Raw genomic sequence first — 57179 nt, 5'->3', positions numbered from 1 at the left:
CGGGGCGCGAAAGCTCGATCTTGACGGTGTAGGGATCGACGACGGTGACGCCTTCGAGGCTGGTGGCCGAACCGTCCGCCATCGCGTCATAGCCCTTGATCGAGCCGAAGAAACCGGCACCCGGCGATTGGGTCGCGGGGGTGGTGACGCGGTCGAGCGAGTATTTCACGTCCTCGGCCGTCATCTCGCGGCCGTTGTGGAATTTCACGCCCTCGCGCAGCTTGAAGGTGAAGGTCGTGCCGTCGTCGGAAATCTCGTAGCTCTCGGCAAGACCGGGGCGCAGTTCGGTGGTGCCGGGGACGTAATCCATCAGACCGTCGAAGACGGATTTGATCATCGACCAGTTCTGCCAGTCATAGCCGATTGCCGGGTCGAGCGTGGCCACATCGTCCTTGTAGGTCACGATGATATTGCCGCCGGGCTTGGCGTTCGGATCGGGCTGGTAGTCCTGCGCCGAGGCGAAGCTGGCGAGACCCAGCGAGAGCGACAGCGCGCTTGTGGCAAGGATGTTTTTCATCAGGCTCATTTGAGGTGTTCTCCGTCAGTTGGACTTTTCTTTTGGTTCGCTCCCCGGTTGGCCCGGGGTATCTGATTGCGATCAGCGCAGCTTGATGCGCGGATCGATGAAAGGGGTGATCAGGTCGGCCAGCAGGTTGCCCAGCACGATCGCGCAGGCGGAAACGAGCGTGACGCCCATGATGATCGGGATGTCGACGCGCTGGATCGCCTGCCAGGCGAGCTGCCCGATACCGGGCCAGCCGAAGACGCTTTCCACGACGACGATGCCGGACATGAAGATGCCGATATCGATCCCGATCATCGCGATGATCGGCAGGATGGCGTTGGGCATCGCGTGCAGTGCCAGCACCCGGAAACGCCGCAGACCCTTGGCGCGCGCGGTGCGGATATAGTCCGAGCGCAGCACGTCGATCATGCTCGAGCGCATCATCCGGCTATACCAGCCCGAGCCCATGATCCCGAGCGTGAGCGCGGGCAGCACGAGGTTCGAGAAGCTGCCGTAACCGCCGATCGGGAACCAGCTCAGCTTGACCGCGAAGACATAGAGCAGGAGCAGGCCGACCACGAATTGCGGCGCGGAGACCGCGACGAAAGAGGTGATCATCAGCGACTGATCGAGCGCGCCGCCGCGCCGGATCGCGGCCACGATCCCCAGCGTGAGCCCCATGATCAGCTCGGCCACGATCGCGCCCAGCATCAGAAGAAGCGTCGCGGGCAGACGCGCGGCAATCAGGGTCGCGACTTCGGTTTTCTGCAGATAGCTGCGCCCCATATCGCCTTGGACCAGACCGGTCAGGTAGTGCCAGTATTGCACGATGAAGGGCTGATCGAGGCCAAGCTGGTGGCGGATATTGGCGACCGTCTCGGGCGTGGCCGAACGGCCCGCGATCTGGCGCACCGGATCGGCCGGCAGCACGAAGAGCAGGAAGAAGGTGATGAAGGACACGCCCAGCAGGATCAGGGCGGCCTGGATCAGGCGGCGGATCAGATAGGCCAGCATCACTCACGCCCTCTCTGCGTCGGGTCGAGCACGTCGCGCAGCGCGTCGCCCACGAGGTTGAAGGACAGCGCCAGCAACAGGATCGCGGCGCCCGGGATGAAGACGAGCCACGGGGCCGCCTGGAAGTAGGTCTGGTTCTCGAAGATGATGTTGCCCCAGCTTGGCGTCGGGGGCTGAACGCCCACGCCGAGATAGCTCAGCGTCGCCTCCAGCAGCACCGTGGTCGAAATCCCCAGCGTGCCCCAGACGATGATCATCGGCACCAGATGCGGCAGGATATGGCGGAACAGGATGCGCACCGTGCCAGCGCCCAGCGTGCGCTCGGCGGCGACGAATTCGCGCTCGGCCAGCGCCGAGGTCTCGGTGAAGACCACGCGGGCCGTCTGCACCCAGTTCACCAGCGCGATCACCATCGCGACGATCCAAAGCGACGGTGTGAAGATCGCGGCGAGACAGATCGCCAGCAGCAGCGCCGGGAAGGCCATCATAAGGTCGGTGAAGCGCATCAGCACCGCGCCGATCCAGCCGCGGAAATAGCCCGCGGTGACGCCGATCAGCGTGCCGATGATCAGCGCGAGGCCATTCGCGACCACGCCGATGATCAGCGAGGTCCGCGCGCCATAGAGGATGCGCGAGAACAGGTCGCGGCCCAGCAGGTCGGTGCCGAGCCAGAACTTCTCGCCCGGCGGCATGGGCGAGCCTTCCAGCGTCAGCCCGTCGAACATCTGCTCCTGCGGCTCGAAAGGGGCGATCCACGGCGCGAAGATCGCACCGAGCGTCACGATCGCGATGATCGCAAAGCCCAGCAGCGCGAGCTTGCGGCGCATCAGGCGGCGCAAGGCGCTTTGCGGTCGGGCCGGTCCCTCAGCCAAGGTCGCGTCGGTCATCACTCTTCCTTTGTTCGTCATGGTTGGCGACGATGCGGCGCGCGGCGTCTTCGAACGTCACGCGCCAGGCCATCGCCATCTGGCGCAGCTGGTCATAGGCCTCGGCCTCGCTCTTGCCCCGCGCGGCGAGCAGCGTGACCGCCCGCACCACCGTCTGGCGCTCATCGAGCCTGCGACGCAGATCCGCGATCTCGCCCGAGAGCTGCGCCCGCGCCTCGAAGGCGAGCTGCGCGATCAGCAGCGCCGAATAGACCCCGCCATCGCCCACGGGTTTGAGGATCTGCGCATGTGCGCCGGCCTCCAGCGACCATTCGATCCGGCCGGGCGCTTCGGTGCCGATCAAGGCGATCATCGGCATCGGGCTTTCGCCGGGCTTCCACGGGAATTGCTCGTCATAGCCCTGATCGGCGTCGAAGAAGACGAAATCCCCCGACAGGGCCTCGGCGGGCAGCTCGGGCCAGCAATGCACGACCGTCAGGCCGATCGCGCGCAATTGCCGCTCGAGTGCCTGCACGGTCGCGTGGGGGCGGTGCAGGATATAGGCGCGCGCGCCGCCGAGATCGGGGATGCGGATCTTGCGCTTCATGAGACCACCTTCAGCCGGGGCGCTCCGGGCGCGATCGGATTGCGGCCGCGTGCGAGATAGGGATCGCCCGCGACGGCCTCGAACCGCTCGCGGACCGCGAAGGCGCCGTTCTCGACCTGCGCGATCAGGACGGGCAGGGCGGTGTGATGGGTCGACAGGTCGATCCCCTCCGAGCCCTGCGGCGCATCGTGCAACAGCTGCGCGAGGCTCTGCTCGGCAGCGTCTTCATGCCCCGACAGCAAAATCGCGAGGCGATAGACCGACGACCATGCGGCTGCTTCATGCGAGGAGCCGAAATTGCGCTGCGCCTGCGGCCAGCCGGTCGCGCCCCGGAAATACGGCCCGGCGGCGACCAGACCCTCGACCGCGTCCGGGTGAATGGCGGGCAACTCGCATTCGGTCAGATTGCACGATAGGATCGGGCAGGTCTCGGGGCGGAAATGCGCGTCTTCCTGCCCGAGCTTGTGATAGGCTTCGAGGAAGGCGTATTGCGACGGGCCGATCAGGTTGTTGAGGATGAAATCGGGCCGGGTCGCGCGGATCTCATTGATCATCCGCTCGACATCCAGCGAACCGAGCGGCAGGTAACGCTCGCCCAGAACCTCGCCGCTGGCGCTGAGGATCACGTCCCGCGCAAGACGGTTCATCTCCCAGCCCCAGATGTAATTCGAGCCGGTCAGGAAGCCCCGCCGCCCGAGCCGCGCAAAGGCCCAGCCAAGCAGCGGCAGCAGATGCTGGTTCGGGCAGGCATGGGTGTAGACGACATGATCGGACGCCTCGAACCCCTCATAGGGCACCGCATACCAAAGCGTCCCGCCCGCTTTCTCGAGCGTCGGGATCACCTCCTTGCGGCTCCACGAGGTGACGCAGCCGACGACATGGCGCGCATCGCTGTCGCGAAGGATTTCTTCGCAGAGCGGACCATAGGCGTCGATATTGCCCTGCGGGTCGCGCTCGATCGGGGCGAAGGTGATCGGGAGGTCGGGCATCGAATTGATCTCGGCAATCGCGCTGAGCGCCCCGGTCCGGCAGGCTTCGGAGATCAGCGAATAGCTTCCCGAGCGGGAATACAGCAGGCCAAGTTCAATCCGTTTCTTCATTTCCACTCTTGCAGACCCTCTGAGCCAAAACGCAAAACGCCCCGCTGACTTGCCGCTAACGTGCGGTGTCAAAGCGAGGCGCGAATGCCGTTCGGGTTATTCCGATGTGGTTTCAGGTTTGCAGCGCGCCCGTCAGCCGACAAGCGCAAATTGCGAAACCGCGCCGGGATCAGGAGTCAGAGGGGGATTTTCGCGGTGAGTTGCATAAAATTTGTGCACAAAAGCGTCATGTGAGCGCGGATTGGTCTCACGCCGCAGTGAGAATCGTCCATGATGAACCGGGCGGTGTCTTCGGACATGGCGGCGCGAACAGGAGCGCGGGTGATCTCATTTGGGGGCGATCAGGCATCGTCTGACGGAGGGGCGGGTTGCCTGGTCTGAGTGTGTCACGGTCTCGACGGTGACGTTCGGCGATTTGGGTGAGAGCCATGCGGGGTAGCGCGATGGAGAGCGCTCTGAAGTGGAGCAAATCCCAGTTTCTGACGGTCTATTCCAATCGGCTTCGGTTTGGAGCATTCGGCGGCTAATACGCCGAATGAGGCCGATGCCGATCTACCAGTAACCCAATACCAGCAGGCCGGTGGCGAGGCGCCTATCTATCCCTACCTACTCACAGATCAGCGCGTGGGTCGCCCGAACAAGGCCTGGCGCATCTCGCAAACTCGCTTAGTGAATGTTGAGAGCATTATACTTTCCCCTCTATCCACACATACAGACTCATCAAAGAGTAAGACACACCAAAGATAAATAAGAACGCCCCCAACCCTAGCACAAGAGTTTGAACAACAATAAGCAGCAAAGGCGCAACACACAAAAACTTCCCATCAAAAAGGTCAAAATCTGTAAAACTCGAAAAACCAAAGTTATACAAAATTAAAGCTCCAAACCCAGTAATAACTATCGACACTCCAGCGGGGTTGTTTAGGAAACTAAATTTAGAAAAATCCCTCGCCGCGACAGCGACGGCCGCCGCCCCCTTCGTTCGGAGAACAGGAGACAGAAAAAAAATAATTGATAGAAATGCACTTATGGCAGAATAAAACAATAGACCAAAATTCATAAGCCATAGAGAGAACATTGGAACCTGCGCACCGCAGGCGTTCCCACGCAACCAAGTCGCATCCAAATATGAAGCTGGAAGGAATGACGAAATTGACACATCAAAGCTCGAGAACAACGAGCCAAAAATACTACCGGTAATGAGAACCAAAAAAGCGGGAAGGAGCCAGCCGTAGATAAAGAATACCGCCGATACCCGAAGAGATAGCTCCAAAAAAGACCTCAAACACGGCCGTTCTCGAAAGCAGATTACTGCGAGTCTCAGCTCTCTAAACAAAGACTTTCCTCTCTAAATATTTTGGCATTAATTTACACTGCTACACTTCGGGAGAGCCCACGAAACACTTCAAGTCTCACTCCATCAAAAGACTGAGAGCCAATGCCGGGTTTTCGAAGTAATCCACATAAAAATGTGCACAAAAGCGTCATGTGAGAGCGGATTAGCCTCACGCCGCAGTGAGAATCGCGCGTGGCGATTTCTCAAAAATCGTCTGCAATGACGGTCCAGATCGAAGGGCGCCCGGGTCCTGATGGCGACCGGAGTTTCGGATTGCGACCTGCTCCGTCGCAGCAGTTCCGGGGGTGAGACAGGACGTTCGCCTTTCCAGAGATCACGGACGCACGCAAATTCGTGAATACTTGCGAAATGACATAACCCGTGCAAACCTCGCACACACAGGGGGAGGAAAGAGAGTTTCCGCTTTTGAGGAGAAGTCGGAAGCTTGGCGTTCACGCCGACTCACGAAACCGCGATTCGCTTGGAGGAGTGCTGTCGCGTGTTTTCGTCCTCCCGCTCACTTCGGTCCCGCATCTGTCGGGGTCGCAACCAAACGGGGAGGAACCATGAAAAATCTGACCACTCGCAGACATGCGTTACGCACTCTTGCCGCGGCGGGCGCTGCCAGCCTTGCTGCGCCGCATATCGCCTCGGCCCAAGCCAATGGCACGACCTGGAAAATCCAGACCTCGTGGCCGGGCGGCGTCGGTCTCCAGACCTTCAAGGACTGGTGCGCCACGATCCAGGAAAAGACCGGCGGCGAGCTGGCCTTCCAGCCGTTCGGCGCGAATGACGTCGTGGGCGATTTCCAGCTTTACGACGCGGTGAAGAACGGCGTGCTCGACGCGGTCAACCCGTTCACCATCTACGTGCAGGGCATCATCCCGGCGGGTGTGTTCCTGACGTCCTATCCGCTCGGTCTGCGCAACCCGCATGAGTTCGACGTGTTCTATTACGGCCTCGGCGGGCTGGAGATGGCGCGCGAGCTTTATGCGGCGCAGGGCATGTATTTCGTGGGTCCGGTCCATCACGGCCCGAACATCATCCACTCGAAAGTGCCGATCCGCTCGATCGATGACTTCCGCGGTCGCAAGATGCGCCTTCCGGGCGGCATGGTCGCCGATGTCTTCGGCGAGATCGGCGCGGAGACCACCGTGCTTCCGGGCTCGGAGATCTTCCCGGCACTCGAGAAGGGCACGATCGACGTGGCCGACTATGTGGGCCCGGCGGTGAACTACGCGCTCGGCTTCAGCCAGGTGACCAGCTACATCTCGATGGGCCCGCCCGGCATGATGTCGCTCTACCAGCCGGTGGATATCATGGACATCACCGTCGGCATGGACGCGTGGAACAAGCTCAGCCCCGAGATGAAGCAGTTCGTCGAGATGGAGACCCACGTCTATTCCGACATGCATCACGCAGCGATCCAGAAGGCCGACCAGGAGGCCTGGGCCAAATTCGAGGCCGACGGCACCGAGGTTACGCGCCTCAGCCAGGACGATGTGGAGCTGATGACCGAAGTCGCCGTTCCGATCTGGTTCAAATACGCCAATCGCGACAAGGACAGCGCGCGGATCTTCAAGACCCAGCTCGATTACATGATGTCCGGCTCGCTCGGCTATGTGACGCCCGATCTGGTCGACGGTCTGGAACTGAAGCTCTGATTTGATCGCAAAGACAGTGTGACGGGCCCGCCCTTTGGCGCGGGCCCGGTTCAACTGATGGCTGGGCATGACCCGGCAACAGGGGGTGGGCAATGCCCAGTATCGACTTTACTCTACCGCATTGGGCCTATTGGGCGGGGCTGATCCTCTTCCCGATCATTGCGGCAACGCTGGCCAACCGGCCACGTAAGACGGAGCGGCGTTATTCGCTCTCCTTGGGCTATTTCATTCTCGTGACCGGGGGGATGCTGGGACTGCATCGCTTCTACGTGAAAAGCCTGCTGGGCTTTCTCTTCATCCCGGTCTTCATCGCCATTCTCTATGCGAATGCGCAAGGTCACGACGCGCGCGGCACGGTTTCCGACATGTCGAACGTGGTGCGCATGGCCGAGCGCTCGCTGGAGCGCGAACAGGAACGCGTCGACACCGCAAAGGCCGATCTGCCCAAGCTGCGCGAGGAACTGGCTGCCGCAGAGGAAGGCAGCTTCGCGCAGAAGCGCGCGCAGCGAAATGTCGATCGCGCCGAGAAGCGGGTCACGGATGGCGAGGCCGTGATCGAACAGGCGCAGGCCGATCTCGTCGAGGCGCGCCCGAAGAGGGACGCCGCAGCTGCCGTGCTCGCGAAATGGCGCAGCATCTCGAAATATGCCTTCTGGGTGCTGCTCGCAGGGATCGTCATCGATGCGCTTCTGCTTCCGATGCTGGTGCGGCGCGCGAATGCCGCGCTGCCCGAGCACGAGGAGGAAAGCGAGGTCGAGCGGCGTCTTGAAGCGCTCGAAGACGAGGAGATGAAAGACGACTCCCGTCATATCTCGTCGGGCTGGACTGGCTGGATCGACCGGCTCTCCCTCAAGGCTGGCGAATTCGTCAGCTATTGGGCGATCATCGCGGTCTTCGTCTACTATTTCGAGGTCATCAGCCGCTACGTCTTCAACAGCCCCACCAACTGGGCGCATGAGGCGATGTATCTGATGTTCGGGATGCAATACCTGATCTCGGGCGCCTATGCGATGCTGACCGAGAGCCATGTGCGTGTCGACATCTTCTACGCGCCGCTGTCGAAACCGCGCAAAGCGTGGGTCGATCTGCTCACTTCGGTCTTCTTCTTCATCTTCGCGGGCACATTGCTGGTGACGTCGTGGATCTTCGCGATGGACGCGATTGCCGTGCCCACGGGCAACGGGCTCATCTCGCAATGGGCGCGCGGCGAAATCCCGACCGGCGAGATGCTGGCGAACTGGAATCTCGGACAATGGACCGATGCGAATGTCCGCTGGGGCGAGATCAGCTTCAACGAATGGGAGGTGCCTCTGTGGCCGATGAAATGGGTCATGGTGATCGGCGCTCTGCTGCTTGTTCTGCAGGGCATTTCGAAATTCGCACAAGATCTGCGGATCGTAATGGGCAGGGGCTGATACATGGGACTTGAAATTGGAATTGAGTGGCTGACACTCATCATGTTCGGCTCGCTGGTCGTCCTGCTGATGGCAGGGCTTCCACTGGCCTTCGTCACGGGCGGTCTGGCCTGTGTCTTCCTGTTCGTGCTGGGCGACGAACGCGCGCTCAACATCGTGCCGAGCCGCATCTTCCCGCTGATGACGAACTACCAGCTATCGGCGATCCCCTTGTTCATCTTCATGGCGTCAATGCTGGAGAGGGCGGGGATCATCAACGAGATGTTCGACGTCATCTACAAGGTGCTGGGCGGGGTGCGCGGCGGTCTGGCTGCGGCCACGATCATCGCCTCGACCGTGCTCGCCGCGATGGTGGGTGTGATCGGGGCGGCCGTGGTGACGATGGGGATCATCGCGCTGCCGGCGATGCTCGATCGCGGATATAACGCGAAGATCGCGATGGGCTCGATCATGGCGGGCGGCACGCTCGGCATCCTGATCCCGCCGTCGATCCTTGCGATCATCTACGCGGTCGTGGCCGAGCAATCGGTGGGCGAGCTGTTCATTGGCGCGGTCATTCCCGGCCTTCTTCTGTCGGGCATGTATGTGGCCTATGTGCTGATCCGCTGCGCGATCAACCCGGAGATGGGGCCGCCGATCCCGCCGGAAGAGCGCATCACGGGGCGCGAAAAGATCCGCCTGATGAGCAATATGTCGGCGCCGATCTCGCTGATCGTGATCGTGCTGGGCGTGATCTTCACCGGTGTCGCGACCCCGGTGGAAGCGGCTGGCATCGGCACCTTTGGCGCGATCATCGTGGCGGCGATCCACCGCAAGCTCGACTGGCAGACGATCCGCGAGGCCGCGGTCACCACGCTCAAGGCCTCGGCGATGGTCATCTGGATCATGTTCGGCGCGACGATCTTTGTCGGGCTCTACGTGCTCGAAGGCGGTCAGCAATTCGTGCAGAACGCGCTGCAGGCGACCGGGCTCGGACCGTGGGGCATCCTGATCATCATGCAGCTCGTGCTGATCATACTCGGCATGTTCCTCGACTGGGTCGGCATTCTGCTGCTCTGCGTGCCGATCTTCGTGCCGATCGTGAAGGCGCTCGGGGCGGAGGCCTTTGGGCTGAGCGATCCCGACGATCTCGTGCTGTGGTTCGGGGTGCTCTACCTCGTGAACATGCAGATGAGCTTCCTGTCGCCGCCTTTCGGCTATGCGCTGTTCTATCTGCGCGGAGTGGCGCCGCCGGAAATCCCGATGGGCGACATCTTCCGCTCGGCGCTGCCGTTCCTGGCGCTTCAGGTGGTGGGCTTGCTGCTGTGCATGTTCTTCCCGGAGATCATCATCTGGCTGCCGAAACTGGTCTACGGTTGATCGCTCGCACCCGGACCGGAAGAAATGACAAGCCCCGCGCAGTGCGCGGGGCTTTTTTGTCTGTCGGTTCAGGTTCCTGCCGTAAGCCTCGGCAGGGTGCCACGGGGTATCCTCACGCAGAAAATCGCCGTCTGCGAAAGTCTGCCGCCAACTTTCGGACCTTGAGCGATACTTCTCCGGATCAATCTCCGTTGCGGCAACCGACCCGTCCAAGCCGTTGACTTTACCGCGGCTAATTGGCTTACCTGCTGTATTGAAAAGAACTGGAGTGCCTGCACATGCCGCAAACAGCGACGGCAAATATCCTGAACATCCTCGAATCCGATTTCTCTGGTGTTGTGGAGGAGTGGCTTGGCACTCAGGTGAAAGAGGGCGTGAAACGCTCTGACCTGTTCTCCGACTCCGAGAGCCGTGCGCAGAACCAGGAACTTCTGAAGGCCTTCACCAAAGGTGTCCGCGCGGGCGTCGTGAATGAAGAGTTCAGCCTGGACGACGACGAGTGGGAAGACCTGCGCGCCGTCCTTGCAGACGTGAGCAAGGAGCGCGTCGGCCGTGGCGTGACACCGACCGAGATGGCGACCTTCGTGCTGGCCCTCAAAGCCCCGCTGTTCACGCGGCTCGAGGCGATGACGGATATCGAAAGCGGCAAGCTCATCAGCGACGTGCTGATGGTGACCCGTCTCGTCGACGCTTTCGCGATCTACACCAACGAGATCTTCATCGGCGAGCGCGACCAGATCATAGAGCGTCAGCGTCAGGAAATGCTCGAACTCTCGACCCCGGTGGTCGAGCTCTGGGACCGCGTCCTCACGCTGCCGCTGATCGGAACGCTGGATTCCGCCCGCGCGCAGGAGGTCATGGAGAACCTGCTGGAGACCATCCTCGAGCGGCAGGCCGAGGTGGTGATCATGGACATCACCGGTGTCGGCACGGTCGACACGCAGGTTGCGCAGCACCTTTTGCGGGCTGCGGCCGCCGTGCGCCTGATGGGCGCGGAATGCATCATCAGCGGCATCAGCCCGATGATCGCGCAGACCATGGTGCAGCTCGGCATCGACGTGGGCACGGTGTCTACCCGGTCCAGCATCCGCACGGCTCTGGCCGATGCATTGCAGAAGGTCGGCTACGTCATCAAAACCAGCGAGGTCTCCTGACGTGTCGGGTGTGACGTCCATAAACCTGGTCGAGAACGCGCTTCTCGTCTCCATTCAGGACGACGTCACCGATACGGAAATCGTGGAGCTGCAGGACACGTTGTCGAACCGGATTGCGAAGGAAAACGTCAAAGGCGTGATCCTCGACATCAGTTCGCTGGAGATCGTCGACACCTTCGTCGGGCGTGTCATTGCCCAGCTCGCTGGCATTTCCAAGCTGCTGGCCGCGGAAACCTACGTTGTGGGGATGCGGCCCGCGGTTGCGGTGACCTTGGTGGAGCTGGGCATGTATCTGCCCGAGACCCGTACGGCGCTCAGCCTGACCCATGCACTCACTCAGTTGCGGCGTGCCTGATCCAAACGAAACATCCAGCAGACCCGCGGTTGCGGAGATAACGCTCGCGACCAGTCGCGATGTCGTCGCTGCGCGCCAGGCGGTCGCCCGAATTCTCAAAGAACGCGGGCTGTCGGCGGTGCGGATCACCCGGTTCGCGACGGCTGTGAGCGAAATCACCCGCAACGCCATCGTCCACGGTGGTGGCGGCAAGATTTCAATTTATCTCGACGGTCGTAACGAGTATCTGCGCGTCGAATGCCGGGACCAGGGACCGGGGATCGAAAATGTGACGCTGGCCATGTCCGAGGGCTATACGACCGCGGGCGGGCTCGGCAAAGGTCTTGGCGGGGCCAAACGCCTCTCACATGGGTTCGAGGTCCACTCAGCGCCCGGGAAAGGAACAACCGTTTCCATGAGCGTGAAGCTATGAACCAATGGGTCGAAATTGATGATCGCAGCGCCGTGGCCGTCGTGCGGCGGCTTGCGCGACGTCATGGCGTCGAGATCGGTCTTCCCGAGACACGCGTCGGCGAACTCGCGATCGTGGCCACGGAGGCTGCGACGAACATCCTGCGCTACGCAGAGCGTGGTCGCGCCCTGATCGAACTCGTGCGGCAGCCCGGCGCCGACGTCATCAATATGATCTTCACCGATCGCGGGCCGGGGATCGCGGATATCGACCGGATGTTCCAGGACGGCGAAAGCTCCACCGATTCCGCCGGGCTCGGGCTCGGCGCGATCGTGCGCCTGTCGGATACGTTCGATATCTTCAGCTCGCCCGACACCGGAACGACGATCGTGTGCACTTTTGGCGGGCGACGCGACGGGGCCGATTGCGGCGTCGACGCGGTGGGGCTGCGCGTATGCCATCCGAACGAAACCACCTGCGGCGATGATTTTCAAATCCGGCAGACCCCGCGGGCGACCGATGTGTTGCTCTGCGACGGGCTCGGGCATGGCCCTGCCGCCGCCGAAGCCGCCAGCGAAGTCATCGAGGCCGCTGGCGCTGCGGGCGGGCTCTCGTCCGAGCCGGGCAAGCTGATGCGCCAGATCACCGAGCGGCTGGTCGGGCGGCGCGGGGCGGTGGCTGCACTGATGCATATCGCCCAGCCGCAGATGGAGCTGCGCTACGCCGCGCTTGGCAATATCTCGTCTCTGCTGGTCGGCGCGAATGGCATTCGCCGCATGGCGGTGCGGGACGGCCGCATCGGTGGCGCGGCGACCCATGGCTACGAGGAAGTCGTGCAACTGGAGGCGGGGGATATGGTGATCCTGCATAGCGACGGTTTGAAAACCCTGCGGGAGGCGCATTTCCCGCCCGGACTGCTGAAGAAGAGCCCGCTTTTGATTGCCGGATTTCTTCTGGATCGGACCTTCCGCGGACGCGACGACGCCAGCATCGTCGTCTTGCGCATCAACCGGGAGCGCGAGCAGTGAAAACGACGAAGCTCACCACCGTAACCCTCGAGAAAAGCACCGATGTCGCCCGGTTGCGCGACGTCGCGATGACATTGACCAGCGTGCTGAAATTTAGCTCCTTCGAGCGCACAAGGACCGTCACAGCCGTCGTCGAACTTGGGCGTAACGCGATCGAGCATGGCCAGAAGGGCCGCGCGACCTTCTCGCTGACCGAGGCGGAGGGCAAACCCGCGCTAGGGCTCCTCGTGACCGATCAGGGGCGGGGCATCCCGAAGGAGAACCTTCAGCCCGATGGCGCACCGTCTTCCGCGACGGGGATGGGTCTCGGCCTTCGCGGCGTGCAGCGGATCGCCACGCGTTTCGATGTCCAGACCGGCCATGAGGGCACGCGCATCGATGCGGTTTTCCTATCCTCAGCCGTGTTGCCAGCGGGCGCCCAGCTCGTAGATCAGGCGACCGAGGCGCTCGACGCCCTCAGCGCCAAGGATCCGACGGCGGCCCTCAACGAGCAGAACCGCGAACTGAGCGAGGAGATCACGGAACGCGACCTGCTGATGCAGGAGCTTCACCACCGCACGGGCAACAATCTGGCGCTCATCGCCGCGCTCATTCGCATGAGCAAGTCGCGGGCCAAACTGGATGAAACCCAACAGGTTCTGACCGAGCTCGAAGTCCGCGTCGGGGCGCTCTCCAAGGCCCACGAGTTGATGCAACGCGGAACCGACACCGGCAAGGTCGATCTGGCCGAGATGGCGGCGGAAGTCGCAAGGACCTCGGAGCGCGCCTTCAGCGGCGGAAGCCTCGACGCCAATATCGAAGTGAGCTGCGCAGAGCTGCAACTCGACAGTAAGCTTGCCATCGACATCGGGCTCATCATCGGCGAGCTCATCACCAACGCGTTCAAATATGCCTTCGTGGGCAGGGATAGCGGGACCATCCGCGTCCAAGTCTCCGGCAATGTGCAGAGCGGTATCGCCTTGGTGGTGTCCGACAACGGCATCGGCTTGCCCTCGGATGCCGCGCGGCCGGAGCGGTCGAATTCTCTGGGCTGGAGATTGATCCGAACGCTGACCTTCCAGCACGACGCGACCCTGACCGTGGATGGCACCGATGGCCTGCGCGTGTGCATCGAGTTCCCCGCGCAGGCCTGACAGTCGCGGCATGGCGCAGGGGATGCGCGCGGTGCAGAAGGGTGCACGGCGAAGGACGCAGGAGCTTGAGCCGCGCATGTGGGGGCCGAAGGCCCGATTAAAATCGCATTTTCAGAGATTGCGCACTATCAGGATGTTGATGTGTCGATCAACATAGGAAAGTGGCGGAGAGACAGGGATTCGAACCCTGGGTCGGCTCTCACCGACAACGGTTTTCGAGACCGCCGCATTCGACCACTCTGCCACCTCTCCGCATCAGGGGTCGTCTTGTAGGGCGGGATTTAGCCGCCCTCGCGCGCCCTTGCAACCCGTTTTTCGCGGATTTTTTCAGATCCTTCGCAAAGCCTTCATAAACGTGAGGTCAACGCATCCGCAGCGCCCCGTCGAGGCGGATCACTTCGCCGTTCAGATAACCGCTCTGGACGATGAAACCGGCGAGTTTCGCGTATTCCGACGGATCGCCGAGCCGTTTCGGGAAGGTCACTTCCTCGGCGAGGCTGTCTTGCACCTCCTGCGGCAGGCCCTTCATCATCGGCGTCGCGAAAATGCCCGGCGCGATGGCGCAGCAGCGCACGCCCTGGCTGGCGAGATCGCGGGCGAGTGGCAGGGTCATCGCGACGATACCGCCCTTTGACGCCGCATAGGCCGCCTGACCCTTTTGCCCGTCGAAGGCGGCGATGGAGGCCGTGTTGACGATCACGCCGCGCTCGGGGCCGGGGTTGCGGGCCATTTCGGCGGCGGCGAGGCGGGCGACGTTGAAGCTGCCCACGAGGTTGATGTCGATCGTGCGCGCGAAGCGCTCGAGCCGGTGCGGCCCCTCGCGGCCCACGACGCGCTCGCCGGTGGCGATGCCCGCGCAATTGACGGCGACGTCGATGCCACCCATCGCGCTCACAGCGGCGGCGATCCCGGCGGCGACGCTGTCTTCGGAGGTCACGTCGACCTCGGCGAAGGTCGCGCCGATCTCGGCGGCAAAGGCCTCGCCGCCGGCGCGGTCGCGGTCGAAGAGCGTCACCTGCGCCCCCGACTCAGCGAAGTGCCGGGCGGTCGCAGCCCCGAGACCCGAGGCTCCGCCGGTGATGACGGCACGAATTTCACTCAACTCCATGTGATCCTCCCTGGAAATGAACGTGTGTTCATTAACCAAAGGAACCCCCGCTTTGTCCAGTCTTGCCAATGCATTTTGCGCCTGCAGCATTCGTCACTTCGATCACGTCTTGTGACACGTTCGGCAAAGCACCGCTCATGCTTGGAACCAACCGGATTGATTTCGCATTCAGGGGGCATAGGTCCGGGCAACGGATCTGATCCAAAACGTCTCAACGGGGGATGAACCCCCAAGACAGGAGAGAGAGAAACATGAAACGTATCATCGTTACGTCGAGCATTCTGGCACTCGCTGGCTCCGCCGCAATGGCGGGCGGTTACACCACCCCGGCACCGGCCCCCGAGGTCACCCCGGCTCCGGTCGCAGTGGCGCCCGCACAGTTCAGCTGGGACGGCTTCTACGCCGGTGTTCAACTCGGCTACGGCAAAGCCAACGAGTCGATCGACGGCGACGGCGTCGTCGGCGGTGCCCACGCTGGCTACCTCTATGACTTCGGCAACTATGTCCTCGGTGGCGAACTGGCCTATAACGCTGCGAACATCGACGACAGCAACTCCGGTGCGAAGGTCAAATCGATGACCGACCTCAAGATGATCGCCGGTGCGCCCTACAACAACATGCTGTTCTACGGCACGCTCGGTGCGTCCTATGTCGACGCCGAAGACGGTGCGGGCAACGGCTATTCCGACACCGTTCCGCTGGTTGGTATCGGCATGAAATATGCCATCAACCCGAAGTGGACCGTCGGGACCGAGCTCGACTATCGTGACGGCAACAACTTCGACGGCACCACCAACGATCTGAACACCACGACGCTGAACCTCACCGCGTCCTACAAGTTCTGATCTCAGGCGGATCGTCTGATCTACGCGGGCGGGGGGAAACCTCCGCCCGTTTTCTATGTGCGGGCAATGCCGCGGCGCGGCAAAATCGGGGCAGGGCGGCTCAATCCGGGGCGATCAGGCCGAGGCCGCGCAGATAGACGCCGATGCCGCTTTCCAGCAGATCCTCGGGGGCGTAGGGCGAGCGATTTCCCTCACGCGCGTAAAGCTCCACCACACCGTGGCTCATGGCCCAGACATGGGCTGCGACCATCGCGACGGGTGGGCGTTTTGCCGGCGGCACATGTTCCATCAGGGCCCGCGTCGCGCGTTCCATCGCGGTGCTGGATTTGCTCGCCACCGCTGCAAGATCAGGCGAGCGGTTGGGCGAGATGCCGCTTTCGAACATCGCCATGTAGTGACCCGGATATTTCCGGGCGAAAGCCAGATAGGCGCGGCCCACGGCGGAAAACGCCGCCAGCGCCGAAGGCTTCCCGCCGTTCCACGCATGATCCAGAAGATCGCCGAAAATCAGATAGCCCTGACGCGCGCATTCCGCGATCAGGTCCTCGCGCCCTTCGAAATGGCGATAGACCGCTGCCGGGGTCACGCCTGCGCGTTTGGCCGCCTCCGAGAGCGTGAACCCGGTCGGGCCCTTCTCCTCGATCAGCTCCAGCGCGGAGGCTACGAGCGCCTGACGCAGATTGCCGTGATGATAGCCTTGCTTAGACATTCAGAACGTCGATGCCGCCGCAGATTTTTTCGTCGATCTCGCCAATCGCGTCGGGGTCCTTATGCGCGTAATCGACCGCGTTCAGCACCGTCTGGATCGCGGCGATCCGGGCGCGTTTCTTGTCGTCCGAACGGATCACGGTCCAGGGTGCATGGTCGGTGTCGGAGCGCTCGAGCGTCTCTTGGATCGCCTCGGAATAGGCATCCCAGCGCTTGAGCCCCTCGACGTCGATCCAGCTCAGCTTCCACTGCTTGAGCGGATCTTTCTCGCGCTTTAGGAAGCGACGCAGCTGCTCGGCGCGGTCCACGTTCAGCCAGAGCTTCACGAGGATGACCCCGTCATCCACCAGCATTTTCTCGAAATCGGGGAGCTGGTAGAAGAAATGCTCGCGCTGCTGGGGCGTGCAGAAATCGAAGACATGTTCGACCACGCCCCGGTTATACCAACTCCGGTCGAACATCGCGATCTGACCGGCCGCGGGCAGCCAGTCGATATAGCGCTGGAAATACCATTGCGTGGCTTCGGTCTCGGTTGGTTTCGGCAGCGCCACGACATAGGCCGAACGCGGGTTCAGGTTCTGCCGCATCCGCCCGATCGTGCCGCCTTTGCCCGCCGCGTCGCGCCCCTCGAAAATCACCGCGATCCGCTTGCCGGTCTCCTTGGCGTCCCAGAACATTTTGACCAGCTCGACCTGAAGCGCATCCATCTGGCGGTCGTACTTCTTGCGCTTCATCTCCTCGTCATAGGGGTAGGAGGACGAGAGCATGTCATCCTTGCCCGCCTCCTCGATCGCCTCGCGCACGGCATCGGGCGCTTCGGTCTCAAGGTAGCGGGTGATGTCGCCCACGAAGGGGATGTCGAACGGCGGGTCGCTCTTGTCCTTGGCCATGATCTGCCTTTTGTCGTTTCACGGCAGTATGCTGCGCGGGCAGGGGCGGTGCAAGCGGCGCCGCATGCACAAGAGGCGACGACCGCGCGTCTGTGATCTGCGTGCAAGGAGGCGGCGCGAGCGCGCCCAAATGTCTTTATTCGGCAGCCGCGCGCATCGGGATCGAATAGCCCGCGCGCGTGGCCACACGGTCCACCGCAGCGACCGTCTGCTGCAACGCGACATGCGGCACCATATGGCCGATCCCGTCGAGCGAGATCAGCTCAGCTCCCGGCACCTCCTTCGTGAACGGCACCGCGTGGATCTGTTCGCCCACGATGGTGTCGGCCGTGCCATGGACCGAGACCACCGGCAGGTCGAGATCGGGGTAATGCGGGATCATCGCCTGAATTTCCGACTTCAGGCTGGCGCGCTGACGGGCATTCACCCGCATCGTCTGCACCCGCAGCGTCATGCCGGGGCCGAACCAGTGCAGATAGCCGATCGGCATCTCCTGCGGTGTGAAGACGCTCTCGACCTCCGAGCGGATGATCGCAGGCGGTGTCCAGGCCGAAATCAGCGGCACGACAACCGCCTGACCCAGCGGCGGCGAGGTTATCTCATAGAGAAGCGGCAGCCCGCTATCCCAGCTATGCGAGGGCGCAGAGACCGGCACCAGCCCCGAGAGCGTGTCGGGCTGATACACCGCCCAAGCAATCGCCACCGCGCCACCATAGGAATGGCCAAGCACGATAGGATCGTCCGCGCCCGCCATCTTGGTCGCTTTCTGCAGCAGCTTGGCCTGGTTCTCGATCGTGTCCTGATCCGCGGGCAACGGGTCGGAATAGCCGAAGCCCGGACGGTCGGGCACGAAGACGCGATAGCGTTTCGCCAGTTCCGGGGCGAGATCGAAGGTCAGATCGCGGGCCGAGCCCGACGCGCCGTGGATCAACACCACCGCCGGGCCGTGATCGCCCTTGATGACCATGTGCACGCGCTGGTCGCCGACATCGACGAATGTGCCGTTGGGCGGGTAGCGCTGCTCCGCCATGCGGGCCCGCCAGCTCTCCAACCCCCAAGTCGCGCCGCTCAGGATGAGCAGCAGCACGACAAGGCTAGTTACCAATCTCGGCCAGATCATACGGCGTTTCCTGATAAATCTCGTTTATCCAGTTGCCGTAAAGCAGGTGGGCGTGGCTTTTCCACCTGTTGGTCGGCACCCGGCTCGGGTCGTTCTCAGGATAGTAATTCGCGGGGACGTTGATTGGTTTCCCCGACGCGACGTCACGATCGTATTCTTCCTTCAGCGTGCCGCTGTCATATTCGAGATGGTTGAAGATGTAGAGCGCGCGATGGGCGCGATCTTCGACCAGACAGGGCCCGGTTTCGTCGGAATGGATCAGCGTCACCAGCCCCGCCGCTTCCAGCTCGTCGCGCCGCATCTCGGTCCAGCGGCTGACCGGGATCAGCAGATCGTCCGAGAAGCCCCGCAGATAGGGCGAGGCGGGCGCGCAATTGCGGTGCCGGAAGCAGCCGAAGGCCTTGTGATCGAGCATATGCTTGTTCACGCCGTGGAAGTAATAGGCCATCGCCATGCCGCCCCAGCACACGCCGAAGGTCGAGAAGACATGGGTCTGGGTCCAGTCGAAGATCCGCTTGAGCTCTTCCCAGTAAGTCACTTCCTCGAAAGGCAAATGTTCGATCGGGGCGCCGGTGATGATCAGCCCGTCGAACTTCTCGCCGGTGGCTTCGACCTCCTCGAACGGACGGTAGAACTCTTCCATATGCGCGGCGGCGGTGTTCTTCGTCTGGTGCTCGCTCATGCGGATCAGCTGGAAGTCGATCTGCAGCGGCGTCGCACCGATCAGCCGGGCGAACTGGTTCTCGGTCTGGATTTTCTTCGGCATGAGATTGAGAAGGCCGATCCGGATGGGGCGGATTTCCTGCCGGGATGCCCGTTCGGGCGACATCACCATCACGCCTTCCCGCGACAGGATGTCGAAGGCGGGGAGGTTTTCAGGCAACTTGATCGGCATGTTTTCTCAGTCTCTTACAGGGTGAAGTTAAAGTGATGCGTGAAGTGTCCAGACTCACGCGGGCAAAGCATCAGCGATCAGCGATGTAAAATCTTTTGCATCGCGGACAAGGTAGAGATCTTCGGCACGGATCGTCACGCCCCAGTTTTTCGCCATCGCCGCGTAGCGCGGCTGACGATGCGCCAGCGCCTGCGCATAGGTCCAGCGCACGAAATCGTCGGGGTCGACCTTCGTCTCCGCCACGCCTTTCATTTCGCGATATTCGGCCCATTTCGCGGCCAGAAACTCGGGTTGATAATACATCGGCTTCGGCGCACGCGAGAATCGTTTGATCAGCTCCTCGGTATGGGCCTCAGAGCCCTCGATCCAGACCATCAGCAGGTTCTGCGACAGCGAGGTGAGGATCGAATCCTCGGGATCGTCGGGGTCCACCACCTCGCAGATCGAGCCGCCGGAATCGCACAGGAAATTCTCGATCCCGTAGATCTGCTTCGCGCGGTCGATGAAATGCGCCGTATCCAGAAGCGCCGCCATCTCCGCCGTGCGGTGCTGGCTCTGGCGTTCCAGATATTCCTCGAAGGGCAGCCCGCCCTTGGCAGGATCGCCGGGCTTGCCGAGGTAGGTCGAGAGCGGCGCGAGGTTCTCGAACGTGATGTTCGACGCGATATAAACCGAGTCCGACAGCAGAAGCTCCGCCAGAAACGGGTTCTTCATCGCCTCGCGCTTGAAGTTGTCGGCGATATATTCGCCCATGTAGCGCGTGCCGATCCGGTAATCGACGGAGTAGTGGAACCAGCCCTCGTCGCGCAGCAGGTTCGCAGCCCAGGTCTTGCCGAGGCCGGACATGCCGAACAGCGCAACCTTCCTCGATTTGGCGGCCAGCCACTCGGCGCGATTGGAATAGATCATGTGGTCCCCATTGGTCTTTCGCCCCGGTGTAGCCCGGCAAGGCGCGCGCGTCACGGGGTTTTGGGGCGGCGGTTCAGGATCAGCAGGCCAAGCGCGAGGATCGCGAAGCCCAAGGCCTCCGCCCAGCCCAGACGTTCGCCATAGACCGCCCAGCCCGCAAGGATCGCGACCGGCGGGATCAGGAGCGTGACGAGGGCGAGGTTGGCAGCGCCTGCGATCGCGAGAATGCGGTAATAGAGCAGGTAGGCCAGCGCCGAACAGCCAAAGCCCAGCCAAAGCATCGCGATCCAGACCGAGGACGCGTAGTCGAAGCTCGGCACGCCTTCGGTGACAAGCAGGATCGGCAGCGTCCAGATCGCGCCACCTGTGAGCATCCCAGCCGCTGCAACTTCGGGTCGTAACCCCCTGATTGCAAAGCGCGCATAGGCTCCGGCGAAGCCATAGCTCAGCGCCGCGCCGAGCACGGCAACTTGGCCGGCAGAGGTCAGATCGAACCCTTTCAGCGCATCCGGCCCGATCGCCACGATGACACCTGCGAAGCCCACCGCGATGCCGGTGGCCTTACGCGCGCTCAGCCGCTCGTCGGTGAAGACAACAGCCGCGACGAGCGCCCCGAAAATCGCGGTCGAGGCGTTCAGGATCGAGGCCAGCCCGCTATCGATATGCTTCTGCCCCCAGACGATGAGCGAGAAGGGAATGGCGTTGTTCAACAGCCCCATGATCAGGAAATGACCGAGATAGATCGGGTGCCGCGGTACCGGCAGGCGGCGCGCCGCGACATAGGCCCAGATCAGCACCGCGCCCGAGGCGACCCGCAGGAAGACCACGGTAAAGACGCCTGCACCTGCCAGCGCCGCGCGGTTCGACAGAAAGGACGAGCCCCAGATCAGCGCCAGCGTCGCGAGCAGCGCCCAGGCGAGCGGGGTGAGGGATAAAGGGGCGGGTGCGTGTTTCATCGCTTCGATCTAGCGGGCGGCAGCGATGCGCACCACCCGGAACTTGCGGCATCGCCGAGGTCCAAAGAAAAAGCCCCGCACGAGGCGGGGCTATTCCTAATTTTTCAGAGGCTTGCGATCAGAAGTTGATCCCGACGCGCAGGCCCGCGCCCCAGCCGTCATTGCCGGTGAAGTCGCCGTTGATGCCATTGGTGGTCGCGTCGCCGATATCGACGTAGCGAACGCCGCCGGTCACCTTGATGTTCTGGGTCGCCTGGTAGCTTGCTGCCAGCGAGACCGACTTGAAGCCATCGGTCGGGCCGAGGTTCCCGGTCGGTTTGCCGGTGTGCTTCTCGTAGCCGAACATGATCGCACCCGACCACTGGTCGTTGAAGCGACGGCCAACGCCGAGGTTATAGGTGATCGTGTTGTCCGTGTATTCGACGAGCGCACCTTGACCATAGACGCCGCCATTCAGAGGGCTCTGCGTGTATGCGTTGGGCGAAATATCGAACTGGGTCCAGTGCACCCAGCGAACCGAGCCCATCAGCAGAGTATCCTTCATGATCCCGGTCTGGAATTCGAGGTTGACCGATTCCGGTACGGTGGTTTCGAAGTTCGAATTGAAGGTACCGGCGACGGTTTCTTCGGTTGCGCTGAAATCATGCGTGATCTTGGAGTTGTAGGTCAGAGCCACGCGTGCCGCGATTTCCGGCTTTTCCCAAGCCACCCCGACGACATAACCGAAATCGGTCTCGTCCGACGTCTTCATCTTGTAGTTCAGGAACGGAAGCGAAACCTTGCCCGACGCGCTCTCGCTACGAACACCGCCGTAGAACGATACGTTGTTCGGCATCTTGTAGCGCAGCAGTGCCGTAATAGCCGCGGACTTGATCGATGCCTGAGAACCACCGAGCGGATAGCCTGCCGGCGGAGCGGGCTGAGCGGGATAGTTCACTTTTGCACCGATCGGCTGATCGAAGATAACCGCGAGGTCCCATTGATCGCTCAGATGCTGCTTGTAACCAAGGCTCACCGTGCCATAGCCGGGCGCCATGTCGCCCGAAGAAGGGTTGCCAAAGGGTCCGTAGCTCACCGAACCCGACACGTCCGGATTGAACGCGCCGAAGCTCACTTCGCCGTAATTGCCCTGTTCGAACAGGATGCCGACCGATTGCGTCGAGCGCTCCACCCCGCCCGCATGGGCCGCGCCTGCGCCAATCGCGAGTGCGGCCATCGAAGTCATCACACGTTTCATAATGTTCCTCTTCCCTAACGTGTCCCGAAGGAGATCCTAACGTCTCGAAGGAATTCCTTTCGGTGACGCTACCAGCCGGAAGGTGTAAATCAATCTGCGCTTCACGATGACGTCACGTTCTGTTGCCGGCATGCACGGAAAAATGTGTCTTTGCGGCCACTCGAAGGTGACGTTCGCGTCAAGTTCTGAACTGAAGCGTTTAGAAGCCGTTGGAAAACTTGAGAATCGCAAGAAGACCGAGCCAGAGAGCCGCGCCGAAAAGCGCGACCAGAAGCGCACTCCAAAGCGTGGCGCGCGGAGCTGGCAGATGTGGCGGCCCGTCGGTCTTGCGCGCCTGCAACGATGTCCCGGCAGGCGGGGGCTGTCTGCGCTTTGCGCGCGGGGGATTTTCAGGAGCGCGGGCCATTTCGCCTCAGGGTTGTCATGTTTAGCGCAGTCATTAACCCCAGCTTAGGTAAAGCAAGCCTTAATGGCGGCGATGAAACCTGTCCGTCTCACGCAATTTTCAGGCCCCGATGCGGGCTGGGATCGGGCGTTGCGCGCGCTTGCGCCGGGGCACGCGCCGGCCTTTCAGCAAGCGGCGCTCTATGGGACGCTTGCTGCCGCGCGGGGGCGGCGCGTCCTGCGGCTCGAGATCACGCATGAGGGCAGGCGGATCGCATTGGCCCAGATGATCGGGCGCGGCGGGCTGTGGCTTCTGTCGCGCGGACCGGTCTTCGCCCCCGGTCTGGATCACTCTCTCCGGGTCGCCGTGCTGCGCCGGATCGCGCGCCGATGCGGGATCGTCCTCGCGACGCCGGACGCGCCGCTGGCCGGGGTTGGGTTGGTCCCGCTGATCACGCCCCGCCACCATGCGCTTTGGTCCTTGCAGCCCGAGACGGAGGCGCTGCGCGCCGGGCTGGCCGGAAAATGGCGCAATCGCTTGGCGGCGGCGGAGCGCGCGGGGCTGCGGGTGAGGTTAGAGCCCAAGATCGACTGGCTCCTCGCCGCCGATGCGGCGCAGCAACGGGCGCGTGGCTATCGCGCCTTGCCGCCCGGCTTCACGCGCGCTTGGGCGGATCACAACCCGGCGGATCTTCTCGCGCTGCACATCGAGGATACCAAGGGACAGCGCCTCGCGGGCGGTATCTTTCTGCTCCATGGCGACGGGGCGAGCTATCATATCGGCTGGACCGGGCCGGAGGGGCGCGCGTCGGGCGCGCACAACCTGATGCTCTGGCACGCGGCGCTGCGGCTGAAGGCGCGTGGGATCCGGCAGCTCGATCTCGGCGCGGTGGATAGCGAGGACGGGGCAGGGCGGATGCGCTTCAAGCTGGGCACCGGCGCGCAACCTCACATCCTCGGGGCGACCCTGTGGGTGCTGCCCGGGTAATCCTTCCCATTGAGGAAAATATCCCCGCCGGAGGCTCCTCAGTCCGCCGCAGGCGCACCGCCGGACTGTCGTGCATGAAAGATGAAGCCGAGGAAATTCAGCAGCACTTGCGCGGCAAGGATCGGGGTGGAGCCGGTGGGGTCGTAATCGGGGGCGACCTCGACCAGATCGATGCCCACCACCTCGTGCCGCTTCGCCACGCCCTGCAGGATCTCCAGCACCTCGTAATAGAGAAACCCGCCATGGCTCGGCGTCCCGGTGCCGGGCGCGATCGAGGGGTCGAACCCGTCGATATCGATCGTGACATAGATGCGCGCGCCCTCCGGGATGCGGGCCAGCACGCCCTTGGCCCCCAGCTTGCGCACCTGTCGCACGCTCAGGAAATCGTCGCCCATCGCGCGGGCGGCGTCATAGCCCTCCTTCGAGGTGGAGGAGACGTTGCGAATGCCGAGCGCGGTGATCCCCGAGACGTACCCCTTCTCGGCGGCGCGACGCATCGGGTTGCCGTGGCCCTCGGTCACGCCGTGTCGCTCGTCCACGAAATCGAGATGGGCGTCGATCTGCAGGATATGGATCGGGCCCTTCTCGGCGCAATCGGCCTCGAAGGCGCGGATGCAGGGGATATTGATCGAATGATCGCCGCCGATCACCACCGGCAGCGCGCCCGCCTTCAGCATCGCCCGCACGCCGGTCTCGATATTGGCGTGGCTCTTCACCGTGTCGGTATGGACGATGTCGGCATCGCCGATATCGACGATGGTGACATCCGGCCCGAGATAGGTCGCGTCGTCCTCGTGATCGTAAGCCCCGGCATGGCCGAAGGAGAACAGGGTCGAGGCCTCGCGCACCGCCCGCGGCCCGAACCGCGCGCCGGGACGGAATTGCGTGCCGAAATCGAACGGTGCGCCCATCACCGCCACATCCGCCTCGATCGCGTCCCAATCGGCCACGTAAGCGCGCTTGCTGAAAGTGGAAATCCCCACGAAGGGCAGGTTCAGCCGCCCCGATTCATATCCATGTCCCGCCATCTTGCCTCCAGACACCCTGTCGCACCTCGGACAGCTTTCCGCCGCGCGCGAAATATTGCAAGCTTCTGCGCGACCGAAATGATTTGCCGATTGCCCGAGGTAAGCACATGTCCTTCGCCCCGCCCAAGATGACGCCCAAGGGCCTGTTTCGCCGCACGCCTCCCGCGATGTTCCCGCCCGTGCTGGGGCTTATGGGCCTCGGGATCGCGTGGCGGCGCGGCGTCGGGCAATTCGCACTGCCACCCGATCTGGCGGAGCTGTTTTTGGGCGCGGTGACCCTGCTCGCGCTGTTCACGCTGATCGCCTATGGCGCGAAGGTCGTGCGGCGTCCGGGCGTGGTGTTCGAAGATCTGCGCGTGCTGCCGGGGCGTGCGGGGCTCGCCGCGGGAACGCTGACGATCTATTTGATCGCGGCTTCGCTTGCGCCCTATGGCGGGCTCGGCACCGTCATCTTCTGGCTGGGTGTGGTCGTGCATCTGGGGCTGATCGCGGCGGTGATTTACACGCTGGCAACTGGCCCGGCCGAGCAGCGCCGCGTCAATCCGACATGGCAGCTGACCTTCTCGGGCTGGATCGTCGGCGCAGTGGCGGGGGTGATCCTCGGGCTCGATACGGTGGCGCTGGTGATGTTCTGGGTCGCGATGCTGTCGGCGGTCGTGATCTGGATGATCTCGCTGCAGCAATTCTCCCGCGAGCGCGTGCCCGCACCGCTGCGCCCGCTCTTGGCCATTCACCTCGCGCCTGCGGCGCTGATCGGCACCGTGGCGAGCGCGTTCGGCGCGATGGGGATCGCGCAGGCGATGGCGATCCTCGCGGCGGCCTTTCTTCTGGCGCTGGTCGTGTCGATACGCTGGCTGCTTGCAGGAGGCTTCTCACCGCTCTGGGGAGCGTTCACATTCCCGGCGGCTGCGACGGCAGGGTGCTGGCTCGCGCTTGGCGGGGTCTGGGCGCTACCCGGCGCACTGATGCTGACGGCGGCGACGCTGATCGTGGTGCCGATTGCGCTGAAAGTGTTGCAGCTCTGGGCGAAGGGGCAGCTTGCGATGAAGACCAACGCCGCGATTGCGTGAGCGCGGAGCGCTGAGGGCGGCGCCCGAGCCTCGGGTGGGCGCTTTGCTCCGCACGTGCTGGGCGGTTTATCCCGCAAGCCCGTAAGTTGGTCGTTCCCGCGATGATAGCGCCAATGCGCCCTCCCGTGGGGAGGGTCGGGCGCGGCCCGGGGCTGGTCGCCCCGCGCCACCGTAGGAGGCTGACACGATGGCGCTATACCCCTCGTTCGCGCACACCCGGTGCGCGCCGCGTCCGCGAGGGGTTGCCTTCGCGTCCATTGCGTGAAACAGCAAACTGCCAAACGCATCTGGACACTGGAGACCCCCCATGCAGATTCGCGAGGCGCTCACCTTCGACGACGTTCTTCTTCTTCCCGCAGCCTCTTCGGTGCTTCCTGCGACCGCAGATGTCTCGACCCAGGTGACGAAGAAAATCCGGCTCAACATCCCGCTTCTGTCCTCCGCAATGGACACTGTCACCGAGGCGCGCATGGCGATCGCGATGGCGCAGGCGGGCGGCGTGGGCGTGATCCACAAGAACCTCACCGTCGAGCAGCAGGCCGACGAGGTCCGCCGCGTGAAGCGCTTCGAGAGCGGCATCGTCTACAACCCGATCACGCTGCGCCCCGATCAGACGCTCGCAGACGCGAAGGCGCTGACCGAGCGCTACGGTTTCTCCGGCTTCCCGGTCGTCGATGAAAACCGCCGCGTCGTTGGCATCGTGACCAACCGCGACATGCGGTTCGCCCAGAAGGACGAAACCCCGGTCTCGGTGATGATGACCACCGACCGTCTCGCGATCCTGCAAGAGCCTGCCGACCGCGCCCAGGCCATCGCGATGATGCGCGAGCGCCGGATCGAGAAGCTGCTGGTGACCGATGACGAAGGCAAGCTGACGGGCCTCCTGACGCTGCGCGACACCGAGCAGGCCGTCCTCAACCCCACCGCCTGCAAGGACGATCTGGGTCGCCTGCGCGTGGCCGCTGCGACCTCCGTGGGCGATGCGGGCTTCGAGCGTTCCGAGGCGCTGATCGATGCGGGCTGCGATATCGTGGTGGTCGACACGGCACACGGTCACAGCCAGGGCGTGATCGACGCGGTGAAACGCATCAAGCAACTGTCGAGCGACGTGCAGGTGATCGCGGGCAACGTGGCCACCGCCGACGCCACGAAGGCGCTGATCGACGTGGGCGCGGATGCGGTGAAATGCGGCATCGGCCCGGGCTCGATCTGCACGACGCGTATGGTCGCGGGCGTGGGCGTGCCGCAGCTGACCGCGATCATGGATTGCGTAAGTGCGGCGGGCGACGTGCCGATCATCGCCGATGGCGGCATCAAGTTCTCAGGCGATTTCGCGAAAGCCATCGCGGCAGGCGCAAGCTGCGCCATGGTCGGCTCGATGATCGCGGGCACCGATGAAAGCCCCGGCGAAGTGATCCTCTATCAGGGCCGCTCGTTCAAATCCTATCGCGGCATGGGCTCGCTCGGCGCAATGGCGCGCGGCTCGGCGGATCGCTACTTCCAGAAAGATGCGGCGAACGACAAGCTCGTCCCCGAAGGCATCGAGGGGCAGGTGCCCTACAAAGGCCCCGCAGGCGCGGTGATCCACCAGCTCGTGGGCGGTCTACGCGCGGCGATGGGCTATACCGGCTCCGCCACGGTCGCTGAGATGCGCACGAACTGCAATTTCGTCCGCATCACCGGCGCGGGCCTCAAGGAAAGCCACGTCCACGACGTCGCGATCACCCGCGAGAGCCCGAACTACCGGATCGGCTAAGGCGCGCAGCGCCGCATTGCGATAGACGCGAAAGGCCCGGCCAGCGATGGTCCGGGCCTTTTCCATAGTAAATTACGCAGCGTAAACTTTTCATAGTTTCGCCGTAATCGCCCGTTAACCAGAGGGGATCACCCTCAAACCGTTCCATGGTTTCGAGATGGAGGCCCGACATGATGCACCGAATTGCCGTGCGCAACTCTCAGGCGCAAATCCCTACGATCGCGAAACTTTTCGCGGCGCTGGCGCTTGGGGCGACCGGGTTCTTCGCCGCGCAGCAGATCATGCCCGCGATTCCCGCCGGGACCGACGGGGCAAAGGAATTATGGCTGATCATGGGCTCGTTCGGGCTGCTGTTCGGCTGGCGCGTGGTCGGGGTTTCCGCCGGGCGCCGCTGGGTCGACGCAATCAATGACGGGCTGCGCGGCGGGCTTTACGTTCTGCTATGGACCTTCGCCTTCCTCGGCGTGATGCAGATGCTGAAACTGGCGCTGCGCATGCGCTATGACGATGTGCTCTCCGCCGTGACTGACGTCATCGGGCAGGGCACCGCGATCGGGTTGGCTTCGCTTGGGGTGGCGCCGGTGATCACGCTGGGCTTGGGCGCGATGGGCGCCGGGCTTCTGTCGGAACTCGCGCATCGCCGCTACGGGCGCTGAGCACGAAACTCACCACACCCTCCGCTTGACATCGCGCGCCTGCCTTGCAGGTTGTGGCGCATGATGTGCCAAGCTGCGGGGACGGTCATGCAACCACATTTCTTTTACGGCACGCTGTGTCATCCGCCTCTGCTGGAGGCGGTCATCGGGCGTGTGCCGCAGCTCGCTCCGGCGCGGCTGGAGGGCTTCGCCCCGCATGAGGCCTGTCGCGAGGGGCAGGGCCTGGGCTTTCCGATCCTGATCGCGACACCTGACGCTGTGACGCGCGGTGTCGTGGCCGACCTGACCAAGGCCGAGGCCGAGCGCATCGCGTGGTACGAGGATGGCTACGACGCCGAGCTCCGCCAACTCGAGACCGGATCGGGGCCGCGCGAGGCGAAGCTGTGGCTGCCGAAAGCGGGGCGCTGGGACGTGGGCGACGCGTGGACACTCGGAGACTGGGCGCCGAAATGGGCCGCTCTGAAGACCGAGGCCGCACGCCTTTTCATTGCCGAGGCGCAGGCCGTGGGGCCTGAGGCCGCCAATGCGCGCTATCACGCGATCCTCGTGCGCGCGGCGTCTACCTTGCGCGCCCGCGCAACCCCGATGGCGCAGCATTTGCGCCGGGATCTGCATGTAGGCGACATCAAGATCGACGCGCAACAGACTGCTTATGCGAAGTTTTTCGCGGTCGAGGATTATAAGCTGGAACATCGGCTGTTCGCGGGCGGGATGAGCGCCAAGCTCGACCGGGCGGCCTTCGTCTCGGGCGATGCGAGCGTCGTTCTGCCATATGATCCGGTGCGCGACCGGGTGATGCTGATCGAACAGATCCGCACCGGGCCGCTGGCGCGCGGTGAGCCGAACCCGTGGATGATCGAAGCGATCGCGGGCCGGGTCGATCCCGGCGAGACACCCGAAGAGGCCGCGTTGCGCGAGGCGGGCGAGGAGGCCGGGATCACGATTGCGCGCCTGATCGATGCCCCGCGCTATTACCCGTCGCCCGGCGCGAAAAGCGAATTCGTCTATTCCTATATCGGGATTGCCGATCTGCCCGACGAGGCCGCACAGCTTTGCGGCAAGGCCGATGAGCACGAAGATATCCGCGCGCATCTGGTGCCGTTCGAGCGTCTGATGACGCTGGTTGCGACCGGCGAGGCGGGCAATGCGCCGCTGGTCGTGCTCGCGCTCTGGCTCGCCGGGCAGCGCGCCGCACTGCAGCGGATGGCTGGCGTCGCGTAATCGCGGGGTTGAGGTGGCGCGCGCCGCGTCCTAAGTCTGATTTCAACGGCCCCGTTGGGGGTTACTCGATACGGGAGGAATGCGCGATGCGTATCTGCAGCGATCTGGCGTCGGCGGTGGGAAATACCCCGCTCATCAAGCTCAGGAAGGCATCGGAAGAGACCGGCTGCACGATCCTCGGCAAGGCGGAATTTCTCAATCCCGGCCAATCTGTGAAAGACCGCGCGGCGCTGTTCATCATCCGTGACGCGATCCAGCGCGGCGAGCTTGCGCCCGGCGGCACGATCGTCGAAGGCACGGCGGGCAATACCGGCATCGGTCTCGCGCTCGTGGGCGCCTCGATGGGCTTCCGCGCCGTGATCGTGATCCCCGAGACGCAGAGCCAGGAAAAGAAGGACATGCTGCGGCTGGCGGGGGCCGAACTGGTGCAGGTTCCGGCCGCACCCTATCGCAACCCCAACAACTACGTGCGCTATTCCGAGCGGCTCGCGAAGGAACTCGCCAAGACCGATCCGCATGGCGCGATCTGGGCTAACCAGTTCGACAATACCGCGAACCGGCAGGCCCATATCGAGACGACCGGCCCCGAAATCTGGGATCAAACCGGCGGCAAGGTCGACGGCTTCATCTGCGCGGTGGGCTCGGGCGGCACGCTCGCAGGCACCGGCATGGCGCTGCAGCCCAAGGGCGTGAAGATCGGTCTCGCCGATCCCGACGGCGCGGCGCTGCACAGCTATTACACGACCGGCGAGTTCAAATCCGAGGGCTCCTCGATCACCGAAGGCATCGGGCAGGGGCGGATCACCGCCAATCTCGAGGGCTTCACCCCGGATATGAGCTTCAACATCCCCGATAGCGAGGCGCTGCCGGTGGTCTTCGACCTGCTGCAGGAAGAAGGCCTCTGCTTGGGTGGCTCCTCGGGGATCAATATCGCGGGCGCGATGCACATGGCGCGCGAGCTGGGTCCGGGCCACACGATCGTGACGGTGCTGTGCGATTACGGCAACCGCTACCAGTCGAAACTGTTCAACCCCGACTTCCTCAAGGGCAAGGGGCTGCCTGTGCCGGAATGGCTCGACCGGGCTCCGCGTGAGATGCCGGAGGTCTTTGAGGGATGATCCTGCGTCTGGCGCGTCTGCTCTTGCTGGCCGTCGCGCTGGCGCTCCCCGGGATTGGTTTCGCGCAAAGCCCCGACACGCCCGATTACAAGGCGTGGGAACAGACCGCGACCGAAGCCGAAAAGATGGTGCAGGCCGATCAGGCCCAACGCCCGGCCTTCGACAAGATCCGGCAGGACGTCGTCAACTGGCGCGAGAAATTCAAGGCGGCCGAGGATATCAACGCCAGCCAGATCTCGACCGTCAAGGCGCAGATCGAAGCGCTCGGGCCGCCGCCGAAGGAGGGCGAGAGCGAGGATCAGGCGATTGCCGACCGGCGCAAGAAGCTGAACGACGAGTTGGCGCAGCTGCAGTCCCCGGGGTTGCGCGCGACCGAGGCCGCCAGCCGCGCGGATTCCATCGTCGCCAATATCGACCAGCTTTTGCGCGCACGGCAGACCGACAAACTCCTGCGGCTGACACCGTCGCCGCTGAACCCGATAAACTGGCCCGAAGGGTTGAAAGTCCTCACCGGGCTGACCTCCGAGCTTGCCTCCGAGATGGGGCAGCAACTCGATCAGCCGGACCCATACGCCAATGCGCGCAACAACGCCCCTGCGATCGTGGGCCTTTTGTTGGTGGCGCTTATGCTGGTGCTGCGCGGGCGGACATGGATCGACAAACTGGCCGATGTGCTGGAGGCGCGTCTGGCGCGCAACGCGCAACGGGTGATCGATTTCATCGTCTCGCTGGGCCAACTCTTGCTGCCGATCGCCGGAATCGCGCTCCTTGAAGCGGCGCTGGTGCAGACGGAGCTGTTCGGCGCGCGCTGGTTGGAGTTGTTGCTCGCGATCGGCGTGGTTCTGAGCGCGGCTTTCGTCGCCTTCTGGCTCTCGGGCCGTATCTTCCCGCGCAATGACCGGCAGGCTGCGCCCTTCACGCTGCAAAGCGAACGGCGCCGCGAAGGCCGGGTGCTGACGATCTCGCTGGCCGTGTTCGCCGCAATCCAGGGCCCGTTTGGCGATTGGCTCGTCGCGCGCGGGCAGGACGTATTCGAGGGTAGCGCGAAAACCGCCGAAGAGATCGACGCGGCGGGGCACACGCTCGATGCTGGTTTCGGCGTTCTGGTCTTCCCGTTGCAGGTTCTTGCAGCGATTGCGCTGTTCCGCTTCGGCCAGCTACTGCGCCGTCACCTGCGCAACGAGACCAACGGGAGCGAGGAAGGCGCGTTTCGCGACCGTCTTGTCGGCGCGCTCGGCAATGCGCTGATTGGCGTCGCGGTGGTCGCGCCGGTTCTGGGCGGGATCGGCTATATCAACGCCGCCAATGCGCTGATCTTCCCGACCATACTGACGCTGGGGCTGATCGCGCTGGTCCTGGTGCTCAACCAGTTCTTCACCGATGTCTACGTGCTGGTCACCCGGCGCGAGGATGACGGCCGCGACTCCCTGATCCCGGCGCTGATCGGCTTCTTGCTGGGCCTGCTCGCCATGCCGCCGGCGGCGCTGATCTGGGGCGCGCGTCCGGCCGATCTGGCCGAGCTCTGGACCCGGTTCCAGAACGGCGTCTCGGTCAGCGGCGTCACGATCTCGCCCGGTATCTTCCTGACCTTCGCGATCGTCTTCGTGATCGGCCTAATGGTCACGCGGCTCCTGCAAGGGGCGCTGAAGACCTCGCTGCTGCCAAAGACCAAGATCGACAAGGGCGGCCAGAATGCCATTGTCTCGGGGCTTGGCTATTTGGGGATCTTCCTCGCCGCGATCATCGCGATCTCCTCGGCAGGGATTGATCTGAGCTCGCTCGCCATCGTCGCCGGTGCGCTCTCCGTCGGTGTCGGTTTCGGTCTGCAGACCATCGTGCAGAACTTCGTCTCGGGCATCATCCTGCTGATCGAGCGCCCGATTTCCGAAGGCGACTGGATCGAAGTCAATGGCCAGATGGGGATCGTCAAGGCGATCTCCGTGCGCTCCACCCGGATCGAGACCTTCGACCGCACCGAAGTCATCGTTCCCAATGCGGACCTGATTTCGGGGCAGGTGACGAACTGGACGCGCGGCAATGTCACGGGCCGCCTGATCGTACCGGTCGGCGTGGCCTACGGCACCGACACCCGCAAGGTCGAGAAGATCCTGCACGAAGTCGCCGAGAACCAGTCGCTGGTGATGATGAACCCCGAGCCGGTGGTGATGTTCAAAGGTTTCGGCGCGGACAGCCTCGATTTCGAGGTGCGCGTGATCCTCTCGGACGTGAACTTCATCCTGCGCGTCCAGAGCGAGATGAACCACGAGATCAATCAACGCTTCGCCGAGGCCGGAATCGAAATTCCCTTCGCACAGCGCGACGTGTGGCTGCGCAACCCCGAGGTTCTGCGGCCCAAGGACGAGCAGACCGAAGAGGACGCGGATGCGGAGGAGACCTTCGAGGACTCGGGCGAAGACGACAGCGACACCAAGCGCCCCGTCACCCGCGCCGATTACGGCAAGCCTCAGCCCGGCGAAGGGCCCGAGGGGATGGAGGAGCAGCGCCACGACACTTCAGACGGAGAGGCCGATGCCGGAGACCGCTAAACAGCCGCAGCAGCAGAGCTACCGCATTCACCCCTATGCTCGCGATCTCGAGGTCCGGGTGACAGGGCTGACCGATGAGGGCGGCATCTATTGCGCGGATTCGATCTTTTACCCGACCGGCGGCGGTCAGCCCGGCGACAGTGGTAAACTGGTCTGGGATGGCGGCGAGATCGAGATCGCGACCGCGGTGAAGGCCGAACCCGGCGCGCCCGGCGCGGTGATCCTGGTGCCCGCCGAGCCCCAGCCGCTGCCGCCTGTTGGCGCACAGCTCCAGCAACATCTAGACTGGGAACGGCGTCACCGTCACATGCGCGTCCACACCGCGCTGCACCTGCTGTCGGTCGCGATCCCGCTGCCGGTGACGGGTGGGCAGATCGGCTCTGAAAAGGGACGGCTTGATTTCGATATGCCGGAGCGGCCCGAGGATCTGGAGGTAATCGAGCGTCAGTTGAACGACTGGATCGCGCAGGACCTCAAGGTGGTCGAGCATTGGATTACCGATGCCGAGCTCGAGGCGCAGCCCGATCTGGTCAAGACGCTCTCGGTCGCGCCGCCCAAAGGTCAGGGCTGGGTGCGTCTCGTGGCAATCGGCGACGAGGCGGACCGGATCGACCTGCAGCCCTGCGGCGGCACGCATGTCGCCTCGACCGGCGAGATCGGCGCCCTCAGGATCGGAAAGATCGAGAAGAAGGGCAAGATGAACCGCCGCGTTCATCTTCACCTGGCCTGAGAGCTGCGGGCCGGGCAGGGGCGCTGCCCCTCTGCCTGCGGCATTCACCCTGGGATATTTGAGCAAAAGCGAAGGGGCAGAGCCCCCGAACGCAAAAGGGCGGCCACCGGGGCCGCCCTTCGTCATTCATGGAAGCTGAATCAGGCTTTCGGGCCGATCATCTGCTCGGGACGCACGACCTTGTCGAAGGTTTCCTCGTCGACGAAGCCAAGCTTGATCGCTTCTTCCTTCAGCGTGGTGCCGTTCTTATGCGCGGTCTTCGCGACCTTGGTCGCGTTGTCGTAGCCGATCGTCGGCGCGAGCGCGGTGACCAGCATCAGCGACTCGTGCAGCAGCTTCTCGATGCGCGGCTCGTTGGCCTCGATGCCCGCCACCATGTTGTCGGTGAAGGCCGAGGCGCTGTCGCCCAGAAGCTGCATCGACTGGAGCACGTTGTAGCTCATCATCGGGTTGTAGACGTTGAGCTCGAAATGACCCTGCGAGCCGGCGATGCCGACGGCGGCATCGTTGCCCATCACATGCGCACAGACCATGGTCAGCGCTTCGGCCTGCGTCGGGTTCACCTTGCCCGGCATGATCGAGGAGCCCGGCTCGTTTTCCGGCAGGATCAGCTCGCCCAGACCGCAGCGCGGGCCCGAGCCCAGCAGGCGGATGTCGTTGGCGATCTTGAAGAGCGAGGCGGCCACGGTCTTCAGCGCGCCCGAGAACATCACCATCGCGTCATGCGCGGCGAGCGCCTCGAACTTGTTCGGCGCGGTGACGAAGGGCAGGTCGGTGATCTCGGCCATGTTCGCCGCGACCGTCTCGGCCCAGCCCACTTGCGTGTTCAGACCGGTGCCGACGGCGGTGCCGCCTTGGGCCAGTTCGTAGATGTCGCCGAGCGAGGCCTCGACGCGCTCGATCCCCTTCTTCACCTGATGGGCGTAGCCGGAGAATTCCTGACCAAGCGTCAGCGGCGTCGCGTCCTGCGTATGGGTGCGGCCGATCTTGATGATGTCCTTGAAGTCCTCGGACTTGGCTTCCAGCGCCGCGTGCAGCTTGCGCAGACCAGGCAGCAGAACGTCACGTGCCTGCATCGCGATCCCGACATGCATCGCGGTCGGGAAGGTGTCGTTGGACGACTGCCCCATGTTGCAGTGATCGTTCGGGTGGACCGGGTCTTTCGAGCCCATCTCGCCGCCGAGGATTTCGATCGCGCGGTTCGAGATCACCTCGTTCGCGTTCATGTTCGACTGCGTGCCCGAGCCGGTCTGCCAGACCACCAGCGGGAAGTTGTCGTCGAACTTGCCTTCGATCACTTCGCCCGCGGCTTCGATGATCGCATCGGCGATCTTCGCGTCCATCTTGCCCTGCGCCTTGTTGGCCATCGCACAGGCTTTCTTGATCACGCCGAGGGCGCGGATGATCGGGACGGGCTGGCGCTCCCAGCCGATCGGGAAGTTCATGATCGAGCGCTGCGTCTGCGCGCCCCAATATTTGTCGGCGGGAACTTCAAGCGGGCCGAAGCTGTCGGTCTCGGTGCGGGTCGCGGTCATCTGGGCCTCCATGATTGCGCGCAATCTTTCGCTCGCACTGATAGGGCGCGCGGAGGGATTTTGCAACGGTATACGGAGGTATACTTGGGGTGGCTCTCAGATCTGTGCGGCGATCGCATCCCGGTCGATCAGGGAATGCACCTCGCGGATGCGGCCATCGGTGACGCGATAGAAGACATGTTCGTGGAACGTCACGCGGCGGCCGTTCACCGGCAGATCGAAGAGCATTCCCACGGGCGTGCAGTCGAAACGCAGCCGGGCGGCGATCACCGGCGGATCGGCCACGAGCGTTTCTGCGCGGAAGTGCAGGTCGGGGATCGCGCGATGGTCACCCTCGAGCATCGCTTGATACCCTTCGAGGCCGAGCGAGCGCGCGTTATGCGTGACCTCCGGATGCACGAAATCACCGAGGCGCGCCCAGTCCTGAGCGTTCAAGCAGCCAAGATAGCCGTGATAGAGCGACAGGAGCGTGTCGCGGTCCAGAGGCTCCGAAGCCACCGGGTTACTTGCGGAATTGATCGAGGCTGACGACCTCGGCCTCGCCACGTTCGGCGGGGGCGGCCTCTTCCTCTTCGGCCACCTCATCCTCTTCGATCTCGTCGTCTTCGTCATATTCCTGCGTCTCGAAACGCAGTCCGAATTCGACCGAAGGGTCGACGAAGGTGGTGATCGCATCGAGCGGCACATAGAGCGGCTCGGGCGAATTGCCGAAATTCAGCGTGATCGAGAACCCGTCCTCGCCCACTTCGAAATTGTCATACCAGTTCTGGATGACGATGGTCATTTCCTCGGGGTAACGCTCGCGCAGCCAATCGGCCAGCTCGGCATCGGGGTGACGAGTGTCGAAGGTGATGAAGAAGTGGTGCTCGCCGGGAAGACCATTGGCTGCGATGTCGCTCAGCACTGTCTGGATCAGCCCGCGCATCGCGTGATGCATCAGGTTGCCGTAATCAATGGATTGCGTCATGGCCGGGTCCCTTTCTTCTCGGGCTCAGCATAGGGGATTCGTGGCGGGCCGCAAGGCGGGCAGAGTAGCGCGAAGGCTGACGTCGAGGGCATGTGCCGGGCGTGGCGGCATCCGATCTTGCGCAACCTTGGGGAGAACCTCACGGGGGCCGCGTCTATCCCAGAACTTCGCCCGACAGGCACAGCGCGACGGTGTCGTGCGGCATCATCTCCAACGCCTCGAAGAGCGCGATCACATCGTAATTATTATACGCCTCCACAATCCTGTCGCCGCGAAACCGCATCGTCAGTTGTCCGGTAAATTCCACCGCGCGCGCCGATTGTGCCGATTTCCCCGCGATTTTCAGAAGCGTCCAAAGCCAGTCCTCCGTCTCGACATGGCGCAGCACGGTGATCTTGATGTCCTGCAGATGCGCGCGCAAGGCCGGCACCAGCTCGCGAAACTCCTGCGGTCGCAATTCGAGCCCCGGCATTAGCCCGTCCGCCTCCGCCTCGGCATCGAACAACCCGTCGACCTCGTCCAGCCGACCTTCGCCCCATACGGCATGGAGCCACGTTTCGATCCTCGCAAGCCGGGACATCGCGCCCTCCGTTTCCCGTCGGTCCTGGGGGCCACCTTGGCAGGCAGGGATTTCAAACCGGTTAACGCCGGTCGCATCGCAAAAAGAGGGGGGAAAGTGCAGGATTCTGTTGCAAGGCTCCTGCGGGCCCCGCCTTACGCGGCTAAGCGCAAGGAGTTAAGTTTCGGTTACCCGAGCTGCTTACGCAGCCAGAGCGACCGGAGCACGGTTGTCGTTGGCAACTGTACAAATCGCACCGATAACGGTGGTAGCTCACCGGGACAAAGCAAACATCTTTACACGTTCGTCGATCCTATTTCGGCCCCATTCTCCCCCAACGAGGGTCGATTGGTGGAGCCGCCGGGTACCGCCCCCGGGTCCGATCCGCTTATTACATGCGCGTTTATGCCCATAGTTCCCGTTGCCGGGAACGTCTTGGAATATAGGGGGAAGATCGGGGCGCTTCAAGGCGTCGGATGGGATGGATGCGCATTAACCGGACGTGAACTTGCCGTGCGCTATAGCTCGAGTCGGGTCAAGAACTGGCCACGGAGGGGCGCGATGCGCGACAAGACGATCTTGATCGATCTCAGCACCAGCTATCAGTTCCGCCATTGGCGGCCGATGGGCATCCTGCGGGTGGAGCATGAGGTCTGGCGAGCGTTTGCCGCCCGGTTCGGGGCGCGCGCGGTACCGGCGATCTATGATGGGGCGCGCGGCGGGTTCTATCGCATTCCGCAGGCGATCTTCGAGGAGGTCATCTTCCGCAACGGCTGTCAACCGGAGGCGCCTGTGCGCGCTTTGACTGCGCCGCGGCGCTGGCGCTCCTGGGCGCGGATCGGCCGGTTTTTCTGGCGCGCCCGGCGCGGGATGCGGACTGTCGGGCAGGGCGGGCGATACGACGAGGCCGAGACCCGTGCGCTCCGAGAGAGCGCCGTGGCGGAGGAGTTGCTGCGGCTGAGCGGCGAGGAATATGCCCTGATGCGCCGTGGGCTCGTGGCTCTGGAACGGGTCGCGCCGGGGATCGCGCCGCGCATCCGGGCGCTCGACGCGCTCAATCACCGGGCGCATTACGGGCTGGTGCATACGGTCCACGACCAGATCTGCGCGGATCGAAATCGGATCGCGCCGGAAGAAGTTGGCGAGTATGTCTCTGCCGGTGGGTTCTGGGGCGATGCGCGCTACCGGGCCGCCTATGAGATGCGGACCGCTCATGGGTGGCGGCTGAGCTATTACATCCATGACCTGATCCCGATCCTTTGGGGGCATGTCGCCGAACCCACGACGCGCAAGACCTTTCCGCCCGCGCTGCATTGGATGCTCTGGGGCGTGGATCGGATCTGGACGAATTCAGAGGTGACGCGGCGCGATCTGGTCGCCCATGCCGCCCGCTGCGGCTATCCCGAGTTGCAATCGGAGAAAGTGCGCGTCGTGACGCTTGGCGCGGATGCGCTGAGCGAGACCGCGCCCGACACCGATCTCGCGGGCCTCTTCGCACATCGCGATCTGGAGCCTGGGGGCTACGTTTTGATGGTCGGCACGCAGGAGCCGCGCAAGAACCATGATTTTGCCTATCGGCTCTGGCGCGAACTCGCTGCGCACCGCGACGATATCATGCCGCTGGTCTGGGTCGGGCAGCCCGGCTGGTCGATCGGCCCGCTTCTGGAAATGGTGCGCGCGGATCCCGGCCTGCCGCATGGCGCGATCCGCATCCTCGATGATGTCGACGATGTCGAGTTGGAGGCGCTCTATGCCCATTGCCGCTACACGATCTACCCGTCTCATTACGAGGGCTGGGGGCTACCGGTCGTCGAGTCGCTTCTGCATGGCAAACCCTGTCTGACATCGGATGCGCCTGCCTTGATCGAGGCGGCGGAGGGTTGCGCGGAGGCGATCGGGCTCTTCGAGGGAGAGCGCTGGCTCGCCCGGGCCGAGGCGCTGATGGCGGACGAGGCGGCCTATAGCGCGGCCTGTGCGCAAGCGGAGCGGTTCACGCCGCATCGCTGGGCCGATTTCCGAGCGGCGCTCACCGCCGGGTTCGAAGCGGCCGGCGATGACACCTTCACGCGCGACCCTGCATGGACCCAGCAGACGGGCCAGCCGATCCCCTATCGCGAGGATGCCGCATGAAGATCGCAGCTTTCGGTCATTACCCGATCCACCGCCCTCTGCATGGCGGCCAGCGCCGGGTTGCAGCCATCGCCCGGCAGGCGCGCGCGGCGGGCTACATCTTCCGCTACGTCCCGATCTACTCGACGCGCGGCTATCCCGACGGCTCCCCCGATGAGCGCAGCACGGCGGTGCCGGAGGCTCTGCTTTCGCGTCTCCACGATCCGCAGCGCCGCGAGGATTTTCATATCTCCGACACGCTCAAAGATCATCCGCTGATCGAAGGGCTGATCAGGGAACTGCGCGATTTCGCCCCCGATGCGGTGCAGTTCGAACATCCGTGGCTCTATCCGCTATTCGCCGAGGCGTTGGACCGCGATCCGGTCCTGCGCCGCGCTCGGCTGATCTATTCCGCGCATAATGTCGAGGCCGCGCTGATCGATCCGCATTGGCGCGCGGAGGCTGAGGCGTTCGAGGCGGCGCTCGTCGCGAGGGCCGATCTCACCGTTGCGGTCTGTGAGGCCGATGCGCGCCATTTTGCGCGCCTGCCGGGCGCGGCAGAGGTCGTCGTGGCGCCAAACGGCTGCTGGGCGCCCGCTCCCGAAACGGTTCCGTCCGCGCCGCTAGACGGACCCTACGCGCTTGTCGCGGGCTCAGCCCATCCGCCGAACGCGCGCGGCTATTGGGCGTCCTTCGGCGAAATTCCCGGCTTCCTGCCACCGCGCAGCCGCCTCGCCGTTGCAGGCGGAATGACCCATCTGATCACCGCCGACGACCGCTTTCGGCGGTACGCGCAAATGAACGCGGAATTCGTCGAGCCCCTTGGTGTGGTGGGGGAAGAAACCTTGAGCGGTCTTCTGCATCATGCCCGCGCTATATGCCTGCCGATCACCGAGGGCGGCGGCACCAATCTCAAGACCGCCGAGGCGCTTTTGTCGTGCAAGCCGGTCGTCGCGATGCGCCCCGCGATGCGCGGGTTCGAAGAGGCGGAACGCCTCAGCGGCGTGCATGTCGCAGACGACCCGGAGCAGTTTCGCCGCTTGCTGCGCGATGCCATGACCGGCGCGATAGGCTCGCAGCGCCGTCCGGACGAGGTCGCGCAATATGGCTGGCCCGCGCAGCTCGCGCCGTTGATCTCCCGTTATGAAAGTCTCGCCGCATGAAAGATTTGCCCCCGCACCCTGTCGCCTTTGCCGATCCCGACCTCGCCGCACAGATACAGGCCAGGCCCGCCGCGATCGACACCTTGTTCCAGGTTTATCTCGGGCGCCCCGCGAAAGAGGCGGCGCAGAGCGCGTTGAAGGAGCGGCGCGCGTCCGTCGCCGATGTCGAGCGAGAGTTGCGCGGATCGGAGGAATATCGCCGCAAGGCGCGGCTGCTGCGCGATCACGATCGCAGCCAATATGACGGCGCGATGCTATATATCGCACCTGCGAAGGTGGTGTTCTGCCCGATCGCGAAGGTGGCCAATACATCGGTCAAGGACTGGGCGCTGCGGCTTGTGGGCGACGGGCGGCCCGAACCCGGCATGTCGCACTACTGGCTCGACTCCGGGCAAAGCCAGATGCAGGCGCGCCATTGGGCTTTCGCCGCGCGCGACCGCGTCGATCACGCGCCGGACTGGGTCTCGGTCGCGCTGCTGCGCGATCCCGTCGACCGGTTGGTCAGCTGTTATTGCGACAAGTTCGGACGCAATCGAATGCAGGACTCGGTGTTGCACCACACGCGCCCGGTCTATGCGTTCTTCGCGCGCGGGGACGATCCGGACCGGGAGATGATCGAACGCGGGCTGAGCTTTCGCCAGCTTTGTTTCTACATCAACGCCACCGCGCGCGAGGCGCAGGACAGCCATTGGGCCGCGCAATGGAGCTACCTGCAAAATCGCCGCTGGGATCGGCTGTTCGCGCTGGAGAAGATCGAGAGTTTCGAGAGTTTCATGCGCGATCGCCTGCCGGAGGAGCATCGGGACATTCGGTTGGGGCTGACCAATGCCGCGCAAAAGGCGCGCGGGCGGCCGTCCCATAATCTCTCCGATGCGCTTCCGGGGGAGTGGATGGGCGCGCGGACGCCGCCCTATGAGGCGTTCCTGACAGACGATATTCGCGGCTTTATCGGTGATTACTACGCGCTGGATGCACGGCTCCATGCGCAGGCGCTTTCCGAGAGTTGAGCCGCGATGGCCCCGCCGATCAGTCGCCTTCCGCCGGAATGCCAAGAAGCGTGATCGCCACCCCCAAAGCAGCGAGCGACCAGAACGCGTAGCGTTTCGTGCCATCGGTCTGCAGCGCGGCGAGCACCGCCTGCAGCGTGTAATAGCCCGCGAAGGCGCGCGACGCGTAGGAGATGATTTGGAACAGATCGGTCGTCCAAGTCAGCGCGATGCCTGCGCCGATCAACACCGGATAGGCCGCTTTTTGCGGGATTTTCCCGCGCGAGAATTCCGCGATCAGTCCGCCCGCGCCCCCGGTATCGGCCACGGCGGCGGAGAATTGCGCCGCCAGCGCTGCAGCCACCAGCATCGCGGGCAGGATTGGAGCGACGACGCGCATCATGTCGATGATCGCGGTCTCGGTCAGGTTATGGGCGTTGGGTGTGAAGATGTAGGCGAGCAGCGCGATATAGACCATGTAGATCGCCGTCGCGAGCATCTGCGCCCATTTCATCGCGGCGACCCGGGTGTCGGCGTCGTAGCTCTTGCCCAGATAGCGCGCGGTCTCGAACCCCTGCACGGTCACGATCAGACCGAAGAGCAGCCGCAGCGAGTCCCACGGCCCCAGCGTCGGCGCATCGACCACAAGATCGCCGGCGACGGCCACCTTGCCGAAATAGACCGCCAGCCCGAGGATCAGCCCGGCGATGATCGCGAGTTTGAGCGCGACCGAGGCATATTCCATCTGCTCGAGCCGTTTGAACCCGCCGGAGAACCCGGCGATTGCCACGATCGCAAGCATTGCCGTGGTTACCGCGCGGGCCGCGAAATCCGTGTTCCACGGCGTGAGCGAGACGGCGAAGGCCCCGAACAGGTTGAGGTAATAGGCGACCGAAATGACATAGGCGAAGGCGAGCGCGAGCTGCGCCACCTCTTCGATGCGCTTGATCACGGCGGTGTCGGGCACCTCCTCGGCGCGGATGTTGGCGCGCACGGCCGCGCCGAAAAACCATCCCAGACCGCACAAAGCCGCCATCGCGAGCGGGGCGAAGCTGCCGTAGCGGACCTCCAAAATCGGGCCAAGTACCAGAAAGCCAGAGCCGATGATCGAGGCCAGCGGGGTCACCATCGCGCGCCATTTCGGGCGATCGCGTAGCTGGGGCAGGAACATCGCCGCAAGGACGATCAGGGCGAGAAGGATAATGGCGGCGTCGAGTATCATGGTCTGTCTCAAATGGTCGGTTGGACGCAGCTAGGGCGAGGGGGGCATTAAAAAAGGGCCGCGTCAGACGCGGCCCTTCGCTGTGATCTATTCGGCGCAGTGATCAGAAGCCAGCCTTGATTTTCTCGAACTCGGCGAGCTGCTTTTCGCGCAGTTCCGGCGAGTTCGGCGTCTGGGCGAGGATCGGCGCGTTGATCTCGGTCAGGCCCGCCGTTTCCAGCTGCTCCGGCGGGATCAGCTTCATCGCTTCGGTGTTGGTGTGACCGTAGCCGATCTCGTCGACGAGAACCGGGCCCGCCTCGGGGCGCAGCCATGCGTTCATGAAATCGTAAAGCTTCTCTTCCGAGCCGGGACCGTCCTTGAGGTTCACGAAACCGCAGAACCAAGTCGACGAGCCCTCTTTCGCCTCGCGCTGGAAGGCGACCGGGTAGTTGTCGTCCTGGAGATAGGCGACGCCGTCATTCCACGACCACGCGACCAGCACTTCGCCCGAGGCCATCAGCTGCGCCTGCTGCGAGGGATCGGTCCAATAGGATTGCACGTTCTTGTTGGCTTCGCGCAGCCAGTCGGCGGCGGCCTGGAACTGCTCGTCGGTGACATTGGTCCAGTCGGTAACGCCGGTCGCGAGATAGGCCAGCGCCCAGACGTCATCCGAGCTGTCGGGCAGCGAAGTGCGGCCCGCATATTTCGGATTGATGAAGACATTGAGGCTCGCCACGTCTTCGGCCGGGACCTTGTCGGGGTTGTAAGCGATCGCGGTCGCGCCCCAGTCGGTCGGCAGATACCAGACGTTCTTGTCGTCATCGACGAAAATCTTCGAATTCAGATACTTGGGGTCGATGTTCTTGAATTCCGGAATCTTCGAGACGTCCCACGGTTCGATCAGCCCGGCATCCTTGTATTTCGAGATCATCTGCGAACAGGGATGCGCCGCGTCTGCTTTGAAACCCGAGGCGAGTTTCTGATAGGCCTCGTCGTCATCGCCGAAGAAAGCGTAGGTCGGGCTGTCGCCGTATTTGTCGATGTAAGGCTGGAAGAGGCCGGGGATTTCGAAACCGGCCCAATCGAAGATGGTCAGGTCCGGATCGGCGGCACGGGCCGGGGCGCTCAGCGCGGCCACGGCAATCCCCGCCAGTAGGAGAGCAGAAGTCTTCATTGCATATTCCCTGTTTTGTGTTCGTTTTGTGAAAACGCTAGAGCGGCTTTTTCGCCCTCGCAAGAGGCATTTGCACGGCAGATAGGCAGGAGCCCTGCGGCAAAGTGTGGAAAAGCCTCGACGCGGAGGGGCGTTGCGGAAAATTTGGGCGCGACTGAACCGGATCGGGCGCGGCGCGTAGGGAAAGGGAGGCAAAGGAGACGAGCATGAGTGACACCCCCGTCCTGTTATGGCTGCGGCGCGACTTTCGATTCCACGATCACGAGGCGATGTCGGCGGCTGCGAAGACCGGTGCGCCGGTGATCCCGGTCTTCATCCATGACGATCAGGTCGAAGCCTTGGGGGCGGCGGCGAAATGGCGGCTCGGTCTTGCCGTGGAGGCCTTCGCGGAGAGCCTCGCGGCGAAAGGCTCGCGGCTGATCCTGCGCAAAGGCGCGCCGCTAAAGGTTCTGCGCGCCTTGATCGAGGAGACGGGGGCGGGCGCGGTCTACTGGTCGCGCCGCTATGACAAGCCGGGCCGGGAGACCGATACGGAGGTGAAATCCACGCTTTCCGAGGAGGGTATCGAGGCAAAAAGTTTCACCGGTCATCTCTTGTTCGAGCCGTGGACCGTCGAGACGAAAACGGGCGGACCCTACAAGGTCTACACGCCCTATTGGAACGCGGTGAAGGGCACGGATATCCCGCCGGAAGTTAAGACGGTGTCTGAGCTTCGTGCTCCAAATGCCTGGCCTGAAAGCGAAAAGCTGGACGACTGGAAGATGGGCGCGGCGATGCGGCGCGGCGCGGCCATCGTGGCGAAGCATGTGAATGTCGGCGAGCGTGCCGCACAGTCGCGTCTGTCGAATTTCCTGCGCGATCGCCTCTCGGACTACAAGACGCAGCGCGATGTGCCCGCTTCGGGCGGCACCTCGGGCCTGTCGGAAAACCTGACCTATGGCGAGATTTCTCCGCGCACGATCTGGCACGCCGGCTATCGCTACATGAGCGAGGGCAATCAAGGCGCCGAGACCTTCCTGAAGGAGCTCGTCTGGCGCGAATTCGCGTGGCATCTGTTCTTCCACTGGTCCGATATGGCCAAGCGCAATTGGCGCGAGGAGTGGAACGGTTTCGACTGGCGGCGCGACAACAATGACGCCGAGGCATGGCGGCGCGGCATGACCGGCGAGCCCTTCGTCGATGCGGCGATGCGCGAGATGTATGTCACCGGCACGATGCACAACCGCGCGCGGATGATCGTGGCCTCCTATCTCAGCAAGCACCTGATGACCGATTGGCGGGTGGGGCTGCGCTGGTTCGAGGATTGCCTGATCGATTGGGACCCGGCGAGCAACGCGATGGGCTGGCAATGGGTGGCCGGGCCGGGGCCGGACGCGACGCCTTATTTCCGCGTGTTCAACCCTGAAACGCAGCTCGAGAAATTCGACAAGCACGGGCGCTACCGGAAGGACTTCATCGCCGAGGGGCAGGCCAACCCGCCCGAGACGGCGACGGATTATTTCGAGGCGATCCCAGAGAGTTGGCAACTATCTCCGGATCAGGATTATCCCGAGCGGCTGATCGATCTGAAAGAGGGACGCGCGCGCGCCTTGGCGGCGTATGAGCAGCACAAAGGCTAGGCTGTAGCGCTGGTTCGAGTGCCTCAGATCAAGGCGTCGGATGTCGCCTTGATCCGGGTCTCGCGGCCCATGAAATCGAGCAGCAGCCAGACCCGTTTCTCGGCATCGACCTTTTCGACCGTAGCCACGAAATCCGCGAAGGGGCCGGTCGCCAGCGTGACCTCGTCTCCCGGTGCGTAATCCGGCAGCGGCTGCAGCTGGTCCTCCGCGTCGCAGCGCGCCTGCAGCGCCTTGATCATCGCGTCGGGGACTGGCGTCGGGCGCCCCGCAAGCGCCACGAGCCGCGTGATCCCCTGCGTGCCGTTCACCGCGCCCAGACGCGCCGATTTCTCTTGTTCGCGCACGAAAAGATAGCCCGGAAAGAGCGGCGCACTGCGGGTCACGAATTTGCCCGACTGGCGACGCGTCGTCTCGACCATCGGCAGGAAAATGTCGAACCTCTGCCGCTCCAGATTACGCCGGGCGATCGCGGCGCTGTTGGGCTTGAACTGGGCCACATGCCACGCGCGGGCCGGGCTTTGATCGGTCATGAAAGGGCTTTCTGTTCAATCGGATTACGCCCGTATTGGCTGAGGGATCGGGCGCGGAAAGTCAATCAGGCAAGGCGAACCTGCGCGAAAACGTGCGCGCTTAGGTTGTCCGATCCGAAGTTAACCTTGCGTTAGGGATGCCTGTGCCAGGCTCGTGGCAGGCAGAAAATCTGCCGCTGTTTTGGGAGGATACGCATGATCACTCCGGTTCTTCTCGCGGGCGGATCGGGCACTCGCCTATGGCCACTGTCCCGGCGCAGCTACCCGAAGCAATTCGCAGAACTGACTGGCCCCAAGACGCTGTTTCAGGCCACGGCCGAACGGCTGTCGGGCGAGGGTTTCGCGCCCCCCGTGGTCCTGACACAGTCCGATTTTCGGTTCATAGTGACCGAGCAGCTCGCCGATACCGGGATCGACCCGGGCGCGGTGATGCTCGAGCCCGAGGGCCGCAACACCGCGCCCGCCATACTCGCGGCCGCGCTTTGGGTCGCGCAAAAGGCCGGAGAGCAGGCGCTGATGCTGGTCGCTCCGTCGGATCATGTCATCGCGGATCCAGACGCGTTTCGGCATGCGATCGCGGCGGCGGAGCCAGCGGCGCGGGCAGGGCGGCTGGTAACTTTCGGCATCACGCCCGACCGTGCGGAAACGGGGTATGGCTATCTCGAACCCGGTCGCGAGGCAGATGCGCAGGGCGTCGTGCCTTTGCTCCGGTTCATCGAGAAACCCGACATCGCGCAGGCATGCGCGATGTATGAGAGCGGGGAGTACCTGTGGAATGCCGGGGTGTTCCTGTTTTCGGCAGGGGCAATCCTCGACGCAGCCCGAACCCATGCGCCGACGGTTCTCGCTGTGGTTGAAAAAGCCTTTGCTGCGGCGTGCGCCGATTTGGGATTTCTGCGCCTCGATCCGGAGGCATGGAGCGACTCCCCCGACATCTCTATCGATTACGCGATCATGGAGCGGGCCGAGACCGTCTCCGTCATACCTGTGCAGGCGGGCTGGTCCGATCTTGGCGACTGGGAAGCGGTGCGTCGCGCTCATGCCTCCTCGCGTCCGGACGGGGTGACGCTCTCGGGGCCTGCGACGGCGATTGACTGTCGCGACAGCCTGCTGCGCTCCGAAGATCCGCGTATCGAGATGGTCGGGATCGGGCTTGAGGACGTGATCGCGGTGGCGATGCCCGATGCGGTGCTTGTCGCGCATCGCTCGCGGGCACAGGATGTGAAAGCGGCGGTCAGCGCGCTAAAGGCGCGAAACGCCGCGCAAGCCACGGATTTTCCACGCGATCACAGGCCCTGGGGCTGGTTCGAGAGCCTCGTGACCGGCGACCGATTTCAGGTGAAGCGGATCACGGTCAAGCCCGGCGCGGCGCTCAGCCTGCAAAGCCATCACCACCGGGCGGAGCATTGGATCGTTGTGCAAGGCACCGCGCTGGTGACGCTGGGCCCCGAGACCCGCCTCGTGACGGAAAACGAATCCGTCTACATCCCGATCGGCGAGACGCATCGGCTCGAAAACCCCGGGAAGCTGCCGATGGTGCTGATCGAGGTGCAGACCGGCGCATATCTGGGCGAGGATGACATCATCCGCTACGAAGACGTCTACATGCGCTTGGCCGGCGAATAGCGGCCAATTCGGCGGTGCGCCGCCACCACTCCGTGCAAATCTGCGACAGCTCCTTAAGAAAGCGTGAATTCGCGTTTCGGAGGAGTGCGACTCTCTGCTAGGTCTCCGATTGATTGTGACCGAGCCGGATTTTTGCAGACATGTTGGTGCGCCCCTACCGCTCCCGTTTTCTATTCCTCGCGATGGCGAGCAGCGCACTCGCAGGGTTCGGGTTTGGACCTGCCTGCGCGCAGTCGGCCGACCGCGCGTGGGGCTATAACAGCTTCGGCATCCCCGGCCTGATCGACATGCCTGTCGCGGGCAGCCGCGAGGATGCGGAGCTGGGCTTCAACGTCTTCACCTTCGCCGGGCAGACCCGCGTCTCGGCCGCGTTCCAGATCACGCCGCGCCTGTCGGCAGGATTCCGATACTCGACGATCAAGAACTACATGGGCGGCAGCGGCACACTCTACGACCGCAGCTTCTCGATCCAGTATCGTTTCCTCGACGAGGGCCGCCTTCGGCCCGCGATGGCCATCGGTATCAACGACATGACCGGCACCGGTGTCTATTCCGGGGAATATGTCGTCGCGACCAAGTCGGTCACGCCGAAACTGCGCGCGACGGCGGGGATCGGCTGGGGGCGGCTTGGATCGAATAGCGGCTTCGATAATCCGCTGGGTGTGCTGGGCGATCACTTCAAGACACGCGGCGAACGCACCGGGGCGCAGGGCGGGACTTTCCAGCCGCAGCAATGGTTTACCGGGGATGCGGCGCTGTTTGCGGGCGTCGAATGGCAGGCGAGCGATCGGCTGCGGCTGATGGCGGAATATTCCTCCGACGCCTATACGCGCGAGGACGGCCCGACCTTCGATCGCAAATCTCCGATCAATATCGCCGCGCAATACAAGCTCAGCGTCAACGCTTCGATCACGGCGGGCTATCTCTACGGCACCGATCTGAGCGTGCAGTTGAGCTATGCGCTGAACCCCAAACGCAACGCCCATCCGAGTGGGCTGAACGACGCGCCGCCGCCGGTCGTGCCGCGCGCGGGCGTCGAGGCGGCGCAAAGCTGGACCAACGATCCGGCCTATCTCGCAGCGAAGCTCCGCCCGGGCTTGGCGCAGCAAGGCCTCGTGCTGGAAGGCGCGAAGCTCAGCGGCTCCACCCTCGCGATCCAGATCCGCAACGATCGCTACAACGCGTCGCCCGAGGCGATTGGGCGCGCCGCCCGCGTGCTGAGTGCGCAGGCCCCGGCGAACGTCGACCGGTTCGCGATCACTCTGTCGGAAAATTCGCAGCCCATCTCGACCACGACGATCCGCCGTGACGATCTCGAGGCCTATGAATTTCATCCGGTCGGCGGCGAGCTGATGCGGGCCCATGCCCAGATCGATGGCGCGCCCGCTCACCTTCCGGTTGTGCCCGGGACCTATCCCCGCTTTTCGTGGAATGTCGGGCCGTATCTGCGCCCGGGCCTGTTCGATCCCGACGATCCGATGCGCGCTGATCTTGGTGTCAGCGTCAATGCGCAATACGAGATTGCGCCGGGCCTGCTGCTGTCCGGGCGCGTGAACCAGAAGGTAATCGGCAATCTCAATCAGGCGAACCGGCCCTCGGATTCGGTGCTGCCGCATGTGCGCTCGGATGCTTGGCTCTATTACAAAGGATCCGGCCCTACGGTTCCCGAACTGACGGGGGCCTATTTCTTCCGTCCCGGTCGCGATCTCTTCGGGCGAGTGACGGCAGGCTATCTGGAGCCGATGTTCGCGGGCGTCTCGACCGAGCTGCTCTGGGCGCCCGAACACAGCCGCCTCGCGCTCGGGGCCGAGCTCAACCGGGTGCGCCAGCGCGGCTATGACCAGCGTTTTGATCTGCGCGATTACGAGGTCACGACGGGCCATCTGTCGGCCTATTACCAGTTCACCGACCAGTTCTATACGCAGCTCGATGTGGGCCGGTATCTCGCGGGCGACTGGGGGGCGACGCTGAGCTTCTCGCGCGTTTTCGACAATGGCTGGAAAGTCGGCGTCTATGCGACGAAGACCGATGTGTCCTCGGCAGATTTCGGCGAGGGCTCCTTCGACAAGGGCTTCATGATCACGATCCCGCTGCACTGGGCGACGGGTCAAACGACGAAGCAACGTTATTCGACCGTGATTCAGCCGATCGTGCGCGATGGCGGGGCGCGGCTGGGGGTGTCGAACCGGCTTTACGGGATGGTGCGCGAGGATCAGCCCGCCTCCTTTGACGGCAATTGGGAGCGGTTCTGGCGATGAGATCACTCGTTTTCGGTGCGGCGCTGCTTGCGCTGGGGGGCTGTGCGCAGCTCGAAAATCTGAGCAATACCGTGACGCTCTCGGGCAGCCGTTCCGCGGGGCAGGGCGCGACTGCGCCGACTGCTCCAGCTCAAGGCGAGGGCGTCGGCGTGAAGGTTGTGACGCAGACCGCTCCCGCGCGCGGGCTCGAAGTGGTCATCCCGTCGCGCGACGCCAATGCGGTCCTGTCTCTGGCCGGGCGTAACGGCACGGTCGAAACCTGGCGCACGGATGACGACATCACGGTGTCCGTGGATCGTGGCGTGGTTGTTGCAACCAGAGGTTTAGGCGATGATCTGATGGCCGCGGACTCCGGACCGACGCTCGCCGCCCTTCGCGGGACGAAGATCGGCGCCTATCGCCGGACCTACCGCTTCCTCACGGCGGACAACCATTCCGATTATGTCCTGCTTGGCTGCGAAATGACGACAGCCGGAAACGAAACCCTCGCGGGGCAGAATTTGCTGCGTCACGAAGAAAAATGCAGCAATCCGAAAATGACCGTCACCAATATTTATTGGACCAATAAAAAGGGACGGATCCAAGCCGGGCGGCAATGGGTTTCCCCCACTGTCGGGCAGATCGCGATTGGTGTGCTCAACTAAGCCGGTTGAACCGTTCGGGATTAATTAACCCTATGGTTCACCAAAAGATTAATATAAGATTATCATGTCTTACCTATCCCAACCTAATCGGAGGTTTCGATGACGAAGTTCTTTACCGGTGCCATTGCAGTGGCAGCTAGTCTCGCCGGCGCCCTTCCGGGTGCGGCCCAGGATCTGCAAGCGCCGGCCAATCTCAGCCATGACGCGCTCGTCGCTTGGGCAAAAGCCAATAACGTTTGTGAAACGGCCGTTTCCGATGCCGTTTACAACGCCGACGGGAACGTCGCTGTGACTTGCACGCCCAAGGCGACGAAGAGCACTCTTAGCGGCGCCACCCCGGTCGCAGCGGTGATCATTGGTGTCGGTCTTGCAGCGGCTGCGATGGGCAGCGGCGGCGGTACCAATGGGACCAACGGGACCAACGGCACGAACTGATCCGTTCGAGCCGAGAATAAGAAGGGCCCCGCATCTGCGGGGCCTTTTTGATTCGGGCTAAACCTAAGTCAGGCCAGAGAAACTGTCCAAATGGACAGCGGCTCCAGCAACTTTATTTCATGCCGATTCGCGCATCCTGTGATATGACATATTTGTGACGGGTATGAGGTGAATGGGGATTCACGCGATGCTTACGGGACTCGCAATTTTTCCTCTCGCGGCTCTGGTGTGGATGATGCTCTGCGAGAGTGTTGCACCTATGCAGGACGAAGCGCCGTATCGCGAGGTGGCTAAGTAGGGACCGCTTGGGCCGGTTACGGCCCCGGCGAGGTGGTGACGAGCGCCGATCCGCGCAGGATAGGTAAGACTCAATGCGCCAATCAGCGCTCGGCGCCACCTGAAAAGATACACGCAGACATGCTGCGCAACTTTGAGGGCCGAGTTGATAAGGGCCTATTTGCGTTAGATTTTTACCCGTTCACGGCGGGAAGTGGCCATCGCGCGACGCAATTTGCTGCCAAGCGCGACGCGGCGGTATATCAGCATGTAGCAGACGAAGACCACGCCCACGCCTGCACCGAGGGCTGCGGGGGAGGTCGCGCTGAGCACAGTGATGGAACATGCGATCAAGCTGAGCGACCAGAGCACAACCGAGGTGATCGGATTGCGCATCTCCGGGCGTCCGAGCGACTCGGCGATTCGTTTCGCGCGGCTGCGATAGACGAGGCTGTGGAGATGCAGGCGGTCCGCCGCCCCAGGATGCGTGCCGTCCCGCTTCACGCGACGCCGGATCGAGACCACGGTTTCGATCCACGGATAGGCGAGTGCGAGTACGGCGATCAGCGGGGAAATCTCATGATTTCGGGCGGGAAGGACAATTCCGATCACCGCGAGCACGAACCCCGTCGCATAGGCCCCGGCATCGCCGTAAAACAGCTTGCCGGAGGGGAAATTCATCACAAAGAACCCCGCGATCGAGCCGATCATCAGCAGACAGATCGCGAGGATCGGCCCGTCATTGGTCTGCCCGGCGATTACCGCGAAGGCCGAGAAAACAATGATCGCGGAGCCGGAAGCGAGCCCGTTCACGCCATCGATGATGTTGAGCGAATTGGCGATCCCGCCGATCGCGATGGCGCTGAGCGCGATTCCGAAGGCCGGGTAGTGGAGCAGCACGTAGTCGAGGCCGGGAATATCCGAGCGATGAATATGATAGCCGGATACGAGGCAGAAGATCAGCCCGGCGCACACGGTGGCGATCAGGCGCCACTTGGCGGAGACTTTCTTGGTGATGTCCTCGATCGCGCCGGAGCCGAAGGCGGGAATGGCGCAAAGGCAGATCGTCCACCAGAGCGCCTGCGTCTGCGCATCGAGCGTCAGGCCGGCAGCCAACGCGCCTGCGAGGAGCGCAAAGCCCCCGATGCGCGGAGTTGGAGCTGCGTGGATTTTCTGGACACCATGATCGCCGTCGAGCGTGAGTTTGCCATGAAAGCTCTTGGTCGCAACGATCAGGACCGCCATTAACAGCGACGCAACAAAAGCTGTCACAACATACTCAAGACCAATCATACACTGCCCCCCGGCAATAAAAATCATTATCGCGGCGGCAAATCTTAATATTTTGCTAACGCGATAGAGTGAAAAATACTGAAAATCGTACGAATACCGTCAATAGAGAGATACTTAACTTTGTTCCCGGGGGTCAACGTCCTTTCACACGCCTTAGGCGAGTATTCGCGACAACGCCTCATCACCTCTTCGTGAGACCCGGGGTGACGTGGCGTCGCCTGAACGGTGTCACGAACGCGATGAAATCAATCCGGTTTCACGCTGTGCGCTGCTCGCCACAAGGTTGAAAGGCTTGGCGGGCGATTCATGCCGAAGTATGAATGGGCGGTTGAAAACAGCGACAGCTTCTCTATTCAGAGGCGCTAGATGAAGCCCGTCTCAGGTCCCTTGGCCGAGGAATGGGTGGCAGGCATAGGTAACGAGGCTCAGGAGGGCACGATGGGGGCAATGACGAGGATTTTCGCGGCGCTTTGCGCGTTGCTCTTTTTGGCCTCCTGCGACACCTCGGCCACAAATTTTCCGGTCAACACCCGCAATGTCAGTTCCGTTAAGGATCCGGCGGCGGGCGATGTCGCGATCGTTCGGCTCAGCCTCGCCAATGTTGCCACCTTCGGCGCACCGTCCGATCTGAGCGGCGGACGCACGACGCTGCCCTCGAGCGACTACTGGAATTATCGGATCGGGCCGGGCGACCTGCTTGATATCGTGGTTTATGAACATCCCGAGCTGACCTCGCCCGCGGGTTCGACCCGGACGCCCGCCGAGGGTGGTCTGCGCGTCAATTCGGACGGCACCTTCTACTATCCCTATGTTGGCAATGTGCGCGCCGCGGGCCGCACGCCGGAGCAGGTGCGCGCCGATCTCTCGCGTCAGCTGAAGGAATTCATTCCCTCGCCGCAGGTTTCGGTGCGCGTCGTGGGCTACAACTCGCAGACCGTTTCTGTCACCGGCGAGGTGGGCAAGCCTGCGCGGATCCCGCTGACCTCCAAGTCGCTTACGCTGCTTGATGCGATCAACGAGGCGGGCGGCCTGAATGAGACGGCCGATGCGCGCCAGGTGCTCGTTCGTCGTGGCGGGCGGAGCTACGCGGTCGATCTGCAAGCCTTCCTCAACCAGGGCATCGCCTCGAACAACCCCGTGCTGCGCAATGGCGATGTCGTCTCGGTGCAGCGCGCGACGAAGCTCGAAGCCTATCTCCTGGGGCAGTTGGTGAAACCCGGCCCGATCGATCTGACCAAGGATGATGTGAGCCTCACCGAAGCCGTCACCTCCGTCGGCGGGCTGAACACCAATCAGGCCGATGCGCGCGGTGTCTTCGTGTTCCGCGACAGCCCGAGCGGGGTGATCGTGTTCCAGCTCGATACGTCGAGCGCGGCGGCCTATGTGGTTGGCACGAAATTCTTCCTGCACCCGCAGGACGTCGTCTATGTCACGACCGCACCAGTCGCGAAATGGAACCGCGTGGTCTCCAACATCCTTCCGACGCTGAGCACGGCGCGCGCGGCCTCCGCGCTCGCGAACTGATCCATGGCGAAAGTCGGATCCATCCTCGTCGTCTGCGTCGGCAATATCTGCCGCTCCCCGGTGGGCGAACGGCTTCTGGCCGCGGCCCTGCCGGACTGCAAGGTCAGCTCGGCGGGCATCGGCGCGGTTGTTGGCGCGAGCGCGGACAGGACCATGAGCGAAGTCGCGGCGGAACACGGGCTGAGCCTCGACGGTCACGTTGCGCGCCAGTTCACCGCCGAGATCGGTGCCGAGCACGAATTGATCCTCGTGATGGAGGCGGGCCACAAGCGCGAAATCTCGCGCCGCGCGCCGCAACTGGGCGGGCGGGTGATGCTGTTCGATCAGTGGATGGGGGGCAAGGGGATCGCCGACCCGTACCGGGAACCGATCGACGCCCATCGCAAGGCCTTCACCGAGATTTCCGCGGCGAGCGAGGCATGGGTCTCGCGGCTCGCACCGAAACGTTGATCCGCGTCACGGCAGCATAGGCGCGGTTTTGAATAAGCATTTGAGAGTTTGAACGGGACAGATGAAGCAAATTTCCGAAATGACGCAGAAACATGCCGCGCAGCCCGAAGTCGAGGATGACGAGATCGACCTGATGGCGCTGGCTGGCGCGCTTCTGGCGGGCTGGAAATGGATCGCGCTGGCTTTCGTCGTCGCTGTCGTTCTCGGTGCCTTCATCGCGCTGCGCAAACCGGTGATCTATCAGGCCACCGGTCTCCTGCAGCTCGAGCAATCGCAAAACGCGTTGGCGGCACTCCCGACCTCGATGCAGGACATTCTCGGCAGCGACGGTGGCGGCAAATCGGAGGCGGAAACCCAGATCGCGATCATGTCTTCGCGGCTCGTTCTGGGGGAGGCGGCCAACAAGCTCAATCTGCAGAACTTCGTGATCCCGCAGCGCTTGCCGGTGATCGGTCTGCTGCCGACCAATCTGCATCTGCCCGATCCGGGACTGCTCGATCAGTATCAATGGGGCAATGAGAGCCTTCAGATCGGGCGCATGAAGGTGCCGGAGCAGTGGCTCGGCGAGATGATCGACCTGCGCGTCACCGGTGCGCATAGCTACGAAGTCACTCTGCCGGACGGGACCGATCTCGCTGGCACGGTGGGTCATGAGATCACGGCGCGTGATGGCGATTTTACCTTGGCCGTGGCGTCGATGGATGCCCCGACCGGACGGGAATTCTACGTCGGGCGGCAGTCTCTCAACGCCGCGATCAAGACGATGAAGGAGAATTTCTCGGTCTCCGAAAGTCCGCGCGGCTCGAACATCCTTCAGACCTCGTATCAGGACACCGATCGGCAGCGGGCCGAAGCGATCCTGAATGCGATCGCGACCTCCTTCGTGGAACAGAATATCGAGCGCAACTCGGCCTCCGCCGAGAACAGCCTCGATTTCATCGAGAAGCAGCTTCCCGACGCCCGCCAAAACGTGTCCGACGCGGAGCAGGCGCTGAATGCCTATCGTCAGAAGCAAAAATCGGTCGACGTCAAATACGAGACGCAGGCCCTGCTGGAACGCGTCACCAAGATCGAAGGCGAACTCTCCGCGCTTGATCTGAAAGAGGCGGAGCTGAAGAACCAGTACACGGTCAATCACCCGGCCTATCAGGCGCTGCTGCAGAACCGCAAAGAACTGCAGGCGCAGCTGGATCAGGCGAAGAAGGCGACCCAAGGCCTGCCGGAGACGCAGAAGGACATCTTCAACCTGCAGCGCAATCTCGAAGTGGCGCAGCAGGTCTACACGCAGCTGCTGAACCGCTCGCAGGAACTGAAGGTTGTGCGCGCCTCCACGGTGGGATCGGTGCGCGTGATCGACAAAGCCTATGCGAGCACGATTCCGGTCGCGCCGCGCAAATCGCGGATCGTGGCCCTCGCCGCCATCCTCGGCCTGATCATCGGGGCGGCCATCGTGCTGATCCGTCGCGCGCTGCGCCGGGGGATCAAGGGCGCCGAAGAGATCGAGGCGCTCGGCCTCCCGGTCTTCGCAACCGTGCCCTTCGCACAGGAAGCCGCGGATCTGCGCAACCGCAAGGGGGACCTGCCGATCTTCGCATTGGAGCACCCCGAGGCGGTCGCGACCGAGGCGCTGCGCTCCTTGCGCACCTCGTTGCATTTTGGGCTGCTGGATGCGCAGACCAACTCGATCCAGATCACCTCCGCCGCGCCGGGCGTCGGCAAGACATTCATGTCGATCAACCTCGCCGTGGTCGCGGCGCAGGCGGGGCAGCGGGTCTGCGTGATCGATGCGGATATGCGCAAAGGCTACCTCGCGCGCTTCCTGCATCTGCCGAAAACGGCTGAAGGCCTCTCCGACTATCTCGGCCATGAAAAATCGCTGGCCGAGGTGATGCGCGACGGGCCGGTCGAGGGGCTGAAGGTCATCACTTCGGGCCGTTATCCGCCGAACCCGTCCGAGCTGCTGATGCGGGCCGAGTTCGGGACCATGCTGCGCCAACTCGACAGTGAATTCGATCTGATCATCGTCGACGCTCCGCCCGCGCTGGCCGTGACCGACCCAGTGGTGATCGGGCGCTCCGTCGGCGCGAGCATCGCGGTCGCGCGCCATCTCGAGACGATGCAGGGCGCGGTGCGCGCGGTGCAGGCGAGCTTCGAAGCGGCGGGCACGTCGATTACCGGTGCGGTCCTCAACGGCTTCAAGGCCGAGGCGAGTGAGCGCTATGGCGGCCATTACCAATATCATTATAACTACCGCTACAGCTACAAATCCGACGATTGAGCGGGGGCGTCCCGTTCGTGACTCGGACGGGAGGCGCGAATGCTGCGAAAACTGCTGGGCCGGGCGAAAATCTCGAAGCTCGGGATCACCACGCCCGAGCCGCGTCCGGACCGTCACGGCATCGCCATCGCCGCGATCGTGCGCAACGAGGCGCGGTTCATCGGCGAATGGGCTCGGTTCCACCATGCGGCAGGCGTGCGGCATTTCGTGATCTATGATGACGCAAGCACGGACGAGACCCGCGCGGTGTTGCAGGACACGCTGCCGCCCGAGGCGCTCACGATCATTCCCTGGGCGCAGCGGCTCAGCGATATCCGTCTCGGGCGCGAAATCCACAATCAGGTGCTCGCCTACGCGCATGCGGCGGGGAATTTCGGCGGCGATCACCGCTGGATGGCCTTCATCGACGTGGACGAATTCCTGATCCCGACCGCGGGCGACGATCTGAACGCCGCAC

Annotated in this window: 52 protein-coding genes, 1 tRNA gene and 1 other RNA gene (2 of these 54 only partly in view); 29 read left to right on the top strand and 25 right to left on the bottom strand. The window is 63.4% G+C overall.

The features are described from left to right. The 6 genes from BMI88_RS16855 to BMI88_RS19645 form a co-directional block, all read right to left on the bottom strand. Nucleotides 1-517, bottom strand: the beginning of a protein-coding gene (locus BMI88_RS16855; protein WP_078550731.1) for an ABC transporter substrate-binding protein. The gene continues 1115 nt to the left of window position 1, outside the view; the window shows 517 of its 1632 coding nt (coding positions 1-517); it begins with the start codon at nucleotides 515-517; the stop codon falls past the left edge of the window. 81 nt (nucleotides 518-598) lie between these two features. Continuing rightward, complete coding sequence (locus BMI88_RS16850) at nucleotides 599-1519, bottom strand: ABC transporter permease (RefSeq protein WP_078523182.1); 921 nt, start codon at nucleotides 1517-1519, stop codon at nucleotides 599-601. After that, nucleotides 1519-2406: an ABC transporter permease gene (locus tag BMI88_RS16845; RefSeq protein ID WP_078550588.1), complete on the bottom strand. Its 888-nt coding sequence runs from the start codon at nucleotides 2404-2406 to the stop codon at nucleotides 1519-1521. The genes BMI88_RS16850 and BMI88_RS16845 overlap by 1 nt, the downstream gene beginning before the upstream one ends. After that, nucleotides 2384-2992, bottom strand: a complete 609-nt coding sequence (locus BMI88_RS16840) for an ANTAR domain-containing protein (protein ID WP_078541264.1) — start codon at nucleotides 2990-2992, stop codon at nucleotides 2384-2386. Before BMI88_RS16840 ends, BMI88_RS16845 begins: the two co-directional genes overlap by 23 nt. Next, the gene (locus BMI88_RS16835; RefSeq protein WP_078550586.1) at nucleotides 2989-4092 is read right to left on the bottom strand and encodes a transporter substrate-binding protein; all 1104 of its coding nucleotides are present in this window, start codon (nucleotides 4090-4092) and stop codon (nucleotides 2989-2991) included. The genes BMI88_RS16840 and BMI88_RS16835 overlap by 4 nt, the downstream gene beginning before the upstream one ends. 685 nt (nucleotides 4093-4777) lie before the next feature. Continuing rightward, the gene (locus BMI88_RS19645; protein WP_146673611.1) at nucleotides 4778-5365 is read right to left on the bottom strand and encodes a hypothetical protein; all 588 of its coding nucleotides are present in this window, start codon (nucleotides 5363-5365) and stop codon (nucleotides 4778-4780) included. A gap of 629 nt (nucleotides 5366-5994) precedes the next feature. On the opposite strand from BMI88_RS19645, the gene dctP reads away from it, so the two are divergent. The 8 genes from dctP (at nucleotide 5995) to BMI88_RS16800 (ending at nucleotide 13927) form a co-directional block, all read left to right on the top strand. After that, nucleotides 5995-7092 carry a TRAP transporter substrate-binding protein DctP gene (dctP, locus tag BMI88_RS16830; RefSeq protein WP_078541260.1) on the top strand — a complete coding sequence of 366 codons (1098 nt, stop codon included), beginning with the start codon at nucleotides 5995-5997 and terminating at the stop codon, nucleotides 7090-7092. A 92-nt stretch (nucleotides 7093-7184) separates the two neighbouring features. Next, the gene (locus BMI88_RS19835; protein WP_078523187.1) at nucleotides 7185-8507 is read left to right on the top strand and encodes a TRAP transporter small permease subunit; all 1323 of its coding nucleotides are present in this window, start codon (nucleotides 7185-7187) and stop codon (nucleotides 8505-8507) included. 3 nt (nucleotides 8508-8510) lie between these two features. Then, nucleotides 8511-9866: a TRAP transporter large permease subunit gene (locus BMI88_RS16825; RefSeq protein ID WP_078572209.1), complete on the top strand. Its 1356-nt coding sequence runs from the start codon at nucleotides 8511-8513 to the stop codon at nucleotides 9864-9866. Between the two features lie 278 nt (nucleotides 9867-10144). Beyond that, nucleotides 10145-11020 carry an STAS domain-containing protein gene (locus tag BMI88_RS16820; protein WP_078523189.1) on the top strand — a complete coding sequence of 292 codons (876 nt, stop codon included), beginning with the start codon at nucleotides 10145-10147 and terminating at the stop codon, nucleotides 11018-11020. Nucleotides 11021-11030: 10 nt separating this feature from the next. After that, on the top strand, nucleotides 11031-11375 hold the full coding sequence (locus tag BMI88_RS16815) for an STAS domain-containing protein (protein WP_232621759.1): 345 nt from the start codon (nucleotides 11031-11033) through the stop codon (nucleotides 11373-11375). Further along, nucleotides 11368-11787, top strand: coding sequence for an ATP-binding protein (locus BMI88_RS16810; protein WP_232621760.1), 420 nt, complete (start codon nucleotides 11368-11370; stop codon nucleotides 11785-11787). Before BMI88_RS16815 ends, BMI88_RS16810 begins: the two co-directional genes overlap by 8 nt. Further along, nucleotides 11784-12794, top strand: coding sequence for an ATP-binding SpoIIE family protein phosphatase (locus BMI88_RS16805; RefSeq protein ID WP_078550582.1), 1011 nt, complete (start codon nucleotides 11784-11786; stop codon nucleotides 12792-12794). Before BMI88_RS16810 ends, BMI88_RS16805 begins: the two co-directional genes overlap by 4 nt. After that, nucleotides 12791-13927: an ATP-binding protein gene (locus BMI88_RS16800; RefSeq protein WP_078550580.1), complete on the top strand. Its 1137-nt coding sequence runs from the start codon at nucleotides 12791-12793 to the stop codon at nucleotides 13925-13927. Before BMI88_RS16805 ends, BMI88_RS16800 begins: the two co-directional genes overlap by 4 nt. A gap of 162 nt (nucleotides 13928-14089) precedes the next feature. On the opposite strand, the gene BMI88_RS16795 is transcribed toward BMI88_RS16800, so the two are convergent. After that, nucleotides 14090-14179, bottom strand: a tRNA-Ser gene (locus tag BMI88_RS16795). Nucleotides 14180-14288: 109 nt separating this feature from the next. Continuing rightward, nucleotides 14289-15035, bottom strand: a complete 747-nt coding sequence (locus tag BMI88_RS16790) for an SDR family oxidoreductase (protein WP_078550578.1) — start codon at nucleotides 15033-15035, stop codon at nucleotides 14289-14291. A gap of 251 nt (nucleotides 15036-15286) precedes the next feature. On the opposite strand from BMI88_RS16790, the gene BMI88_RS16785 reads away from it, so the two are divergent. Beyond that, nucleotides 15287-15880 carry an outer membrane beta-barrel protein gene (locus BMI88_RS16785; RefSeq protein WP_158522152.1) on the top strand — a complete coding sequence of 198 codons (594 nt, stop codon included), beginning with the start codon at nucleotides 15287-15289 and terminating at the stop codon, nucleotides 15878-15880. A 100-nt stretch (nucleotides 15881-15980) separates the two neighbouring features. On the opposite strand, the gene BMI88_RS16780 is transcribed toward BMI88_RS16785, so the two are convergent. The 7 genes from BMI88_RS16780 to BMI88_RS16750 all read right to left on the bottom strand — a co-directional run bounded on the left by BMI88_RS16780 (nucleotide 15981) and on the right by BMI88_RS16750 (nucleotide 22595). Next, on the bottom strand, nucleotides 15981-16589 hold the full coding sequence (locus BMI88_RS16780) for a TetR/AcrR family transcriptional regulator (RefSeq protein ID WP_078541149.1): 609 nt from the start codon (nucleotides 16587-16589) through the stop codon (nucleotides 15981-15983). Next, nucleotides 16582-17478: a polyphosphate kinase 2 gene (ppk2, locus tag BMI88_RS16775; RefSeq protein WP_078550576.1), complete on the bottom strand. Its 897-nt coding sequence runs from the start codon at nucleotides 17476-17478 to the stop codon at nucleotides 16582-16584. The genes BMI88_RS16780 and ppk2 overlap by 8 nt, the downstream gene beginning before the upstream one ends. Nucleotides 17479-17614: 136 nt before the next feature. Next, entirely contained in the window at nucleotides 17615-18598 is a 984-nt protein-coding gene (locus tag BMI88_RS16770; RefSeq protein WP_078550574.1) for an alpha/beta hydrolase, read from the bottom strand. Next, entirely contained in the window at nucleotides 18573-19493 is a 921-nt protein-coding gene (gene metA, locus BMI88_RS16765; RefSeq protein WP_078541143.1) for a homoserine O-succinyltransferase, read from the bottom strand. Before metA ends, BMI88_RS16770 begins: the two co-directional genes overlap by 26 nt. 54 nt (nucleotides 19494-19547) lie before the next feature. Then, a complete protein-coding gene (locus BMI88_RS16760) occupies nucleotides 19548-20402 on the bottom strand; it encodes an ATPase (protein WP_078550572.1) in 855 nt (284 codons plus the stop codon). A gap of 50 nt (nucleotides 20403-20452) precedes the next feature. Next, a complete protein-coding gene (locus BMI88_RS16755; RefSeq protein WP_078550570.1) occupies nucleotides 20453-21358 on the bottom strand; it encodes a DMT family transporter in 906 nt (301 codons plus the stop codon). 118 nt (nucleotides 21359-21476) lie between these two features. Continuing rightward, a complete protein-coding gene (locus BMI88_RS16750; RefSeq protein WP_078523201.1) occupies nucleotides 21477-22595 on the bottom strand; it encodes an outer membrane protein transport protein in 1119 nt (372 codons plus the stop codon). 469 nt (nucleotides 22596-23064) lie between these two features. Here BMI88_RS16750 and BMI88_RS16745 point away from each other — a divergent pair, with 469 nt between their 5' ends. Further along, on the top strand, nucleotides 23065-23967 hold the full coding sequence (locus BMI88_RS16745; protein ID WP_078550568.1) for a GNAT family N-acetyltransferase: 903 nt from the start codon (nucleotides 23065-23067) through the stop codon (nucleotides 23965-23967). 38 nt (nucleotides 23968-24005) lie between these two features. Here the strand turns inward: BMI88_RS16745 and speB are convergent, their stop codons facing one another. Next, nucleotides 24006-24995 (bottom strand): agmatinase, encoded by a 990-nt coding sequence (speB, locus tag BMI88_RS16740; protein WP_078550566.1) that lies wholly within the window; start codon nucleotides 24993-24995, stop codon nucleotides 24006-24008. Nucleotides 24996-25102: 107 nt separating this feature from the next. On the opposite strand from speB, the gene BMI88_RS16735 reads away from it, so the two are divergent. The 7 genes from BMI88_RS16735 (at nucleotide 25103) to BMI88_RS16705 (ending at nucleotide 34092) form a co-directional block, all read left to right on the top strand. Next, entirely contained in the window at nucleotides 25103-26065 is a 963-nt protein-coding gene (locus BMI88_RS16735; protein ID WP_078550564.1) for a hypothetical protein, read from the top strand. A gap of 307 nt (nucleotides 26066-26372) precedes the next feature. Further along, nucleotides 26373-27821 carry an IMP dehydrogenase gene (guaB, locus tag BMI88_RS16730; RefSeq protein WP_078550562.1) on the top strand — a complete coding sequence of 483 codons (1449 nt, stop codon included), beginning with the start codon at nucleotides 26373-26375 and terminating at the stop codon, nucleotides 27819-27821. Between the two features lie 170 nt (nucleotides 27822-27991). Continuing rightward, the gene (locus BMI88_RS16725; RefSeq protein WP_078550559.1) at nucleotides 27992-28477 is read left to right on the top strand and encodes a TrgA family protein; all 486 of its coding nucleotides are present in this window, start codon (nucleotides 27992-27994) and stop codon (nucleotides 28475-28477) included. 87 nt (nucleotides 28478-28564) lie between these two features. After that, entirely contained in the window at nucleotides 28565-29698 is a 1134-nt protein-coding gene (locus tag BMI88_RS16720) for an NUDIX domain-containing protein (protein WP_168174011.1), read from the top strand. An 86-nt stretch (nucleotides 29699-29784) separates the two neighbouring features. Then, on the top strand, nucleotides 29785-30816 hold the full coding sequence (locus BMI88_RS16715) for a cysteine synthase A (RefSeq protein ID WP_078541125.1): 1032 nt from the start codon (nucleotides 29785-29787) through the stop codon (nucleotides 30814-30816). Then, nucleotides 30813-33362: a DUF3772 domain-containing protein gene (locus tag BMI88_RS16710; RefSeq protein ID WP_146673609.1), complete on the top strand. Its 2550-nt coding sequence runs from the start codon at nucleotides 30813-30815 to the stop codon at nucleotides 33360-33362. The genes BMI88_RS16715 and BMI88_RS16710 overlap by 4 nt, the downstream gene beginning before the upstream one ends. Then, complete coding sequence (locus BMI88_RS16705; RefSeq protein WP_078550554.1) at nucleotides 33346-34092, top strand: alanyl-tRNA editing protein; 747 nt, start codon at nucleotides 33346-33348, stop codon at nucleotides 34090-34092. Before BMI88_RS16710 ends, BMI88_RS16705 begins: the two co-directional genes overlap by 17 nt. 140 nt (nucleotides 34093-34232) lie before the next feature. Here BMI88_RS16705 and fumC read toward each other — a convergent pair whose 3' ends face one another. From fumC to ssrA, 5 genes are all read right to left on the bottom strand, one after another. Next, nucleotides 34233-35627, bottom strand: coding sequence for a class II fumarate hydratase (fumC, locus tag BMI88_RS16700; RefSeq protein WP_078550727.1), 1395 nt, complete (start codon nucleotides 35625-35627; stop codon nucleotides 34233-34235). A 96-nt stretch (nucleotides 35628-35723) separates the two neighbouring features. Continuing rightward, nucleotides 35724-36125 (bottom strand): ester cyclase, encoded by a 402-nt coding sequence (locus BMI88_RS16695; protein ID WP_246831915.1) that lies wholly within the window; start codon nucleotides 36123-36125, stop codon nucleotides 35724-35726. Between the two features lie 4 nt (nucleotides 36126-36129). After that, nucleotides 36130-36594: a ClpXP protease specificity-enhancing factor SspB gene (locus BMI88_RS16690; protein WP_078541119.1), complete on the bottom strand. Its 465-nt coding sequence runs from the start codon at nucleotides 36592-36594 to the stop codon at nucleotides 36130-36132. A 154-nt stretch (nucleotides 36595-36748) separates the two neighbouring features. Further along, complete coding sequence (locus BMI88_RS16685) at nucleotides 36749-37174, bottom strand: nuclear transport factor 2 family protein (RefSeq protein ID WP_078550548.1); 426 nt, start codon at nucleotides 37172-37174, stop codon at nucleotides 36749-36751. 95 nt (nucleotides 37175-37269) lie between these two features. Beyond that, nucleotides 37270-37625: a transfer-messenger RNA gene (gene ssrA / locus BMI88_RS16680) on the bottom strand. 89 nt (nucleotides 37626-37714) lie between these two features. Here ssrA and BMI88_RS16675 point away from each other — a divergent pair. From BMI88_RS16675 to BMI88_RS16665, 3 genes are read left to right on the top strand one after another with little or no spacing between them, the layout of a single operon-like run. Further along, nucleotides 37715-39283 carry a glycosyltransferase family 1 protein gene (locus BMI88_RS16675; protein ID WP_078550545.1) on the top strand — a complete coding sequence of 523 codons (1569 nt, stop codon included), beginning with the start codon at nucleotides 37715-37717 and terminating at the stop codon, nucleotides 39281-39283. After that, nucleotides 39280-40425 (top strand): glycosyltransferase, encoded by a 1146-nt coding sequence (locus tag BMI88_RS16670; RefSeq protein ID WP_168174010.1) that lies wholly within the window; start codon nucleotides 39280-39282, stop codon nucleotides 40423-40425. Before BMI88_RS16675 ends, BMI88_RS16670 begins: the two co-directional genes overlap by 4 nt. Further along, nucleotides 40422-41432, top strand: a complete 1011-nt coding sequence (locus BMI88_RS16665) for a sulfotransferase family 2 domain-containing protein (RefSeq protein ID WP_078550539.1) — start codon at nucleotides 40422-40424, stop codon at nucleotides 41430-41432. Before BMI88_RS16670 ends, BMI88_RS16665 begins: the two co-directional genes overlap by 4 nt. Before the next feature lie 19 nt (nucleotides 41433-41451). Here BMI88_RS16665 and BMI88_RS16660 read toward each other — a convergent pair whose 3' ends face one another. Both BMI88_RS16660 and BMI88_RS16655 read right to left on the bottom strand, forming a co-directional pair. Then, nucleotides 41452-42633 carry a hypothetical protein gene (locus BMI88_RS16660; RefSeq protein ID WP_246831914.1) on the bottom strand — a complete coding sequence of 394 codons (1182 nt, stop codon included), beginning with the start codon at nucleotides 42631-42633 and terminating at the stop codon, nucleotides 41452-41454. A 103-nt stretch (nucleotides 42634-42736) separates the two neighbouring features. Then, nucleotides 42737-43789 carry an ABC transporter substrate-binding protein gene (locus BMI88_RS16655; RefSeq protein WP_078550536.1) on the bottom strand — a complete coding sequence of 351 codons (1053 nt, stop codon included), beginning with the start codon at nucleotides 43787-43789 and terminating at the stop codon, nucleotides 42737-42739. A gap of 206 nt (nucleotides 43790-43995) precedes the next feature. Here BMI88_RS16655 and BMI88_RS16650 point away from each other — a divergent pair, with 206 nt between their 5' ends. Next, nucleotides 43996-45408, top strand: coding sequence for a deoxyribodipyrimidine photo-lyase (locus BMI88_RS16650; RefSeq protein ID WP_078550533.1), 1413 nt, complete (start codon nucleotides 43996-43998; stop codon nucleotides 45406-45408). A 23-nt stretch (nucleotides 45409-45431) separates the two neighbouring features. Here BMI88_RS16650 and BMI88_RS16645 read toward each other — a convergent pair whose 3' ends face one another. After that, entirely contained in the window at nucleotides 45432-45938 is a 507-nt protein-coding gene (locus tag BMI88_RS16645; RefSeq protein WP_078550530.1) for a transcription termination/antitermination NusG family protein, read from the bottom strand. Between the two features lie 195 nt (nucleotides 45939-46133). On the opposite strand from BMI88_RS16645, the gene BMI88_RS16640 reads away from it, so the two are divergent. The 4 genes from BMI88_RS16640 (at nucleotide 46134) to BMI88_RS16625 (ending at nucleotide 50901) form a co-directional block, all read left to right on the top strand. Next, a complete protein-coding gene (locus BMI88_RS16640; RefSeq protein ID WP_078550527.1) occupies nucleotides 46134-47564 on the top strand; it encodes a mannose-1-phosphate guanylyltransferase/mannose-6-phosphate isomerase in 1431 nt (476 codons plus the stop codon). Nucleotides 47565-47704: 140 nt separating this feature from the next. After that, the gene (locus tag BMI88_RS16635; protein WP_078550525.1) at nucleotides 47705-49822 is read left to right on the top strand and encodes a YjbH domain-containing protein; all 2118 of its coding nucleotides are present in this window, start codon (nucleotides 47705-47707) and stop codon (nucleotides 49820-49822) included. Next, entirely contained in the window at nucleotides 49801-50466 is a 666-nt protein-coding gene (locus BMI88_RS16630) for a YjbF family lipoprotein (RefSeq protein WP_146673608.1), read from the top strand. The genes BMI88_RS16635 and BMI88_RS16630 overlap by 22 nt, the downstream gene beginning before the upstream one ends. A 99-nt stretch (nucleotides 50467-50565) precedes the next feature. Further along, entirely contained in the window at nucleotides 50566-50901 is a 336-nt protein-coding gene (locus BMI88_RS16625) for a hypothetical protein (RefSeq protein ID WP_078550521.1), read from the top strand. Between the two features lie 462 nt (nucleotides 50902-51363). On the opposite strand, the gene BMI88_RS16620 is transcribed toward BMI88_RS16625, so the two are convergent. Next, nucleotides 51364-52422, bottom strand: a complete 1059-nt coding sequence (locus BMI88_RS16620; RefSeq protein ID WP_244176631.1) for a glycosyltransferase — start codon at nucleotides 52420-52422, stop codon at nucleotides 51364-51366. A gap of 414 nt (nucleotides 52423-52836) precedes the next feature. Here BMI88_RS16620 and BMI88_RS16615 point away from each other — a divergent pair, with 414 nt between their 5' ends. The 4 genes from BMI88_RS16615 to BMI88_RS16600 form a co-directional block, all read left to right on the top strand. Further along, nucleotides 52837-53994 (top strand): polysaccharide biosynthesis/export family protein, encoded by a 1158-nt coding sequence (locus tag BMI88_RS16615; protein WP_246831913.1) that lies wholly within the window; start codon nucleotides 52837-52839, stop codon nucleotides 53992-53994. A 3-nt stretch (nucleotides 53995-53997) separates the two neighbouring features. After that, nucleotides 53998-54444 (top strand): low molecular weight protein-tyrosine-phosphatase, encoded by a 447-nt coding sequence (locus BMI88_RS16610; protein WP_078550517.1) that lies wholly within the window; start codon nucleotides 53998-54000, stop codon nucleotides 54442-54444. 61 nt (nucleotides 54445-54505) lie between these two features. Then, on the top strand, nucleotides 54506-56722 hold the full coding sequence (locus tag BMI88_RS16605; protein ID WP_246831912.1) for a polysaccharide biosynthesis tyrosine autokinase: 2217 nt from the start codon (nucleotides 54506-54508) through the stop codon (nucleotides 56720-56722). Nucleotides 56723-56761: 39 nt separating this feature from the next. Next, nucleotides 56762-57179, top strand: partial view of a glycosyltransferase family 92 protein gene (locus tag BMI88_RS16600; protein WP_078550515.1) — the 5' end (the start) only. 488 nt of this gene lie beyond the right edge of the window; the window shows 418 of its 906 coding nt (coding positions 1-418); its start codon is at nucleotides 56762-56764; its stop codon lies beyond the right edge, outside the window.

It is taken from the genome of Thioclava sp. F36-6, from assembly GCF_002020305.1.
Classification (GTDB): domain Bacteria; phylum Pseudomonadota; class Alphaproteobacteria; order Rhodobacterales; family Rhodobacteraceae; genus Thioclava; species Thioclava sediminum.
Note: the sequence above shows the minus strand (reverse complement) of the source record. Positions and strands in the feature narration are given on the sequence as shown.

Coding starts and splice junctions, on each gene's coding strand:
- BMI88_RS16850 (WP_078523182.1), bottom strand. CDS start 1,519: ATGCTGGCCTATCTGATCCGCCGCCTGATCCAGGCCGCCCTGATCCTG.
- BMI88_RS16845 (WP_078550588.1), bottom strand. CDS start 2,406: ATGACCGACGCGACCTTGGCTGAGGGACCGGCCCGACCGCAAAGCGCC.
- BMI88_RS16840 (WP_078541264.1), bottom strand. CDS start 2,992: ATGAAGCGCAAGATCCGCATCCCCGATCTCGGCGGCGCGCGCGCCTAT.
- BMI88_RS16835 (WP_078550586.1), bottom strand. CDS start 4,092: ATGAAGAAACGGATTGAACTTGGCCTGCTGTATTCCCGCTCGGGAAGC.
- dctP (WP_078541260.1), top strand. CDS start 5,995: ATGAAAAATCTGACCACTCGCAGACATGCGTTACGCACTCTTGCCGCG.
- BMI88_RS19835 (WP_078523187.1), top strand. CDS start 7,185: ATGCCCAGTATCGACTTTACTCTACCGCATTGGGCCTATTGGGCGGGG.
- BMI88_RS16825 (WP_078572209.1), top strand. CDS start 8,511: ATGGGACTTGAAATTGGAATTGAGTGGCTGACACTCATCATGTTCGGC.
- BMI88_RS16820 (WP_078523189.1), top strand. CDS start 10,145: ATGCCGCAAACAGCGACGGCAAATATCCTGAACATCCTCGAATCCGAT.
- BMI88_RS16805 (WP_078550582.1), top strand. CDS start 11,784: ATGAACCAATGGGTCGAAATTGATGATCGCAGCGCCGTGGCCGTCGTG.
- BMI88_RS16790 (WP_078550578.1), bottom strand. CDS start 15,035: ATGGAGTTGAGTGAAATTCGTGCCGTCATCACCGGCGGAGCCTCGGGT.
- BMI88_RS16785 (WP_158522152.1), top strand. CDS start 15,287: ATGAAACGTATCATCGTTACGTCGAGCATTCTGGCACTCGCTGGCTCC.
- BMI88_RS16780 (WP_078541149.1), bottom strand. CDS start 16,589: ATGTCTAAGCAAGGCTATCATCACGGCAATCTGCGTCAGGCGCTCGTA.
- ppk2 (WP_078550576.1), bottom strand. CDS start 17,478: ATGGCCAAGGACAAGAGCGACCCGCCGTTCGACATCCCCTTCGTGGGC.
- BMI88_RS16770 (WP_078550574.1), bottom strand. CDS start 18,598: ATGATCTGGCCGAGATTGGTAACTAGCCTTGTCGTGCTGCTGCTCATC.
- metA (WP_078541143.1), bottom strand. CDS start 19,493: ATGCCGATCAAGTTGCCTGAAAACCTCCCCGCCTTCGACATCCTGTCG.
- BMI88_RS16760 (WP_078550572.1), bottom strand. CDS start 20,402: ATGATCTATTCCAATCGCGCCGAGTGGCTGGCCGCCAAATCGAGGAAG.
- BMI88_RS16755 (WP_078550570.1), bottom strand. CDS start 21,358: ATGAAACACGCACCCGCCCCTTTATCCCTCACCCCGCTCGCCTGGGCG.
- BMI88_RS16750 (WP_078523201.1), bottom strand. CDS start 22,595: ATGAAACGTGTGATGACTTCGATGGCCGCACTCGCGATTGGCGCAGGC.
- BMI88_RS16745 (WP_078550568.1), top strand. CDS start 23,065: ATGGCGGCGATGAAACCTGTCCGTCTCACGCAATTTTCAGGCCCCGAT.
- speB (WP_078550566.1), bottom strand. CDS start 24,995: ATGGCGGGACATGGATATGAATCGGGGCGGCTGAACCTGCCCTTCGTG.
- BMI88_RS16735 (WP_078550564.1), top strand. CDS start 25,103: ATGTCCTTCGCCCCGCCCAAGATGACGCCCAAGGGCCTGTTTCGCCGC.
- guaB (WP_078550562.1), top strand. CDS start 26,373: ATGCAGATTCGCGAGGCGCTCACCTTCGACGACGTTCTTCTTCTTCCC.
- BMI88_RS16725 (WP_078550559.1), top strand. CDS start 27,992: ATGATGCACCGAATTGCCGTGCGCAACTCTCAGGCGCAAATCCCTACG.
- BMI88_RS16720 (WP_168174011.1), top strand. CDS start 28,565: ATGCAACCACATTTCTTTTACGGCACGCTGTGTCATCCGCCTCTGCTG.
- BMI88_RS16715 (WP_078541125.1), top strand. CDS start 29,785: ATGCGTATCTGCAGCGATCTGGCGTCGGCGGTGGGAAATACCCCGCTC.
- BMI88_RS16710 (WP_146673609.1), top strand. CDS start 30,813: ATGATCCTGCGTCTGGCGCGTCTGCTCTTGCTGGCCGTCGCGCTGGCG.
- BMI88_RS16705 (WP_078550554.1), top strand. CDS start 33,346: ATGCCGGAGACCGCTAAACAGCCGCAGCAGCAGAGCTACCGCATTCAC.
- fumC (WP_078550727.1), bottom strand. CDS start 35,627: ATGACCGCGACCCGCACCGAGACCGACAGCTTCGGCCCGCTTGAAGTT.
- BMI88_RS16690 (WP_078541119.1), bottom strand. CDS start 36,594: ATGACGCAATCCATTGATTACGGCAACCTGATGCATCACGCGATGCGC.
- BMI88_RS16685 (WP_078550548.1), bottom strand. CDS start 37,174: ATGTCCCGGCTTGCGAGGATCGAAACGTGGCTCCATGCCGTATGGGGC.
- BMI88_RS16675 (WP_078550545.1), top strand. CDS start 37,715: ATGCGCGACAAGACGATCTTGATCGATCTCAGCACCAGCTATCAGTTC.
- BMI88_RS16670 (WP_168174010.1), top strand. CDS start 39,280: ATGAAGATCGCAGCTTTCGGTCATTACCCGATCCACCGCCCTCTGCAT.
- BMI88_RS16665 (WP_078550539.1), top strand. CDS start 40,422: ATGAAAGATTTGCCCCCGCACCCTGTCGCCTTTGCCGATCCCGACCTC.
- BMI88_RS16660 (WP_246831914.1), bottom strand. CDS start 42,633: ATGATACTCGACGCCGCCATTATCCTTCTCGCCCTGATCGTCCTTGCG.
- BMI88_RS16655 (WP_078550536.1), bottom strand. CDS start 43,789: ATGAAGACTTCTGCTCTCCTACTGGCGGGGATTGCCGTGGCCGCGCTG.
- BMI88_RS16650 (WP_078550533.1), top strand. CDS start 43,996: ATGAGTGACACCCCCGTCCTGTTATGGCTGCGGCGCGACTTTCGATTC.
- BMI88_RS16645 (WP_078550530.1), bottom strand. CDS start 45,938: ATGACCGATCAAAGCCCGGCCCGCGCGTGGCATGTGGCCCAGTTCAAG.
- BMI88_RS16640 (WP_078550527.1), top strand. CDS start 46,134: ATGATCACTCCGGTTCTTCTCGCGGGCGGATCGGGCACTCGCCTATGG.
- BMI88_RS16635 (WP_078550525.1), top strand. CDS start 47,705: ATGTTGGTGCGCCCCTACCGCTCCCGTTTTCTATTCCTCGCGATGGCG.
- BMI88_RS16625 (WP_078550521.1), top strand. CDS start 50,566: ATGACGAAGTTCTTTACCGGTGCCATTGCAGTGGCAGCTAGTCTCGCC.
- BMI88_RS16620 (WP_244176631.1), bottom strand. CDS start 52,422: ATGGCGGTCCTGATCGTTGCGACCAAGAGCTTTCATGGCAAACTCACG.
- BMI88_RS16615 (WP_246831913.1), top strand. CDS start 52,837: ATGAAGCCCGTCTCAGGTCCCTTGGCCGAGGAATGGGTGGCAGGCATA.
- BMI88_RS16610 (WP_078550517.1), top strand. CDS start 53,998: ATGGCGAAAGTCGGATCCATCCTCGTCGTCTGCGTCGGCAATATCTGC.
- BMI88_RS16605 (WP_246831912.1), top strand. CDS start 54,506: ATGAAGCAAATTTCCGAAATGACGCAGAAACATGCCGCGCAGCCCGAA.